Origin of the sequence: Gordonibacter massiliensis (ex Traore et al. 2017), assembly GCF_019731765.1 — a bacterium.
In the GTDB taxonomy this organism is placed as follows: domain Bacteria; phylum Actinomycetota; class Coriobacteriia; order Coriobacteriales; family Eggerthellaceae; genus Gordonibacter; species Gordonibacter massiliensis.
On sequence record NZ_JAASIO010000018.1, the window covers coordinates 1 to 56,669 of the forward strand.

Consider the following 56,669-nt stretch of genomic DNA (forward strand, 5'->3'; position numbering starts at 1 on the left):
TCCTGAGCATGCAACAGTCCAGCGGACTGTTGCACTCCCGAGCACGCGGAGCGGGCGCAGGGAGGCATCGCGAAGCGGGGGCGAAGGATCCCGTGTGGCAGTTTCCCGCCTGTCATCCTGAGCGAGCGCAGCGAGTCGAAGGATCCCGCGCGGCGCCAGCCGTGACGCTTTCGGCTGGCGCCGCGCGGGATCCTTCGACTGCGCTTCACTGCGTTCGCTTCGCTCAGGATGACAGAAGGGCGGTGCCTTTGCGCTTCGCTCGGGGTGACAAAATGCGGCATCTTTACGTTCCGGTCGGGGTAGCAAAGGGGCGGTGCCTTTGCGCTCCGCTCGCCCGGGACGACGATGCGTCGGCTCGCGGGATGCCGATGGCGGTTTGGCAGCGGAACGGGTTTGAAGGGGCGGGGGGCGAGGAGGCGGGGCGCGGGGTTCGTTGCTCGCGCTTGTTGGGATGTTCGAGGCGGCGAACCGCAAGGGAGGGGAGGACGGCATGGTGCGGGGCATTGCCGGCAGGCGGAAGCGCTACGTGGAGGTGGAAGTGGAATTCCTGGCGGACGGGCTTATCGTGCCGCGCGCCGTGATCTGGCACGACGGGCGGCGCTTTCCCGTGCGGGCCGTGCTGGGCCGCCGTCGGTGCGCTTCGCTCAAGGTGGGCGGCGAGGGCGTGCGCTACGACGTGGTCGTGGGACGTTCCCGCACGTTCCTGTTCCACGAGGATCCGCGCTGGTTCGTGGAGGAGATCGTGCCCGAGACTGCGCCCGACGACGGGTCCGGTGCGTGGGGCGACGCGGTGGACGCCGTCGACGCGGCTGCGTACGGGGCGTGCGGGATGCGAGCGAACGGCGGGTCGGCGGGCGATCGCGCCGACCTCGCGGCGCCTTATCCGCTAGAATGAGCCGATGGCAACGGGTGCCGACGCAGGCGGCGCCTGCCCGCGGACGCGCGCTTCTTGCCGGGCACGCGCGCGAGGCGGATGACGCGCACCCGCGTGCGGAGAGCTTGCCGAAGACGGACGAACGTCGTCGCCGGGTGGGACGTCCGACGGCGCAGGGAGGAAGCGGACATGGACATCGAGATAACGGAGGCGCGGGAGCGCACGCCGGAGCTGGTCGAAGAGCTCGTGCGGGTGTGGGAGCGCTCGGTGCGCGCGACGCACGATTTCCTCACCGAGGAGGACGTGGCCGGCATCCTGCCCCATGTGCCCGGCGCGCTGCTCGCCGACGAACGGTTGGCCGTGGCCTGGGAGGGCGGCCGTCCCGTCGCGTTCGCGGGCGCCCAAGGCGGCAAACTGGAGAAGCTGTTCTGCGCTCCCGAGGCGCGCGGCCGCGGCGTGGGCCGCGCGCTGCTCGCTTACGCGGTGGAGCGGTGGGACGTGCACCGCCTCGACTGCAACGAGCAGAACCCCCAGGCCCGCGGCTTCTACGAGCACGAAGGGTTCGCTGTGGCGAGCCGTTCGGCCACCGACGGCGGCGGGCGTCCGTTCCCGCTGCTGCACATGGAGCGCACGGACGGCATCCGCGCGCAGATGGGGTCGGGGGAGTGGTTCGACGCCGCCGCGCCCGAGCTCGAGGTCGATCGCAACCGGGCGCGCGCCATCATGCGGCGCTTCAACGTCGAAGCCGACCTGTCCGAGGAGGAGCGCCGGGAGCTTCTGGGCGGTCTTCTGGGGTCGTTCGGGGAGGACGCCGTCCTCTCGGTTGGCGCGCAGGTGGACTACGGCTACCGCATCTTCGTGGGGGCGGGTTGCTTCTTCAACTTCAACTGCACGTTTTTGGACGGCGCGGCCATCACGTTCGGCCGCGACGTGTGGGTGGGGCCAAGCTGCACGTTCTGCACGCCGCTGCATCCGCTGCTGGGTCGCGAGCGCGCTATGCGCAAGGACGACGAAGGCGCGCGGCATCTTTGGGAGCGCAACCTGCCCATCACGGTGGGCGACGACGTGTGGATCGCGGCGAACGTCACGGTGAACCCCGGCGTGACCATCGGCGACGGGGCCGTCATCGGCTCGGGCAGCGTGGTGACGAAGGACATCCCGCCCCGCACGCTGGCCTACGGCAACCCCTGCCGCCCCGTCCGTTCGATCACCGAGGCCGACAGCGTCGCCGCCGAGCTGATCGAGGCCGGCATGGCCTGACGCGCTCGAGCGCGGTCGAATGCAATTTCGAAACCGATGCGGGCGGTTGCGCCGCCGTTTATTCGACTGAACTCTCTATTGAACAACGTTTATTGACGCATGTTCAATAGTATGTCAGAATGCTCTCGACGGGACGTGCGGGACGTGCGGCTGGACGATGCGCGGAGCGGTTTGCCGAACGCCCGGCAGCAGCCGACGAGCCGCCCGCTATGCGTGCGGCGAGGCGGTCCGGGAAACGATCGCGAAAAAAGGAGGACGGTGCAGGTGGTTCGCACGGTGAAGGATCCGGAAGAGCGGCGTCTCGAGATACTCGACACGGCCATGCGCCTGTTCATGGAGCGCGGCTACGACGCGGTTTCCATGCGCGACATCGCGCGGGCGGCCGACGTCACGCCGGGGCTCGCATACCACTACTTCGACTCGAAGCAGAAACTGTTCGCCGCCGCGCTCGAAGCGTATGCTGCCGAATGCACGGAGGAATTCCTGCATATCCTCGATGACGGGCAGCTGACCTTGGCCGACAAGATGGACGCGCTGTTCGCCGCCGTGGCCGACGAGGAGGGCCTGCGCTACCACGATTTCTTCCACGCCGAGGGCAACCGCGCGTTCCACGAGCAGCTCTCGTTCGCGCTGTGCGAGCGGATGTACCCGCATCTGCTGGCCGCCGTCAAGGCCGAGGCGCGCCGCCGCGGGGCAGTGGTGCGCGATCCCGAAGTGCTCGTCAACTTCATAACGTACGGCCAGTTGGGGCTCATGTCCGACCGGAGCATGCCCGATCCCCGCAAGCTCGAGCTGATCCGGAACTACGTGGAGGTTCTGATGGAGTCGCAAACCGAGCCCGCATGAACGTGCGCCGCGAGAAACGAAAGAAGCGTCCGCGGGCGGCCGGGGAAGCGAGAAGCGAGTGAGGGGCGAGCGAGAAACGAGCGACAAAAGATGAAAACTATTTCAGGACGAAGCGTGCAGGCAGGCGCATGAAAAAAATGGGTAGTCAAACAGCGAACAAGTGTTTCACGTGAAACACCCGGTCCGATAATCGTGTCGGGTGGAGCGACCGTGTGGGTTCGACTCGCGCGCGGACGATGGTGCGCGCAGGCAGAGTCGTGCACCGCATTGCGCGCGGACGACTGAGCGAATAGGCAGCCCCGTCCCAAACGGGGCATTTTTCGAACTTGTTATTAAACATCGTTCAATGAAAAGGAGACCGACATGGGAGAAGAAAAGCGGCGAACCGGCGGGGCCTCGGAGCAGGACGCCGGCAAGACGCCGGAGCGACCGTCGAGAGAAGCGTCGGAGAACTGGGCCGGCGAGGCGCCACGGGAGCAATCGGCGCCTCCGGCACGGGCGAACGTGCAGAAGCGGGCGGCGGAGCGGCAGGCCCTCGAGCTCAAGGAGGCGTCGAAGCGGGCGTTCGACGGGCAAGCCGCCGTCTACGACGAAGAGGTCTGCGGAAGCCATGCGCGTCGGCTGTACCCGCATGTGGTGGAGGAGGTCGCGGCGCGTTCGCCTCGACGCGTGCTCGACCTGGGCTGCGGAACGGGCGCCCTCGCCGAGCTCGTGCTCGAGGCGCTTCCCGGCTGCGAACTCGCCGGCGTGGACCTTTCAAACGCCATGCTCGCTCGGGCGCGCGAGCGGTTGGGCGACCGGGCGCAGCTCGTGGAAGGCGATAGCGAGCACCTGCCGTTCCCCGACGGCTTCTTCGATGTCGCCTACTGCAACGACTCGTTCCACCATTACCCCGACCCCGATCGGGCGGCGTTCGAAGCGTGGCGCGTGCTGCGGGCGGGCGGCCTGCTCGTGGTGGGCGACTGCTGGCTGCCCGGCCCCGCACGGGCCGTCATGAACGCGTTCTTGCCGCATGGCGGGGAAGGCGACGTGCGCATCTACTCGGAAACCGAGATGCGCGCCGTCTTGGGCACCTGGTTCGACGAGGTTTCGTGGCGCAAGGCGGGATCGCACGGCTGCCTTGTCACGGCTGGGAAGGCCGCTTGAATGACTACCGCGAAAGCCGCGCACCGGCGACGATTCGAATGGGTCCGTGCCACTTGTGGAGAAAATGTATGTCATAGCTAACTCCTATTGTCGGCGGAATGATGTTAGCTTAATCTAACTTACATCGAAAGCGAGTCGCTTTTCAAGCAAGGAACGAACTCGGGAGCGGTCCGACCGCCCGCAGCTTGCATGACCGGCTTTCGACCATCGTCCGCTGACCCGGCGGCGGAGGCTCCTCTCGTCTGGCCATCCGTCGCATTTTCAAGCGGAGGGAAGATCCCCCCTCTTCCCTCCGCTTTTTTTGTTTTGCAGCGAATTCGTCGACCCCCCCACGCGGAAAGCGGCGAGGCTGCCGCTATCAGCACTGCAACCCAGGATCAAGCGGTCGGCGACGAAAGGAACGATGTTCGTGGAAAAGATGTCCGTGTCCTGCGAGGACTACCTAGAGGCCATCGTCGTGCTCGGCGGATCCGGGCGCCATCCCGTGCGCTCCGTCGACGTGGCGGAGAGTCTCGACGTTTCGAAGGCGTCGGTGAGCAAGGCCCTCTCGATTCTGAAAGAGAGGGGCCTGGTCGATCAGCCGCCTTACGGCGACATCACCTTGACCGAAGAAGGGCTGGAATACGGCACGTGGGTGCTCGACCGCCATCGGCTCCTGTTCAAGTTCATGACCGAGACGCTCGGCATCGACTCGGCCACCGCCGACGAGGAGGCATGCAAGATGGAGCACGCCATGAGCGACGAGTCGTTCGCTAAGTGGAGCGCCTTCGTCAACGGCCTCGAACGCGACTAGGGCGACCCGACTGTCGCAGATGGCCGCGCAGGGGTGTTTGAAGTGCTGCGCCCTTATGGCCTTATCCCCGCTCGTCCCTCGATCCGTTCGCTTTTTGTCGCCGACGCGCTTGCGCGCCCTCGTTCCCCTCCCCGTTCTCGACGGGCCGGTCGTTTTCGTCGATAATGTGAGCGGTTTCGCAAGGCGGCGAAGCACGCGGGTTCGAAGCGCGCGCAGGGAAAGGGCGGTCAGCATGAACGCATGCAAGGTTCTCGTGGTGGAAGACGACCCGGACATCAACGCCCTGCTCGTTAAGATCATGGCGCGCGACGGGTTCTCGGTCGCCTCGGCGTTCTCGGGAACCGAGGCGCTGCTGCGCCTGGAGCGCGAGGCGTTCGACCTGGTGCTTCTCGACCTCATGCTGCCCGGCATGGCCGGCAGCGACCTCGTCGCCCGCCTGCGCGGCGAGCAGGGAAGCGACGTGCCGGTCGTCGTCGTGTCGGCGCGGGCGGGCCTTTCCGACAAGGTGGACCTGCTGGCCTTGGGCGCGGACGACTACATCGTCAAGCCGTTCGAGCCCGACGAGGTGTCGGCCCGCGTGCGCGCCGTGCTGCGCCGCTACCGGAAAGGCGTTCGCGCGAGCGCCGACGTCGCGGCGGCCGACGATCCGGTCTTCGTCCGCGGCGCCCTGCGCCTGGAGACGGCCGCGCGACGGGTGGTGCTCGACGGCGTTGAAATCGCGCTCACCGCGCACGAGTTCGACATCCTGCGCGTGCTCATGGAGTCGCCCGACAGGGTGTTCTCGCGCGAGCGCCTCTACGAGCTGGTGTGGAAGGCCGGCTACTACGGCGAGGAGAACGCCGTCAACGTGCACGTGAGCAACATCCGCAAGAAGCTGGCCGCCGTTGACCCGGACGGGGAGTACATCAAAACCGTCTGGGGCATCGGCTTCAAGCTGGCGTGAGAAACGCCCTAAAAGGGGACGCATCCTTTTGGGCATTCCGCTTCGCCCGCCCTCGCGGCATGTCGGTCGGGCGAACGGTACGCGCGGAACGCGCGCGGCCGGAGGAACGCCCACGGCGGCAACCGACGTGCTTTCCGCTCGCGCCGGGGGAGGAGGGCCTTCTTGCTGCCCCGCGGAAACCCCGCGCCCGCTTCGTTTGCTTAAGGGCACGCTGCCCCGTCGGTCGGCTGAAAGCTCCGCTCGTTTGGGACGGAGGGAGGGGGTGGCGCCCCTTTATGCTTTCCTTAACCTTTCTTGAGGACTTATTAAGCGCCGCTGCCGTAAGGTTCCTCTATCATGGTCGGACGGAAGAGAGGGAGAACCTGCCTACATGGATACGGTGATCGAGACGAAGGGGCTCACGAAGCGCTACGGGCGCACGGACGTTTACGCGCTGCGCGACGTGGACGTGCGCGTGCGGCGCGGCGATATTTTCGGCGTGGTGGGCGACAACGGCGCGGGCAAGACCACGCTGTTCAAACTGCTGTGCGGGCTGGCGTTCCCCACGGCGGGGGAGCTGCGCCTGTTCGACGCCTACGCACCGCACGACCTGGAGCGGCAGCGGGCGCGGGTGGGCGCCATCATCGAGCAGCCCGGCTTCTATCCCGCCCTGAGCGTGGAGAAGAACCTGGAGTGCTGCCGCATTCAGAAGGGCGTGCCGGGCAAGGACGCCGTGGAGCGCGTGCTGGACGTGGTGGGGCTCGCGTACGCGAAGCGCTTTCGGTGCCGCGAGCTGTCCATGGGCATGAAGCAGCGCCTGGGCCTGGCGATGGCGCTCTTGGGCGAGCCGGAGGTGCTGATTTTGGACGAGCCCACGAACGGCCTCGACCCCAGCGGCATCGTGGAGATGCGCACGTTCCTGCAACGGCTCAACCGCGAGAAGGGCATCACCGTCGTGGTGTCGAGCCATCACCTGGCCGAACTCGAGCAGCTGGCCACCGTGTACGCCTTCCTGAGCCGCGGCCGCCTGGTCGAGCAGGTGAGCGCCCGGGCGCTGCAGGAGCGCTGCGCCGACTGCATCGACATCGGCGTGTCGGATCCCGCGGGCTTCACCGTGCTGCTCGAGCGCGAGCTTCACCACGAATGCTACCAAGTGCTTCCCGACGGCATCGTGCGCATCTTCGACCCCTCGACCGGCATCGAGGCGTACAGCGGCCTGGCCAGCGGGGCGGGCATGGACATCTACAAGCTCGAACGTCGGAAGACGTCGCTCGAGCAGTACTATCTGGAAATGAAGGAGAAGGGGGCCGCGTGATGCTGAACTATATGAAAAGCGAGCTCTACCGCATCTCGCATGGCACCGAAGCGTACCTGCTCGTCGTTGCTTTGGTTGTTGTCGTGCTGGCGGCGAATATCATCCTGTACGCCATGACGTTCGTGGATCCCACGTTTCCCTATGCGACCGTCCGCTTCTCGTTGAGCAACCTTTTGGGGATGTTCACCATGCTGTTCGCCCTGTCCGGGGTGCTCGTCGCCTTGCTGTACGCCGACGATCGGAAGAACGGCACGTGCAAGAACGCGATCGCTCACGGGTGCTCCCGCACGAGCCTTTTCGTCGGCAAGTGCATCGTCTCGGTTGCGGTGGGCCTCGCGTCCATGGCAGTGGTGCTGGTCGTCTACATCGGAAGCGCGGCGCTCTTGCTCGAAGGCCCCGTTGCCGAACCGGCGGGCGTCCTGTTCACGGCTATTGCGGCCGGACTGCCCTCCATCGTCGCTGCCGCCGTGCTCGCCGTCGCTTTGGAGGGCTACTTCGCCAAAACGGCGACCGCCATCGTCGCCTGGATAGTCGTCGTGTTCGTTGTGCCCCAGGTGCTCGCGCTCATCGGCTTGCGGATCGATCCGGTGGCCGTGTTCGCCGGCTGGCTACCGACCAACATCTTCGGAAACGAAGTCAATATGGCCTTTTTGGGTGGAGACTTCCCTTGGGATCAGCCGTTCGGTTTGGCCAAATGCCTGATCGCCGGTTTCGCCAGCCTGGCTTTGTTCGCCGCCGTGGGTGTGTGGCGCGCTCGCAAGATCGAGCTGTAGGCTAGGGGAGGGCGCATGGCGGATGTCTTGTTGATAGCGGCCCTGATCTGCGCGCTTGCCGTCGCGATCTGGTTCGCCGCGCGCTACCTGCTGCTCAAGCGCTCGCTGCGGCAGGTGGAGCGCGATCTGCGCGCCATCGCGGGGCAGCTTGAGGAGAACCGCATTTTGCGGCTGCCTCGTCCCGACCGCGACATGGAGGCGCTGCTCGGCACCGTCAACGAAGCGCTCGACGGCATCCGCCGGCAGGGCGTGGAGTACGCCCGCCGCGAGGCGGAGCTGAAGGCGCAGGTGGAGAGCATCAGCCACGACCTGCGCACGCCGCTCACCTCCATCCAAGGCTATCTTGCGCTGGTCGACGAGGACGCGCTCGACGCCGAGACGCGTGCGTCGCTCGAGACGGTGGAGCGCAAGGCCGACGCGCTTCAGCGGCTCGTCGCCCAATTCTACGAGCTGTCGCGCCTGCAAGGCGAGGACGGCCCGCTGGAGCTGGAACGCGTGGACGCGGGCCGGCTTTTGCGCGAGTCCGTGGCGGGGCAGTACCGCTTGCTCGCCGAGCGGGGCCTGGACGTGCACCTGTCCGCGCCGGAGCATGCCGTGTGGGCGCGCGCGAACGCCGACGCGCTCGAGCGCGTGTTCTCGAACCTGCTGCACAACGCCGGCAAGTACGCCACGTCCGCGCTTGAGGTATCGGTGCTCCAAACCGCCGAGGAGGACGGCCGGAGAGTGCTCGTCACGTTCGCCAACGACGCGGACGCGCTCGACGGCGACCAGGTGGAACGCCTGTTCGAGCCGTTCTACACGGCGGACGGATCGCGAACGCGGGAAAGCTCCGGCCTCGGCCTCGCCATCGCGCGCCGTCTGCTGGAGCGCATGGGCGGCACCATCGAGGCCCGCCTGGAAAACCGCGACGGCACGTCGTGGTTGCGCTTCGAGATCGCGCTCGGCGCCGACGCCTTCCTTCCGTCCGACTGAAACGAGGCGCACGCGCGCTCCTCGATACGCGAATCGTTCACCCTGGGAAACTTTCTCGTGCCATCTGAGTCGATTAGCGGTACTATGGTTCTCGAAAAGTAAACGATGGTTAACGGGGTCGCGCAGGGGGATTTCGCCGCGGCCGCGGAGGAGACGAGACGTGGGCACCTTGAACAACCTGCCCATCGGGAAGACCGCCACGGTGGTGGCGGTGGGCGGCGAGGGATCGCTGCGGCAGCACTTCCTGGACATGGGCATTATTCCGCAAGTCGACGTGACCATGGTGAAGCACGCCCCGATGGGCGATCCGGTGGAGGTGAGCATCCACGGCTATGAGCTCACGCTGCGCTTGGACGACGCCCGCAAGATCGAGGTGGAGGACGAGCGCGACGCCGCAGCCGAGCGCACCGGCGGCCCCCGGGCGCGCCGCAGTTTCGCCGAGCGCGTGCCGCACCCGGGCCTGGGCGAGGGCGGCAAGTTCCACGACAAGGACGACGAGCAGCCGCTTCCCGAAGGCGAGCCGCTCACGTTCGCGCTCGTGGGCAACCAGAACTGCGGCAAGACCACGCTGTTCAACCAGCTCACCGGAGCGAACCAGCACGTGGGCAACTTCCCCGGCGTCACGGTGGACCGCAAGGACGGGACCATCCGGGGCCATGCGGAGGCGAACGTCACCGACCTGCCAGGCATCTACTCCATGTCGCCGTACTCCAGCGAGGAGGTGGTCACCCGCCGGTTCCTGCTCGACGACCCGCCGCGCGGCATCATCAACATCGTGGACGCCACGAACGTGGAACGCAACCTGTACCTCACCATGCAGCTGTTGGAGCTGGGCGTTCCCATGGTGGTGGCGCTGAACATGATGGACGAGGTGGAGGGCAACGGCGGCACCATCCGCGTGAACGAGATGGAGAAGTTGCTGGGCGTTCCCGTGGTGCCCATCTCGGCTTCGAAGAACGAGGGCATCGGTGAGCTGGTGGACCACGCGCTGCATGTCGCGCGCTTCCAAGAGCCGCCCGTCCACCAGGACTTCTGCGCGGCCGACGAGCACGGCGGCGCGGTGCACCGCTGCCTGCATGGCATCATGGCGCTCGTGAGCGACCATGCCGAGCGCGCCGGCATCCCCGTTCGCTTCGCCGCCAGCAAGCTGGCCGAGGGCGACGGGCTCGTGCTGGAGAAGCTGCACCTCGATCCGAACGAGCAGCACATGCTCGAGCACATCGTGCGCCAGATGGAGACGGAGCGCGGCCTGGACCGCGCGGCCGCCATCGCCGACATGAGGTTCGCCTTCATCGGGAAGGTGTGCGACGAGTGCGTGGTGAAGCCGCGCGAGAGCCGCGAGCACGCCCGCAGCGCGCGCATCGACAAGCTGCTCACCGGCACGTTCACGGCCATTCCCGCGTTCGTGGCCATCATGGCCATCGTGTTCTGGCTCACGTTCAACGTGATCGGCGCGTGGCTGTCGGACGTGCTGGACGCCGGCATCGGGTGGCTCACCGACGTGGTGGCGGGCGGTTTGGCGGCGGCGCAGGTCAACGAAGTGCTGCAATCGCTCGTCATCGACGGCGTGTTCAACGGCGTGGGCAGCGTGCTGAGCTTCCTGCCCACCATCGTCACGCTGTTCTTCTTCCTGTCGCTTCTGGAGGACTCGGGCTACATGGCGCGCGTGGCCTTCGTCATGGACAAGCTGCTGCGCAAGATCGGGCTGTCCGGTCGCAGCATCGTGCCCATGCTCGTGGGCTTCGGCTGCACCGTGCCGGCTGTCATGGCGTCGCGCACGCTGCCCTCCGAGCGCGACCGCAAGATGACGGTCATGCTCACGCCGTTCATGAGCTGCTCGGCCAAGCTGCCCATCTACGCATTCTTCACGGCGGCGTTCTTCCCGGCCACCGGCGCCATCGTCATGGTGGGGCTGTACTTCGGCGGCATCGTCGTGGGCGTGCTGGCGGCGCTCGTGCTGCGCCGCGGCATGTTCTCGGGCGAGGCCGTGCCGTTCGTCATGGAGCTGCCGAACTACCGCATGCCCAGCGCCCGCAACGTGGGCCAGCTTTTGTGGGAGAAGGCGAAGGACTTCTTGGAGCGCGCGTTCACCATCATCTTCGTGGCAACCATCGTCATATGGTTCTTGCAGACGTTCGACTTCGGGCTGAACGTGGTGGCCGACTCGGCCGACAGCATGCTGGCCGTGGTGGCGGGCTGGATCGCGCCGGTGTTCGCGCCGCTCGGCTTCGACGATTGGCGCATCTCCACGGCGCTGGTCACGGGCATCATGGCGAAGGAGAGCGTGGTGTCCACGCTGTCGGTGCTGTTCGGATCGACGGCGGCCCTGGTGGCGGCCATCACGCCGCTGGCGGCGCTGGGGCTTTTGGTGTTCTGCCTGCTGTACACGCCGTGCGTGGCGGCCATCGCCTCGGTGAAGCGCGAGCTGGGCGGGCGCTGGGCGCTGGCCATGGTGTTCGGACAGTTCGCCGTGGCCTGGGTGGCCGCGCTCGCGGTGCGCGGCGTAGGGCTGTTCCTCGAGCTGCCGGCGGGGGACGTGTGGACCGTCGTGGTCGGCCTCGCGATCGCGCTGGCCGTCGCGCTGGTGGCGCGGCGCATGGTTCGCCGACGCCGCGCCGGCGCCGGCAGCTGCGGCGGCTGTTCCGGATGCTCCACGTCCTCGTGCGACGGCTGCGCGCAGGCCCCGATCGGGGCGAAGCTTCCCGACGACGAGGATATGGTGGAAACCCGGCCGCGGTAGCGCCCGCGGGCTCCCGCGCAGGCGCGGGGGAGGCGGGCCTTGGCCGCAGTTGGGGCTCCGCGCGGCTTTCTCGAGGGTTGGGGAGCGGGTCGCACCACGGCACACGGGGACGGTCGAACCCGAAAGCCGGGGAGTTGCGCGGCCATAATCACGGCCGCGCCATGCTCGCAATGCTAACCTGCGGCCAACGTGCGCTCGGCTTTTTCCATGGCGGCATCGCGCAGGAAGCTGGAGCGGCTTTCTCCGGTAGCCTCGGCGGCGCGGTTGATGGTTTGCGCCATGGAGCGCGGAACCTTGAACGAGATCACTTCCAGCGGTTCGTGGGAAAGGCGAGGACGACCTACCACGAGCTTGCCCGGCTTGCCGGGGAATTCGCCGCGCTCGAATGCGTCGGCGATGCGTTCGAGATCGTCGTCGGTCACCACCGCGCCGCTTTTCAGCGTGTACTCCATGGTGCTACCTCCTTCCGTAGCCGAGCTCTTTCTTGAACTTCTTCGTTGCTGGCGTTTTCGCGTGGATCAGCAGCAACGTGCCGTCGGCCAGTACCGCAGCGACGAGCTCTACCTCGCGGCCTTTGCCGTCGAAACCCAAAGCCACCCAGTAATCGTCGCCCCGCGGTCTCTTCCTTGCGAAGTTGTTCCACGCGTACGCGACGTCCTCTTCGGTGAGCCCGTGCTTAAGGGAATGCGGGTGCACGATGATATCGTCCATACCCGTCCTTCCTTTAGTACTACTTTAAAGTACTACTAAAATAGTGGTTGGTCAAGCTTGCTGCAGATGCAATGAACAGCAAGGGCGCCTCGTTTCGACCCTAGCTGCTGTTGGGCCGCAGCATATCACTGTTGATCAGCGGTTTTGTCTCACAAACCTTGCACGAACCTTGCATGGAACCGCCGTGGGTACTACGCGGCAGGTCAGGTGGTTGCTTGGTGCGCAAAGCTAAAACGATAAGAGACCGTGGGGTTTTCGGAGGTTCCCGCAGTCTTTCGAGGGTTGGGGAGCGGCGGCTGCGCGCAGGCGCCGGTGGAAGGCTAGTTGACCAGTGCCTCGACTTCGGGGAAGTCTTGCTGTTCCAGCGTTTTCAGCTGATAGGTGGTTTGGAGGCGCAGCCAGAAATCGGGCGTCGTCCCCAGGGCCTTTCCTATGAGATAGGCCATTTCGGGGGTGATGGCGCGCTTGCCGTGCACGATGTCGGAGATGGCGGATTGCGGCTTTCCGATAGCCTTGGCAAGGCGGTACTGCGAGATCCCGAGGGGCTCGAGGAACTCTTCTTTCAGTATCTCGCCCGGAGCGGATACGCACGAGTCAGTGGTAGTCAACGAGTTCAACTCCTTCGATGCCGCTGGTCGTCCAAGTAAAGCAAAGCCGCCATTGACGATTGACCCTGATGCTGCAGCGTCCGGCTCGGTCGCCTTCGAGGCATTCGAGACGGTTGCCGGGCGGCACGCGCAGGTCGTTCAGAGAGCCGGACGCCTCGGCGGCGTCCATCATCTGAAGCTTGCGGAAAAGCGGCTTGCGAAGTTCCGGCGGCACGCGTCGGGGCTTGAACTTGTCGCTGTCGATCCAGAAAGCTTCGATGTCGCGGTCTTTGAATCGCATGGCTGGCTCCAATGCTTCTGCAAAACAGAATACTACTGCAAATCAGATATAATGGCAACCGGCGAGACAGCTGGCAGCCGGAAGAGCGCGGTTCCCGTCGGTTCTCGGAGCAACGCGCCCTCGCGTTCCTGCGCGGACGCAGGAGAGGCGGGCCTTGCCGGTGCCCCTTTTCGCCATGGTCGTGCCGTGCATCCACGCGCGGGTGCGGGCGGTGCCGATAGCGGCGCAGTATAGCATTCGCGATCCGCGGTTTTGTCTCGCAAACCTTGCACAAACCTTGCACGGAACCGCCGTGGGTACTACGTGGCAGGTCAAGCGGCCGCTTGACCGTTTGTCGGCAAAACGACCGAACCTGTTTTTGGAGATTTTCGGCAGGACCCTATAAATGATATACATTCGGTCTCAAATATGAGAAAGTAAGCGCAAGATAACAAATACGACGAGCAAGGCGGACTCGCTGCGAAATGCGAAGGTGCGCGCCGGCACGCGCTTCATTGGTCGCCGCCCACCGCCTGTCCGGCTCGCCGAAGACGCGAAGGAGCAAACAACATGTCCATGATCAACCGCGAGATCGACGATTTCTCTGTCCAGGCGTTCTCGAACGACGACTTCAAAACCGTCACGAAGGACGACGTGCTGGGCCACTGGAGCGTGTTCTTCTTCTATCCGGCCGACTTCACGTTCGTGTGTCCGACCGAGCTGGAGGACCTGGCGGCCCTCTACGACCAGTTCCAGGCCGCCGACTGCGAGATCTACTCCGTGTCCTGCGACACGCATTTCGTGCACAAGGCGTGGCACGACGCCTCCGAGAACATCAAGAACCTGCCGTACCCGATGCTCGCCGACCCCACGCACAAGCTGGCCGACATCTTCGACGTGTACATCGAGGAGGACGGCGTGGCCGAACGCGGCAGCTTCATCGTGAACCCCGAGGGCAAGATCGTCTGCTACGAGGTGAACGCGGGCAACATCGGCCGCAACGCCGCGGAGCTGCTGCGCCGCGTGCAGGCGAGCCAGTTCGTGGCCGAGCACGGCGACTCCGTGTGCCCCGCGCGCTGGGTGCCGGGCTCCGAGGTGCTGCACCCGGGCATCGACCTGGTGGGCAAGCTGTAAGACGGGCACAGTCGAACCCGTTTCGGCGATAGCTCATCGCGAACGCGGCCTCGGGCATGCCCGAGGCCGCACTGCGTTATCATAGGGCGCAGCTTTTCAAGTTGACGAAAGGATACCCGTGGACGTGGTCCTCAGACCGTTCGAAGACGAAGACGTGCCCCGTCTGCGGCGGTGGCTTGCCGCCGAGCACGTGCGCCCATGGTTCGAGCATCCAGACGCTTGGATCGAAGAGGCGGAGGGCCGCCAAGGCGCGTTCTCGTGGATCCGCCACTTCGTCATCGAGGTCGACGGCGCGCCCAGGGGCTTTTGCCAGTACTACCCGTTCGCGTGCGGCGGCGAGGATTGGAACGGGGCGCAGCCCGTCGCCGGAACCTACAGTCTGGACTACCTGGTGGGAGAGGCCGCCTTCCTGCGCTGCGGCGTCGCCCGCGCGGCCCTTGAACTCCTGGTCGAGCGCCTTGCCGCCGAGCCGGACGCCGAGCGCATTATCGTGCAGCCCGATTCCGGCAACGAGGCGTCTCGCGCGCTGCTTCGCGCGGCGGGCTTCTTCTACGACGAGGCCGACGACCTGTTCGTGCTGGAGGTCTAACCCGTGGGTCGTCGAGAAGGCGGGCGGCGTCGCGTCGCGGACAACGGTGCGAGAAGGTTCCTGATCAAGCGGATGCTGCTCATTCCGTTCGGCGCAGCGGCCCTCGCGGCGACCTTGCTCGTCCAGAGCCATCCCGATTGGGCGGAGGCGTACAGTAGAGCGGTGTATCCCGCGCTGTCCACGGCGGTGGCGTTTTTGCCGTCGTTCGCGGGTTTCTCGGTTGCCGAGTGGACCGTGGCGCTGTTCCTGTTGTTTTGCCTGGGATACGTCGCGTACTACGTCCGCGAGTTCGTCGGAGGCAAGGGCGAGCGCGGTTTGATCGCGTACCGCGCCGCGATGGGGGCGATCGCGATAGCCTGCGCGCTGTACTTCGCCTTCACCGCGCTGTGCGGGCTGAACTACTATCGGCACACCTTCTCCTCGTACACCGGCTACGACGTGGAGGCGGTCGGCGTCGATGCGTCCGAGCGGCAGGAAGAGCTCGCGCGCCTTGCCGCCTCGCTCGCCGAGGGCCTGGGACGGGAGCGGGCTGAGCTCGGCGACGACGCCGATCTGTTCGCCGCCGAGCCGGGCGCGTTCGAGCGCTACGCGCGCGAATCGGTGGAGGCCATGCGCGCGCTGGCCGAGCGCTATCCCGTGCTCGAACGGCCGCTGTACTCGCCGCCCAAGCCGGTGCTCGCCTCCAAGCTCATGTCGTACGCCAACATCGGCGGCATGTTCTTCCCCTTCACCATGGAGTCGAACATCAACGTGGACAACCCGTTTTTCGTGGTGCCGTGGACCATGGCGCACGAGCTGGCGCACCAGTGCGGCTTCATGCGCGAGGACGAGGCCAACTTCATCGCGTATCTGGCCTGCAAGGAGTCCGACGACGCGCTCATGCGCTACAGCGGGCTGCTGCTGGCGTACGACAACGCCATGGGCGCGCTGCGGAAGGTCGATCCGCAGGCGGCGTCGCAGATCGCGGCCGGCCTCGCGCCTGCGGTGCAGCGCGACCTGGCCCAGCGCGCGCGGCACTGGGCGCAGTACGAGGGGCCGGTGCAGGACGCTTCCAGCGCCGCGAACGACGCGTACCTCAAGGCGAACAACCAGTCCGACGGCATGCGCAGCTACGGGCGCATGGTCGACCTGCTGCTGGCCGAGCAGAGGGCGGAGGCGGGCGCGCATCCCGACGCGCAAGACGAACTTCCCTAGACGGAGCGGCTCCTTACGGAAAGCGCCCAGAAGGAACCGTCAACGCTACGCGAACGCCCGGCCGAATTCCCGGGCGCCGTCCAGATAGCCCGTATCCTTGATGGCGCCGCGGCCGTCCATGCCCGGAGCGGTGAACGCACCCTTGTTCTCCCACTTCAGATAGCCGCAGATGTCGGCGAGCTGCGCTTCGGCCGCGGCGTACACGCCCGGCGAGCCGGAGTCCAGCAGAAACGCGAAGGCCTTGATGGAGAAGCCCTTGCGGGCGCGGGCGTACAGGCGGTCGATGAAGCACTTCGATTGCGCCGACACGTCGAACCAGTAGATGGGCGACGCCACCACGAGCGCGTCGACCGCGTCAACGTCGGCCAGAAGCTCGTTCATGTCGTCCTTCTGCACGCACGTGCCGTCGTGCGCGAAGCAGTACTCGCAGGCCAAGCACGGTCCCACCTTGTGCTCGTACAGGTGCCGCACGCACACGTCGTGCCCGGCCTCGCGCGCGCCCTCGGCGAACGCGTCGGCCATGAGGTCGGTGTTCGATCCCTTGCGCGGGCTCCCCGTCACCACCAGAATCTTCATGCGCTGTCCTTTCTCGCCAAACGTCTTCGGACCTCTTTCGCATTGTACGTCTTCGCGCGAGGATCCGCATCGTTGGCGATCGGAATCGTGACGGTTCGCCGTTGCGTCCGATATTCTGCCGAAGGTGGTGTATAACGGGAGCTGCGAAGGAGCGCGAGCCGGGCATGAGTGCGCGGCGACGGCCGGAAGCGAGCACGGCGCACCGGCTGTCCAAGACGCCGAAGATGCGCGGCGCGATCGAACGTAGGAGGCGGCTGTCGATGGAATCCACCGTTCCCGGAACCTTGGTAGGGGGCCATGCGGCCCTAGCCGTGTGCGCGGCGTTGTACTTGGCGTGGTGGTGGGTGTTCTTCAACCCCGCGCTGCCGAAAGCGACCGGGGCCCTGTACGCCGTGGGCGTCGGCTTCATCTTGGGGGCGATTGCGTGCGGCATCGCGGCGATCGTGCTTTTGGCGATGGGCCTCGGCGCGCTCGCGGGGCCGGGCGCGGGCGCCGGCGCGGCTCCTGGGTGGGTGTTCGCCGTGGGCGGCGTTGCGGCTTACGCGCTGCTCGCGTTCGTCACCGTGCGCTTCTTCCAGCGACCCGTCACCACGGAGCTTTTGCTGTTCGTCCTATGGGCGGCGCTCGAGCTGGCCGTGGCGAACGCGCTGCTGGGCGCGGGCGCGCTGCCTCTCGGAGCGTTCTGGGCGATCGTCGCGATCGTCGCGCTCGTCACGGTGGCGAACCTCGTGTGCTACGTGCTGTACTTCCACCTGCCGCCGTTGGCTTCTTTCGTCGACGGGGCCGTGCCCCTCGCCGTCGTCGGCGTGTTCGCGGCCGTTCTGGCCGCCTTCATCGCCCGCCTGTAGGGCTGTAGGGCGGCGCTTCTTTCCGCGACGGCCGTTGCGGCTGCGGTTGTCGCGCGCCTATCGGGGCGACGCGGCTCTTCTTCCCCGGCGTTCGAGCTCGGTGTCGGGGGACGAGGCGTCACGCGGGGAACTCCAGCGCTATGGACAGCACGTCGCCGTCGAGGCGGGCGGACACGGCTATGCCGAGCGCCTTCGCCAGCTGCTCGACGATGGCCAGCCCCAAGCCGCTTCCCTCGCCGGTGCGTGCGGCGCTGCCCTGGTAGAACCGCTCGAACAGGCGCTCCACGTTCACGTCCTGGGGGTTCGCCACGCGGTTCGAGAACGTGACCGCGCGCCCGCTCTGCGCGATGCTCGGCGCGTCGCAGCCGTAGCGCAGCGCATTCACCGCCAGGTTGCGGAATATGCGCGCCAGCGCGTCGGCGTCCGAGGAGGCCACGAGGGGATCGTTCTCCAGCTCGATGGCGGGTTCCCACCCGCGCTCCTTGAACGCGGTGTAGAGCGACGCGAGCGCTTCCGCGAGCACGTCGTTCACGTTCACAGGCTCGCGCTCGATGCGGTGGTCGGGATCCTGCACCTGGGCGTAGGCGTACAGCTGGTCGAGCAGGCCCGCCACGTCGTCGAGCCGCCGTCCCACCACGTCGAGGTAGCGCGCTCGCAGCGCCTCGTCCTCCTCGGCGGCCACAAGCTGCGCGTAGCCCTGCGCGCCGGCCAGGGGCGTGCGAATGTCGTGCGAGAGGTAGGTGAGCCCGCGGCGCAGGTCGCGCTTGCCCTCTTCGGCCGCTATGCGCTCGCCTTGATGGCGGTCGAGCTGGCGGTTGACGGCCTGCGCCAGGCGCACGAACCCGCGCGTGTGCACCGACACCGTGACGCGGGCGTTGCTCTGCGTGTCGCGGGTCACCAGGAACCGCGCGATGGCGCGCAGTTCCCGTTCCGAGCGGACGAGTTGGACCGTCAGGGCGACGACGGCGACGGCGAGCAGGGCGACCGCGATTTCCATAGCCTAGATGTCCTTCTTCTGGAGGGCCAAGGCGCTCAGCGCAGCGCTCGCGACAAGGAACACCAGCGCCGTGCAGGCCACGTGCACCGGGCTCAGGCCGCCCGCCACGTTCAGGCCCTGGCCGAGCGAGGCCATGCAGGAGCCCAGCGTGAAGTCGGCAAGGTGCATGAGGTCGGGGAACAGCAGCAGGATGGCTTGCAAGATGCTCGTGACCAGGCCGGCAGACAGCAGCACGCCCACCACGATGCCCACGGCCATCTTGCGCGTCAACCATACGAACAGCGCCGTTATCATGCCGAACCCGGCGGTCACGAGGGTCACGAGCACGCTCCACAGCAGGAAATCGGGCAGGGGGGAGGGGGCGAGGTCGAGCCCGAACAAAGCCGCCGACGCGAGCGTCGCCGCGAGGGCGACCGCGACGAACACCGCGGCCAGCACGACGATCTCCACCACGCGCGCACCGAGGAACGCCAGGCGGTTCGGCTGCACGGTGAACACGTTCTTGCTGAAGCCGGTTTCGAACTCGGATGCCAGGAAGATGGAGAGGAAGATGGCGAACATGATGGTGAGCGCGCCGCCGTTCAGGAACAGCTTGCCGATATAGGCCATCTGCGTGATGTCCCCGGACAGCATGGCGATCGCGGCGTTCACGTCGGCGTAATCGCTCGTGTCGAAGTCCGGACCGGAGGTGATCGAGAACCTGAAGCCCGAGCGGGCCGCCGCGTCGCTGGCCGACTGCATCGACTGCAGGAACTCGGGGCTCGTGACGGCGCTCATCATGCCCGTGGCCAGCGCCGCCGTGGCCACGATGATAACCAGAAATATCCAGAACGACTTGCCGTGGACGAGCCGGTACACGTCCATTCTCATGATATTAACCACGGTACTCAGCCCCCATCATCTCAACGAAGAACTCTTCCAGATCGCGTTTGTGGGCGTACAGCCCCTGTATGGCGATGCCCGCCTCGTTCAGCGCCGAGCCCACTTCGCCCGCATCGACGCTGCCGAACATGCGGATGGACGCGTCGGGCATGGACTGGAAGCGCAGGGCGGGGAACCGCTCCTGCAGCACGGCCAGGGCGAGCGTCGGGTTCGCCGCGTCGAGGCGCAGGAAGTCGCTGCATTCTTGATCGACGTCGGCGGCCGACATCTCGCGCACCATCCGGCCCTCGCGGATGACGCCGTAGCGCGTGGCCATCTTGCCCAGCTGCTCCAGCGCGTGCGAGCTCACCACCACCGTGATGCCGCGCTGGTCGTTGAGGTGCATGATGAGCTGGCGCACCTCGCGCGCGCCCTCGGGGTCCAACCCGTTGAGCGGCTCGTCCAGCAGCAGCAGGTCGGGATCGCCCAGCAGCGCGAGCGCCAGGCCCAGGCGCTGCTTCATGCCCATGGAGAAGTGCCGGGTCTTCTTCGAGCCAACGCCGCTCAGGCCCGTGAACGCCAGCAGGTTTCGCACCTTGTCCTTCGGGTCGACGAGCCCCAGCGCGAGCGCCTTGAGCATCATGTTGTCGTAGGCGGTCATGGAGCCGTACAGGCCCGGCGCCTCGATGAGCGCGCCGATGCGCCGGGACGTGCCCGCCTCCTTCGGATCCGTGCCGAACACCCGCACCTCTCCGCCGTCTGCGGCGGCAAGCCCCGCGAGCATCCTCATCACCGTCGTCTTGCCGGCGCCGTTGCGTCCCACGAACCCGTAGACGTCGCCTTGGTTCACGTGCATGTCGAACTGGTCGACGGCCGCTCGGCCGCCGAAGGTTTTCACGAGCCCGTGCGTCTCGATTACGTTCACGCTGCGCTCCTTCCGTATCGTCGCGTTTTCCTCATGTCCACCACGATACGGAAAAGGTGTTCAGCAATCCGCTCGGAAATGGTTAAGAAAGGGTAAAGTTCGCTTCGCTCTGCTATCGCGCATGTCGTTTGCCGTCATCCTAAGCGAAGGCGGAACCGGCTGCCCCGTTCATCAGTCCGTTAGTTTGAACCCGATACCCCACACCGTCTCGATGTAGCCCTCGGTGCCGGTGGGTTTCAACTTGCCGCGGATGTTGCTGATGTGCACGTTCACGGCCTTCTCCTCCACGAAGCATTCCTCGTTCCAAGCCGCCCTGAACAGCTCTTGTTTCGTGAACACTTTCTTGGGTCGGCGCACCAAGGTCTCGACGATGTCGTACTCCAGGCGCGTGAGCTTCACCGGCTGGCCGGCGGCGACGAGGGTGCGCCCCTCGGGGTCGAGCACCCAGTCCTTGAAGCGCAGCCCGGCGCTGCTGCGCCCGGCGCCGCGGGCGGCGTGGCGCAGCTGCACGGCGATGCGCGCGTGCAGTTCGTCCAGGTCGAAGGGCTTGGTCAGGTAGTCGTCGGCGCCCAGCTTCAGCAGTTCCACCTTGTCGTTCGTGCCGGTGCGGGCGGACACGACGATGATGGGCGCGTCGCTGCGGTTGCGGATCTCGCGCACGAGGTCCTCGCCGGACGCGCCCGGCAGCATGAGGTCGGTGACGACGAGGTCGAACGGCGCCTCGCCCTCCATGGCCGCCGTCTTCAGCAGCAGGCGCGCCTCGCTGCCCGAGAACGCCTGCTCGCACGCGTAGCCCGCCTTCCGAAGCGAGGTGGCCACCACGTCGTTGATGTCGATGTCGTCCTCGATGACGAGGATGCGCGCGTTGTCTTCCATGCGGATATTGTAGCGCAGCGGGGAGGGTATGGATGCTCGTTTTCGCATACCGGGCGAAGCCGAGTTCCTGCGTTCAAGCGGCGTTCGGCACAAAAGTTACCGATTCACTGCAAGTTCGGCGGGGAAAGGCTCGTCGAAAACGCGCGAATGGAATCCCTTCCCAGTGTTTCCCCTGTTCGCGAAAGACGGGGATGACGCTTCACCTTTCACGGGGGCGCTCCAACGCAGAGCATCGGTGATTTTCGTGCCGCACCTCTTCGCGTTGCTGCTAGAATAGCGTCATCAAAGAGCCAGTGCAGGCGCTCTTCGCCCAAGCGAAGCAGCCCATTGCGGAAACGGTGCCCTCGCTTCCCCTACCACGCTTGCAAGATCCTCTGAGCAACGGGCTTGCAAAGGAGGCTCCATGCCTGCTCTCAATTCGCGCGCGAACGTGGATCCGCACATTTTCTTCGGATACGAGACGGCTTTTCGGATACTGCGTCGGGTTCCACCTGCGGCGCTTCTCCCGGCGAGAGGGAAAGCATGCGCTCTGCCCGACCGTGCGCCGTCTGCAGGCGAGATCGAAGCTGCGGTCGGTCGTCTGGAGACAGCCTACCCGGGACTTGTCGTCGAAGGTCCCTGGCACGTCCTTGTCGGGGGCGCTGTACAACGTCGAGCCTCGCAGGCTTGTCGGTGGCATGCCTGCACCGCGTCGCTTTCGGGTATGTCGTTTTACCAGTTGGAGGGCGGTATATTCGTCAGCGCGCCGACTCTTGCCTTCGTTCACGAGGCGACTCGGGAGGCAAGCGCGGTTGCCCTGCTCGAGTTGGGTTACGAGTTGTGTGGAACGTACCAGACCAGGCGCACAGGCCCCTCGTCAGCCTACGATGTGGTTCCTCTTGCATCCGTGCGGGAGCTCGGCGACTACGTGGCGCGAAACCCTTCGGTCTACGGCGCCCGCAAGGTTGCCCGCATTGTCCGCTACCTTGCCGACGGCTCCGCTTCGGCGCGCGAGACGAAGCAGGCCCTCGTGCTCGGGCTGCCGCACCGGCATGGAGGCTACGGTTTGGGAATCCCCCATATGAATTACGAAGTGAAGGCGAGCGGGCCCGCGCGGGCGATTTCCGGGAAGGGGTTCTTTCGGGCCGATCTTTGCTGGCCTGAGAAAAAGCTGGACGTGGAGTACCAAAGCAGGGAGCGCCACGAAGGGGAGCTCGTTCGCATAACGGACTCGAGAAGGACGAACGCCCTGATGTCCATGGGCTGGACCGTGGTGGGCGTCACGAACGATGAGCTGGACAGTTTCGTCGCGACCGAGACGATAGCGCACACGTTGAGACGTTATCTGGGAAAGCATTCGCAGATCCGCGTCTCGAATTACCATGCTCGCAAGCTGAAGCTCAGAAGACAGCTGGGACTGCCGATGGGGTACGAGTAGGTGGCGGAGCGGCCGCCTGCGTGCTAGGGGTTGCACGCGATTCGCACGAGAGCCAATTGTGACGGAACTACGTCAGGGCTCCTGCGGCCGATGCTCGTCCTTTCCTTGCACTTGTGCGGGGAGTCGGCGGGTACGGCGGCACCGAAGTGGCGTTCTCGTCCTGGGCGGAGGATCTCGAGGCGCCGCGCTTTGGGTCTGTGGCACAGTAATGACAGATTCTCTGCAAGTTTGGAGGTGAAAGCGGGCCGATTGCGCGCTACCTTCCGTCCTTTTCGGGAGTTACCCCTGATCATGAATCTTGAGCGAAAAGGCGAGCCTCTCGGGAGGACGGGCCGGATGCAGAGAATCTGTCATTACTGTGCCAATCCGGCTGGGACGGGAGCCGGAAACGACGCGAGAATCGGGCGAAACGGTGCAGGAAGGGTTTGAGGTTGGGGTAAGGTCGAGGCAGCGCGACGTTGTGCGGGACAAAGCCGATGTGCGAGCGAAACGCGACCGCGTTCCGCCGGCTTGCGCGCTGCGGCTAGGCGGTTCGCAACGTCGTCCATAACGAACGCACTCGTCATCGTGCTGACGACGCTTCCGGATGCGGGCGGCGTCCAAGGCAAGTCGGCGCTCGCGGCAGATCGCCCTGCCAGACGCCCGGAGCCGACGACGGCCCCTGTCAGGCCGTTGGGTCGCCTTGCATTCGCCGGCGTCTTCCGGCTGTCATGCCGAAAACAGCTTGCGTACCTCGTCGGCCAGCTGCTTGCGGGTGAACACGACCAGCGCCAGCAGGAACACGCTGGCCACGAGCGCGCTCACATTGGCCAGCACGTCCCAGGTGGTCAGGCCCAGCGCCACGAGCGCCAGCGGGATCAGCCCCAGCACCACGTCGAACAGCAGGTACTTGGCGTACCCCGACACGAACGTGCCTCGGAACACGGCCACGAGTACGGCGTCGAACACGAGCGCCAACAGGCATATGCCGGGTATGACGAACGTGGTCACCACCGGATTGCGCGTGATGAGGTACCACAGGGCTGCGATGGCCAGCACTATGAGGAAGTAGCGCACCACCACGCGCAGAAAGTCGGGGGTGTGCACCAGGATGTTGCGCACGAACAGGTAGTTCACCACGAGCCCCAGGCACACGGTGAGCACGATGTCGCCCGGCAGCGACACGAGCCGCCCCAGAAACAGCATGACCAGCAAGCAGGCTCCGGTGGCGAAGGCCAGCACGCGCAGCGCCACGGCCCCCGATTTGCGCACCTCGTTTTTGGGGAACGCCGAGGGCTCCGCCTCGCCCGTGAGCTCGGCCTGGCAGAGCGGGCAGCGGTCGAGGTCGCCGGTGAACCCGACGCCGCATTTGCCGCATCGTTTCATGACCGGGCCTCCTTCTTGTCCGCCGCCTTCGTCCGCGCAGGTTTCTTGCGGCGGCGTTCGTCCTTCTTCGGCTCGGGTCGGAGCCTGCCGCGTTCGACGTCCTCCGCATCTGCATGCCGGTCGTCGCGCTGGGCCGAAGGGCCCTGCGGCGTCGCGTTCGCAATCCCGTCCTCCGCACCCGCATGCGGGGCCGACGGTTCGGGTTTCCTCGTCTTCGTTCGGTGCGAAGCCTCGCCGCCGCGCCTGCTCTTCTCCGCATTCGGCTCGCGGCTGGCCTGCTTGTTTTCTTGAGCCCTCGCTCGACGGGCGCTTCGGCCGCCCGTTTCCGCTTCCGCCCGCTCCTCGCCGGGCCCGCTTCCCCTCTTCGCCCGCCGTCCGTCCTGCGCTTCCGCCTCGTCGTGGGCGGGCGCTTGGCCACCCAGGCGCTTGACCGAGGCCTCGAACTTCGTTTCGAGCAGATCCTCGGCCACCTCCTCGCTCGTCTTGTTGATGTTGACGTACCCCTCGATGCCCTGGGCCGAGAAGTACCGGCAGAAGTTCTTGACGACGTCGGGGTTCGAGAACGCCGTGGAGATGCCCACGCACAAGTCGTCGCCGAACGAGCACAGAAGGAAGTTGATGCCCGTGGTGGAGGTGAGCAGGTTGACGCTGCGAACGTAGGGGGCCAGCCGCTCGTCGATGCGGATGCGCCCCAAGTTCGAGACGGTGGTAGTGGTCTCGCGCGCGGTCAGGCGGCTTGCGAGCTCCAGGATGGCGTCCTTCACGAACAGCGGGGCCAGGCGCAGAAGCGGGTTCTTCTCCAGCGCTATCATGCGGTTCATGCGGGGCTTGAGGTTCTCGACGAGCGTGGCCGTTTCGAGCTGCTTTTGCACGTGCGCGGCCACCTGTTCCACGGGCTCGTCCGCCTCGCCGGGGGTGTAGGTGACGAAGGCCAGGCCGAAGAAGTTCTTGGTGGTGGTGGACTTGAAGAACTGCCGCAGGTCCACGGGGATGTCGATGCGGATGGCGCGGTGTCGCTCCCGTCGTGGCATCTCGTCGCGGATGGCGCACATGACCGCGGCGATGACGAGCGACGTGAGGCTCACGCCGTGCGATCGCGCCAGGTCGAGCACGGAGCCCACGGGCAGGTGGTACTCCAGGTACGTGGGGTCGGCCACGTCGCGCCAGCCGGATATCCGGTACACCTTGGGCGCGCGCGTGGAGGCGGCCTTGTCTCGCTCGTAGTACTTGTCGAAGCTGTTCTCGGACTTCTGGTGGTCGGAGCCGTCGTATTCCGGCAAGACCCCTTCGACGCCGTAGCGCTCCTGCAGGTAGGCGTAGAGCAGCGCCTTGAAGAAGTTCAAGGTCCCGCGCCCGTCGGACACGATGTGCGAAACCTCCAGGTTAACGCGGTTGCGGTAATGGCTCACCCGGAACAGCACGCTCTTCGCGTGGACGTGCAGCCCGAAGCATATCGGCAGGTTCTCGCGGGTGACGAGGGGGCGCTTGGCGGACTGCTCCAGATAGTGCCAGAACATGCCGCTGCGCAGGCACACATTGAAGCCGGGGAACGTGTCCACCGTCTTGTCGAGGGCGCGCTGCAGCACGTCCTCGTCCACGTCGTCGACCAGCTCCGCCGCGTAGCGGAACACCGTCTGCGCGGAGCTGCCCGCCTGCGACGAGTAGAACTTGCCGACGTTGTCTAAGCGGTACCAAGTATCTCGAGCCAAGCCGGCTCACCTTCCTGCGAAAGCTCGTCACCATCCAAGAAGCTCTTGATGATGCGGTACGTGTCCTTCACGATGTTGAACACCGTCGGGTACAGCAGGTACCCGTGCACGGCGTCAAGCACACGATAGCACTGCGACACGCCGCCGTCATCCGCCAAGCGCTGCGCGTACACCTCGCCCTCGTCGCGCAGCGGGCAGTACTCGGCCGTGATCACGAGCGTGCGGGGCTGGTCGGACAGGTCGGGCTCGAGCAGCGGGGCGAAGTAGGGGTCGTGCAGGTCGGCGGGCTTCGACGCGTACAGCTCCATGTAACCCTTGATGTCGCGCGAGGAAAGCAGGTAGTCCTCGCCGTTTTCGCGCACCGAGTCGAAGAACGAGGTGGAGGGATCGTGGTCGTTGTACGTCACGGGGTAGAGCAGCATCTGCGTGCGCACCGCGAACTCGCGGCGGTCGCGGGCCATGAGCGACACGACGGCGGCCAGGTTGCCGCCCGCGCTGTCGCCGAACAGCACGACGTTGTCCGCGTCGACGTCGGCCAGAAGCTCGCCCGCCAGCAGCTGCCGGGTCACCTCGTAGCAGTCCTCGGGGGCCTGGGGGAAGCGGTGCTCGGGGGCGCGCCGGTAGTCCACCGACACCACGCGCCGCTCGAGGCGCAGGGCCATGGACGTGCAGGCGTCGGTGTAGAAGTCCACGTCGCCGTTGACCCAGCCGCCGCCATGGAAGAACAGGATGGTGCCGCGGGAGTCCTCGGTGACTTTGAGGCCGGAGACCAGCGAGAAGTCGATGTCGAGCGGGGTGAACACGCGCAGGCGCACCTCGAAGCCGTCGGGCATGGGGGCGCTTATGTCCTCGATGCGGCAGCGGGGGTCGCGCAGCGTGAGCTTGGCGAGCACGTCCTCGGCCGCGCGCTGCGTCGCGTAGAACTCCTTGATGTCGGGTCTCAGCCTCGTGGCCGCGCTGAAGGCGGCGAGCACCGCCTTGTTGATGGGCATGTCTGCCGTCCTTTCGCAGGGAATGGCGGCGCCGATCCCATGTTCGCCGGCCGCGCGGCGGGAGTGCCGCGCGTGGTTTCGTACCTGCATCGTAACACAAGCGCGCCCGTCCGTGCGCCGCTCCACGCGAGCCGCACGGACGGGCGACTTCCCGTTGACGCGGAGTTGCCGTTTTGCCGGAGGCTCGCCGGAAGACGCGTCGCACGCGGAGGAGGGACCGCCGTGCTTGTCGGCGGATCGCGCCGCCCATCGCTTCGCGATGCCTCCCTGCGCTCGTTCCCCGCGCTCGGGAGTGCAACAGTCCACTGGACTGTTGCATGCTCAGGATGGCAACCTGGCCGGTGCATGTCGATGGTGGTTTAACGGCGGAGGGGTCTCTGGGTGCACGAAAATCACCGATATCCCCCTCTTGGAGCGCCAAGAGGGGGAGCCTTGCTTCGACGAAGTCGCTGCGAGCAGGTAAAACGTCAAGAGGCGGAAAGCGTTCGGACGTGCCGGAGCGGTCTTTTTCTCTGCAAGAGGGGGAGAACGGTGATTTTCGTGCAGCGTACGGGCCCTCCGCCGTTAAACCACCATCGATACGTCTCTGCGCGGCGCCTGACGGCGCCCGAGCGTTCCGCAGAGGCGAACGCGCATATATCAATTTTGGTTTAACACTGGAACGGGTTTTCGGGCACCCTAACCTTGTATGGCGTCGATGGCGTTGATGACGGCGCCGCGGAAGGCGTCTTTCTCCAGCGAGGCCACGCCCTTGATGGTGGTGCCGCCCGGCGAGCACACGGCGTCCTTCATGGCGCCGGGGTGCGTGCCCGTCTCCAGGTGCAGCTTGGCCGTGCCCATCATCATCTGGGCGGCCAGACGGTACGCGGTGGCGCGCGGCAGGCCGTGCTTCACGCCCGCATCGCCCAGCGCCTCCAGGAACATGGCGGCGAAGGCGGGGCCGCAGCCGGCCACGGAGCTGGCGGTGGACAGCAGCTTGCCGTCCACCCACTCGATGAGGGCGACGGGACCGAACAGGTCCTCGAACGCCGCGAGCTCCGCGTCGTCGAGCGAGTGGCGCTGCTCGCAGGCGATCACGCCCGCGCCCACGGCGATGGGCGTGTTGGGGATGGTGCTCAGGTGGTGCGTGCCGGGCGCCAGGATGCCCTCGTAGAACCCGAAGTCGCAGCCGGCGGCCACCGAGATCACGGCTTTGCCGGCAAGCGCGTCGCGCACGGGTTCCACCACGTCGGCCACCAGGTAGGGCTTCACGGCCAGCACCACGAAGTCGCTCGCTTCCACCACCTCGCGCGCCGTCTCGCAGGCATGGGCGCCCAGCGCGGCCGCGTTCTTCTGCAGCTTGTCGAAGTGCGCGGCGGTTGCGTAGATGCGCTCGCCCGGCAGCGCGCCCGACTCCACGAGCCCTTGCGCCATGGCCTGCGCCATGTTCCCGAATCCGATGAAGCCCAGCTTGATGTCCGTGCGGTCTGCCATAGCACCCTCTTTCCGTCGTGCGGTCGAAACGTTTTTTCGATTGTAAGGCACCTGCACCCTCTGCCGCTCCGGAATGGTGCCCCGGAAGGCCGCTCGTCAGCAAAACTGCATGTATGGAGGAGGGAATCGGCGCGATGTCCCGCGCACGCGATGCCCGGTTGCCGCGCCACGCGCGGCGGGGAGGGGCGGGCGCGCGCCGCGCGGCGTGCTACACTGTCGGCAACGGCATCTCCCGAGAGAAAGGATCGCGATGATCGACCACATGAGCGTGAAGGTGAAGGACGTCGAGCGTGCCAAGGACTTCTACACGGCCGCGTTGGCGCCGCTCGGCTACGTGCGGGGCATCGAGTACCCGGGCGGCCTGCAGCTGCACGTGGAGGGCGAGCCGGGCGACGTGTGGGTTGCGCCGCTTCCCGAGGGCGGAGAGCCCGTTCCGGCGCACGTCGCCTTCCTCGCCAAGGACGCCGAGCAGGTCAAGGCGTTCTACGAGGCGGCGCTGGCCGCCGGCGGCACCGACAACGGCGCTCCCGGCCCGCGTGACTACCACCCCGGCTATTACGCGGCGTTCGTGCACGACCCCGAGGGCAACAACATCGAGGCCGTGTTCCACGACTGGGCCGAGTAGCGGCGCGGGCCGCCGGCAGCGGTTCTCGGCCGGTGGCGTGGGGGAAGGGGGCGTTGCCGAAGGGCGGTGCCCCCTTTCGCGTTCGGCCGCCGGATCGGCATGCCGGTTGCGAGACGCCATTGCCGGGACAGGGAACCGCAACGGCCTCATCGCGCCGTTTGGCACGCCTTGCGCTCGAACGACGGCGGGCGGAGCCGCCCGACCCTAGGCGGCAGCGCGCTCGGCATCGTTCGCTGTATCGTCCTCGTCCTTGTCGGCGGAGCGGGCGAGGATGTTCGCGTACACGGCGCCGGATATGTTGTGCCAGACGCTGAACACGGCACCGGGCACGGCAGCCAAAGGCATGGCGGCGAAGTGCACGGTGGCGAGCGAGGTGGCCAGGCCGGAGTTCTGCATGCCCACCTCGATGGACAGCGTGCGTCGCTGCGCCTTCGACAGCCGCAGGGTCCGACCCGTCAGATACCCCAGCGCATAGCCCAACACGTTGTGCAGCACTACCACCGCGATGATGAGCGGGCCCACCGTGAGCAGCTTCGCCTGGTTCGCGGCCACCACGGCCATGATGATGAGCGAGATGCCGATCACCGACACGAGTGGCAGGACGCTCGCGCATGCGGCCGCCGCCTTCTCGAAGAAGTAATTGATGAGGAAGCCCAGCGCGATGGGCACGAGCACCACCTGCACGATGGACAGGAACATGTCCACCACGTTCACGTCGACCGTCTGGCCGGCCAGCAGCAGCACCAAAAGCGGCGTGACGACAGGGGCCAGGATGGTGGTGCACGCGGTCATGCCCACCGACAGCGCGATATCGCCGCGCGCCAGGTACGTCATGACGTTGGAGCTGGTGCCGCCGGGGCACGAGCCGACCAGGATGACGCCTACCGCCAGCTCGGGAGGCAGCTGGAACACCACGGTGAGCAGGGACGCCAGCACCGGCATGATGACGAATTGCGCCAGGATGCCGGTGACGACGGCCTTGGGCTTGGTGAACACCACCTTGAAATCGGCCAGCTTGAGCGTCATGCCCATGCCGAACATCACCACGCCCAGCAACAGGTTGACGTAGCTGGTTTTGACGACGGCGGACACGGGGCCGGGAAAGACCAGGGCGATAATCGCGACGGCGAGCGCGACGATCGCCATGTACTTTCCCGCGAAGTCGCTGATCTTCGCGAGTGTTTTCATGGTGCGGTTCCTTTCGACGAAAACGGCCGGCGCGCAGGGCCGGGCGCATCCCCTTCGGATCGAAGGGGCCAGGAAAGTATATCGCTTCCCTGGGCTATCGAGAAGGATTTAGTTTGAAAGTCTAACTAATCGCGATGCTCGTCCACGACAAGCCGGTGATAGATGCTCGCCGGCTTGCCGTAGTGCTATTCCTCCTGCGGCGCGCTGTCATCCAGCATCCGCTCCAAGGTGCGCCAGGCGAGTTCGGCGCACTTCACGCGGGCGGGCATGCGGCTGATGGACCCCAGCTCGGCGGCCTCGTCCAAATCTTCCAGCTCGGCGCTCGAGAGCTCCTCGCCCTTCACCATGGAAAGGAACAGGCTGGTCAGGCGGCGCGCCTCTTCCACGGTCTCGCCGGTCACGAGGTCGGCCATCATGTCGGCGGACGCCTGGCTCACGGCGCAGCCGTGGCCGGTGAAGGCGGCCTCCTCGATGACGCCGTCCTCCACGCGCAGCGCCAGCACAAGCTCGTCGCCGCAGCTGGGGTTCACGCCGTCGAGCGCGGCGGTGGGGGCGTCCATGTCGTACTTGTAGTCGGGATGGGCGTTGTGCTCCATGAGCGCCGCCGTGTAGATGCTACTCGCCATTGAACGTCCTCCAAACGGTCTTCAGGCCCTCGACGAGCGCGTCGGTGTCGGCCTCGTCGTTGTAGAACGCGTACGACGCGCGGCAGCACGACTCCTGACCCAGCCACGCCAGCAGCGGCTGGGCGCAGTGGTGCCCCGCGCGGATGGCCACGTTCTGCATGTCCAGGATGCTGGCCACGTCGTGCGGGTGGATGCCCTCCACGTTGAAGCTGATCACGCCGTGGTGCCGGTCGGGGTCGGGGTGCCCGATGACGTGCACGTAGGGCAGCTCGGCCAGCTTCTCCATGCAGTCGCGCACGAGCGCCCGCTCGCGCCGCTCGATCACGTCGCGCCCGACGGCCTCCATATAGGCAATGGCCGCCGCGGTGGCGTAGATGCCGGCGGCGTCCTGCGTGCCGGCCTCGAACTTCTCGGGCACGGGCGCCCACTGGGCGTCCTGCTCGGTCACGCTGTCGATCATCTCGCCGCCCGTGAGGAACGGCGGCATGGCCTCCAGCAGCTCGTGTTTGCCCCAGAGCACCCCCATGCCGAAGGGCCCGAACGCCTTGTGCGCCGAGAACGCGAAGAAGTCGCAGTCGAGCGCCTGCACGTCCACCTTCATATGGGGCACGGACTGCGCGCCGTCCACCACGAGGTAGCCGCCGTGGGCGTGCACGCGCCGCCCCAGCTCGGCGATGGGGTTCTCGATGCCCAGCACGTTGGACACGTGCGCCGCCGCCACGATCTTCGTGCGCGGCCCTATCTTGGCGTCCATCTCCTCGGGCTGGATGACGCCCTGCTCGTCGGGATAGAGGTAGATGAGCCGCGCACCCGCCGCCTGGCAGGCCTGCTGCCAGGGAATGAGGTTGGAGTGGTGCTCCATGATGGTGATGCACACCTCGTCGCCCGGGTCCAGCACGGTGGGGGCGAACGCCTTCGCCACCAGGTTCAGGGCCTCGCTCGCGTTGCGCACGAGCACGACGTCGCGGGCGCTGGGGGCGCCGATGAAGCGCGCCACGCGCTCGCGCGCCACCTCGATGGCCTCGGTGGCCTCGACCGACAGGCGGTACAGGCCGCGCAGGGCGTTCGCGTTCATGTCCTCGTAGAAGCGCCGCTGCGCGTCGAGCACCGTCTTGGGGCGCTGGGCGGTGGCCGCGCTGTCCAGGAAGGCGAGCTCGGGATGGTTCGCCAGCAGCGGGAAGTCGCGCTTGAACGGGCTCGCTGCGATGTCGGCGGGGTCCGTCGGGCGCACCGTGGCGCTGGAGCCCGCCGCCGCGGCCGCCGCGTCGGCTATGGCGCAGGCGGTTTTGCCGAGGGCTGCGGCGTCTTCCTGGAGCACGGCGGTCTCTTGAGGTGCGGCGCTCCTCCGGTGCGAGGCGTTTCCCTGCGGCGCGGCGCCCTCCTTGAGCGCGGCGCCCGACGGGGCCGCCTTCGTCGATTCCAACACGGTGCTCATGCTATCTCCTCCTCGAAGTCGTCCAACAGCGCGCGTCCCAGGCGCGCGACGCCTGCGCGGGTCGCGTCGTCGGGGGCGGTGAGCGCCGCCTCCTCCAGCGTGGCGCGCAGGAACAGCTGCTCGGCCGCCTCGGGCGAGAGCCCGCGGCTGGCCAGGTACAGCAGCTGCTCGGATCGCATGTGCCCGATGGTGGCGCCGTGGTTGCCGGCCACGTCGTCCTCGCCGCACAGGATGACGGGCACCGTGCGGTTGTCGGCGCGCTCGTCGGCTATGAGCACGGTCTCCACCTCCTGGCCGTTCGCGCCCTTGCAGCCGCGCACGAAGTCGATGGTGCCGCGCAGCGTTTTCGAGCTCGCTCCGGCCAGCACGCCGTTCGCGTTCATGGCGCTCTCGGTTTTGGGGCCGTGGTGGCGCAGCTCGTAGTTGAAGTCGAGCGCGCGCTCGCCGGTGCCCAGGTAGCGCGTGTCGACCGCGGCCTTCGCCTCCTCGCCGCGCAGGTCGCCGGCAAGGCCGGTACAGGACCGCCCGGCGCCGAGCACGGTGTGGCGCACGTCCACCCGGGCGCGCTCGTCCAGCATGAGGCCGGTGTCGTCCAGCGCGATCCAGGCGGGGTCGAGCGTCTGCGTGGACGCGATGCTCACGCGCGCGTCGCGTCCGGCGAACACGCGCAGCGAGCAGCCCACCGCGCCCGCTCCGGGCTCGGGGGAGTCCAGCGCGATGCTCACCGACACCTCGCTGCCCTCGGCGGCCACCACGTCGACGGCGGCCGCGCTCGCGGCCCCGTCCACGCCGCGCACGCGCACGGCGGCCCACGCGCCCTGCTGGCCCGGGGCCGTGGCGATGACGACGGGCTCGCCGGCCGCCTCGCGCAGGTACGCGAAGGCCTCCGGGCCCATGCCCGTCTCGAAGGCGCGCTCGAGCGAGCCGGACGCCTCGACGGCCGCTGAGGCCGCTTGGAACGCGGAGAGGGCCGGCAGGTCGAGGGCGGGGTCCTCTTCGGCGCCCTTCGCCGCGTCGTCGCTCCTCGCGCCGCCGTCGGCCTGCCCGGCCGCCGCGCTCGAAGAGGCCGACGGCTCTCCCGCCGCCTCGCCGCGCGGCCGCACGGCCGCAGGGGGCAGCTCGCCGGTCGATTTCAGGTGCTCTTCCATCCGCTTCAACGCCGCCTCGAAGGCTCCTGGTTCGCCTAGGAGCGCTTGCGGCGCTTCCACCTGCACGTCGGGTTCGGCGCGCAGGTCGGCGGGGAGCTCGACGTCGGTCTCGTTCACGCGCAGGCGGTGCCACGTGGGGGCCGGCATGGCGTTCACGTGGTGCAAGGTGATGGTCGGCGCCGTGCTCGCGGGCGCCGCAGGTGTCGTGGCCATTATCCTATCGCCCCTTCCATTTCGAGTTTGATGAGGTTGTTCATCTCCACGGCGTACTCGAGCGGCAGCTCCTTGGACACCGGGTCGGCAAAGCCGTTCACCACCATGGTGCGGGCCTCCTCCTCGGACACGCCGCGGCTCATGAGGTAGAACACGGTGTCGTCGGAAATGCGGCCGATGGTGGCCTCGTGCCCGATGTCCACGTGCTTGCAGCGAATGTCCATGGCGGGGATGGTGTCGCTGCGGCTGGCGTTGTCCAGCATGAGCGACTGGCACGACACGCTTGCGGCCGAGTCGCGCGCGGCCTCGGTGGCCACCACCGACGAGCGGAACGTGGATATGCCGCCGCCCTTCGAGATGGACTTCGTCTCGACGGCCGCCGACGTCTCGGGCGCGGCCAGCACCACCTTGCAGCCGGTGTCCAGGTTCTGCCCGGCGCCGGCGAACGTGATGCCGGTGAACGTGCAGGTGCTCTTGCGCCCGGCCAGGATGGACATGGGGTAGAGGTAGCCCACGTGGCTGCCGAACGACCCGCTCACCCATTCCACGGCGCCGCCCTCGTCCACGCGGGCGCGCTTCGTGTTCAGGTTGTACATGTTCTTCGACCAGTTCTCGATGGTGGAGTAGCGCAGGCGCGCGTTCTTGCCCACGAACAGCTCAACGGCGCCCGCGTGCAGGTTCGCCACGTTGTACTTCGGGGCGGAGCAGCCTTCGATGAAGTGCAGGTCGGCGTCGTCCTCCACGACGATGAGCGTGTGCTCGAACTGCCCGGCGCCCTTCGCGTTCAGGCGGAAGTAGCTTTGCAGGGGGAAGTCGAGCTTCACGCCCGCGGGCACGTAGACGAACGAGCCGCCGCTCCACACCGCGCCGTGGAGCGCGGCGAACTTGTGGTCGGTGGGCGGGATGAGCGTCATGAACTTGCTGCGGATGAGGGGCTCCCATTGCGGGTCGTGCAGCGCCTCCTCGATGCCGGAGTACACGATGCCCTGCTTCGCGGCCGTGTCCTGCATGTTGTGGTAGACCAGCTCCGAGTCGTACTGCGCCCCGACGCCCGCCAGGTAGGCGCGCTCGGCCTGGGGGATGCCCAGACGGTCGAAGGTGTTCTTCACGTCGTCGGGCAGGCTCTCCCAGTCGCTTTGCTGCTCGGTGTTCGGCTTCACGTACGTGACGATGTGGTCCATGTCCAGGCCGTCGAGCGCCGGGCCCCAGTCGGGGGCGGGTATGCGCTGGTAGGTGTCGAGCGAGCGCAGGCGGAAGTCCAGCATCCAGTCGGGCTCGTCCTTCTTGGCCGATATCTCGCGGACGATCTCGGGCGTGAGGCCGGCGTCCAGGCGCTCGGCCCCCGCCTCGTCGTCGGCGAAGTCGTACAGGCTGCGGTCGATGTCGTCGACCTGCGTGCGTTTCTTTTCCATGGCGCGGCCTCCCTAGCAGGCTGCGGCGACGGGCGTTTCCTCGGCCCGCTCGCCGGGGGCCGCGTCGGGCGCGGCCTGCTCGAACTGCTCGAAGCCGTGCTCGTCGATGCGCGCGACGAGCGACGCGTCGCCCTCGGCCACCATGCGCCCGCGCACCATCACGTGCACGCGGTCGACGTGCAGATGCTCCAGGATGCGGGTGTTGTGCGTGATGATGACGAGCGCGCCGTCCGCCGCGCGGCGGTAGGCGTCGATGCCGCGCGACACCACGCCGAGCGCGTCCACGTCCAGGCCCGAGTCCGTCTCGTCCAGGATGGCCAGCTTCGGCTCCAGCAGCAGAAGCTGCAGCATCTCGAGCTTCTTCTTCTCGCCGCCGGAGAAGCCCACGCCCAGCTCGCGGTCGAGGTAGGCCGGGTCCATGTCCAGCTCGTCGGCCAGCTCGCGCACGCGTTTGCGGAACTGCTTGCCCTTCAGCTCGCCCACGCCGGCGCGTCCCGCGGCGGCCGCGCGCAGGAAGCTGGACACCGGCACGCCGGGTATCTCCATCGGGGCCTGGAAGCTCAGGAACAGCCCCGCGCGCGAGCGCTTGTCGGGGGAGAGGTCGGTCACGTCCCGGCCGTCGAACACGACGGAGCCTTCCTCCACGTCGTAGACGGCGTCGCCCATGACCACGTGGCCGAGGGTGGACTTGCCGGCGCCGTTCGGCCCCATGACCACGTGCGTCTCGCCCGCGCCCACGGCGAGGTCGACGCCGCGCAAGATGGTGGTGCCGTCGGCCGAGGCGGTGAGGTTCTGAACGGAAAGGAGGGGCTGGGCGCCCGTTCCGGGCGCTTGGTTGATGGTGTTCTCGTCTGCCATGTCGCATGCCTTTCGATAATCATATAGTTTTGCTATGATTAAAATAGATTGTGTGGGATAAAAGTCAAGACTTAATCCTACTATTTCACTAGAATATACCGCAAACGCGGCGCCGGCGGTCGGAAGGACGCCGCGCGGTCGCCCCCAGCGTAGCGCCGGACCGGCCGCGACGCGCGGCGGGACGAGGCGTTGTTGAGAGCAGGTAACCGCATCGAGGACGTTGCGGAGCGTTGCGCGGCCGAGTCGGTCGCACGAGGCGCCGGGTGTTGACGGCGCCGAGGACGCATCGAGGCGCGTGCTCGATAGGGAGCGGGTCCTTGTTGCGTTCCTGCGACAGCGCGAACGCGAACGCAACGTCGTCGATGGGGCGTCGCGGTGCGGTGAGTCGGCGGGTGCGGCGCTGAGAGCGTGACGGGGCGCCGGACGAGGCTGCGTCGAAGACGCGGCGGGGCGTCCGGCTGCGTCCCGCCTGCAACGAGATCGAGAACGCCGAGCTTTGGCGGGCCGGCGGACGAAAGGATGGCTTGGATGCTGGTATCGACGAAAGGACGCTACGCGTTGCGCCTGATGGTGCGCATCGCGCAGGCGGGGCCGGGAGGGAAGGTGCCCCTGCGCGAGGTGGCGGAGCTCGAGGACATCTCGATGAAGTACCTGGAGCAGCTGGCGCGCCCCCTCATGCAGTCCGGCCTGCTGCGCAGCGTGCGCGGCAAGGGTGGCGGCTACGCCCTTGCGCAGGACCCCGACGCGGTGCGCGCGGGCGACGTGCTGCGCGCCGTGGAGGGCACGACGGCGCCGGTGGCATGCAAGAGCCTCGAGGAAGGCTCGACATGCCCGCGCTCCGACGCGTGCACCACGGTGCGTTTCTGGGCGGGCCTCGACGACGTCATCGAGCGCTACGTGGACGGCGTGACCCTGGCCGACCTGGCAGGCGGGCCGGCGCCCCTGCCCGCGGAGCGCCCTTCGTAGGGGCGGGCTGCTGCCCGCCCGCCCGACCTGTGACGACGTGCCTTGTTGAAGGGGCGGGGCTTGCCCGACGGTCGTCCCGTAGGGGCGGGCTGCTGCCCGCCCGCTCGACCTGCAAAACGCTCCCTGTTGAGGGGACGGGGCAAGCCCCGCCCCTACAAAGGGCGTTCCGGCGACTTTCGTCACGGCTCCGCTCGCGCGGGAGGGGTATTCTGCTTGCGCGCCGCCGCGTTCTTGAGCACCTTGTCGCGCAGCCGGACAAGGTTCGCGGCCGCCTTTGATCTGGATATTCGGCAAAATACACCTAAACCGTTTAGGAAAATACACCTTTTGCATTAAGGATTTTGCACCAAATGAATCTTGTAAGTTCGTACACAGAATGACGTGCGAAATTACGCACGAAACGAGTTATGACCCACTTCAAGCTCAACTGTGAGCCAAGGCTTCCGGTTGTGCTCGAGCTTATTGGGCCTCGCCTTGCTCATAGGTTCAGCTCCTCTACTAGCTTTTTCGCTTCGGACGCGCCGACGAAGCCGGCTCCCTGCGCGTCGGCAACCGCCTGAGCGAGCCTTTCCCTCATTACCGTTCCCTTGCAGGCGCGGAGGGCGTCGGCGACCGGCTGGCTGGGAATACCCTCGAACCACCCGATGCGCGCACCCTTCGTCAACCGGATCACCTCGATCCACTCCGGCAGCATCCTCCTGACGCGCTTGGGGGTCGCGACGGTCACCTTTCCGGGGTTCACCGACGCAAGCTCGCCCATCGCGAGCACCGATTCGCCCCACACGGCCGACCCTGGGCCGACGAGGGCGACAGCCTCGGCATAGGGGTCCAACCTGTGCGGGACGTACCGCGCGAGCCGGTAGACCCCATGGCCTCGGCGCTCAAGCCAGCCTCTTTTGGAATACCTGGCAAGCTCCTCGTCTCCAACGCCCATGTCGCGAGCCTCGGAAGCGGTTATCAACCCATAGTTGTCCATTGCCACATCGTATATGTCATCAAACTTTGTCATGTCAAAACCCTATCATATTTGCTAGGGTTTTGACATGATTATTTTCCGCAGCCACTACGGATGCAAACTAGTTATGCCGTGGCAAATTCTTTTGCCGCAGCAAGATGCTAGGTGCAATGCAGCTTGTTTGCACGACGCGTGCGACGGGGTTTCGCTTTTCACCTGGATGGGGGTGCCTGGTGCAAAAATCACCGATGTCCCCCGCGTTTCGGGTCGAAAGGGCCCTTGCGGCGGGCCGTTGGCGACCTTCGGCGGACGTTTTCCCAGCTCGCGTGTCCCGGGCTGCGGGCAAATGGGGGCGTCGGTGATTTTTGTACCGAGGGGCCTCGAGCGCGTGCGCGGCCGCGAGCGGCGCGGGGCCCCGCCCGGGCGGATGGGCCGCCGTTCGTTCCGTTTGCCGAGGTGATTACGACGGAAAGCGGCGTTTCGGGCATGTTCAACTCTTGATTTACGCGGGAGCTGTGTCATAATGGGGCCGTCGAAGTCACGTAACCAAGGGGATGCACCCATGCAGCACAACAACCCAGCCAGCGTGCATGCGCCCTCCGCGAGCCCGGCGCCGAGGCTGCGCGAAGCGCCTGTCCGCATAGCCTCCGGCATCGAAAATCTCGCCGGGGGGGGGGGCTTTCAAGTAGAAGGGTTCGCGGAAGCGCAGCTTCCGTAAGGCCCGCGCCGCTTGCTCGGCGCGCTCTTTCTATCTTGCTTGTTGTTGCTCTTGTCGCGGGCCTCGTGCCCGTCATCCCGAGCGCGTCTGCCTACGCGGAGGGCGCGGCTGGTTCAACGTTCACCATAACCCATCCGCCCGTGGGCGGCACCTTCGCCAAGGACGCGCCGCTGCGCCTGTACGTGCAGGCGTACTCGCCGGACAACCACCTGCTCACCTACCAATGGTATCGAAGCGATACCGCAACGGGCGCCGGGACGCCGATCGACGGCCAGACCTCGTCCATCCTCGACACGAAAACGTCCGATGTGCCGGGCACGACCTACTACTACGCGGAAGTCACCGACGCGACGGTCGCCGGCTCGACGGCTCGCAGCGACGCGGCGGTCGTCTCGGTGCAGGACTGGACGGTGCATGACGAAGATCAGACGACCGCGAAGGATCCGGTGCCCACGAGCACGGCGGGCTCGCGTCCGTTCTGGCTCGAGCTGCAAAACGGCGGCTTCGAATGCACGACAAAAGCAACAGTGGCAGGTAATAGTACAATATATTACGAGAATCTGCCTGGGTGGCACACGACCATAACGTCCATGGACCCCAATTATCAAGGCAAAAGAATAATTGAAGTAGCGAACGCCAACGCTACCTACAAAGTACCCAACCTGCCCGGCAGCTCGCTCGTCGCCGAGCTTGCATCGACCGACGTGTCGTGCCTGTTCCAAGAGGTAGCCACGCAACCGGGGAAGATATACTCATGGAAGCTGGACCACCACGGAAGGGAAGGCGGCTCGTCGGGAAACGACGTGATGGCGGTGGTCATCGGGCCGGCTCTCACCCAAGAGGAGACGGAGAGCCTTGTAACCGCCAACGTCATTAAAGGGGGATCCGACTTCGTCACGTATCCGTATGGCACGAACGCCACCCGGACGGAGGAGAAAAGCCTGTTCAACGCAATCGTCAATGCCTTGAAAGTCCAGGTGGGCGGCACGCTTCCCTCTTCTGGCGAGTACGTTGTCCCCTACGTGCTTCCCACGGGTTCAACGCGCAACTACTACGTCAGCATGACGAGCGACCCGCGCGTCGCCAATGCCAGTTGGGGGCATTATGCGGGCACGTACACGGTGCCCGAGGGGCAGGGCTCCACCGTGTTCGCCTTTGCGAACATATCCTCGGGGAGCAACGGGTACGGCAACCTGCTGGACAACGTGGAGTTCAAAGCCGGCAGCGGCATCGACGTTTCCACGTCGGTCGACTACGAAGGCGACGGACGGCTGCTGGTGAACAACGTCCAAGACGGGTACGTCTACGGCATCGTGGAGGAGCGCGGCTCCACCACGATGGCGGTCGCCCCGACCGTCGAGCTCGACGGCGTCGCCGTCGATGAATGGGATAAAGAGGGGACGTCGGGCTGGTACCTGCCCGGTGCGGGCGAAACGCTCGTGTTCGGCGGCCTCGTTCCCGGCAAGACCTACCGCGTGGTGGGCGTTCCCGTCAACGCGGCGAACGCCGTCACCAAATCGAACCTTACTCCGGGCTTCGTGCTCGACGACGGCTACTACAAGTCCATTACCGTCAAGGCGGTGGCGGACGGCTCCGACGGCGTGCAGGTCACGGCCTCTCTGGAGGAGGGCGGTGCCACCGCCTCCGTCACGGTGAGCCCCGCGAACGCGAACGTGGAGTACGCGCTGCTGGGAACGGACGAATCTGGAAACCCCGATCCTGCCGTGGTCGCGTCTGCGGGCATGCCCGGCGCGGTGGACGGCGGTTGGGTGTCCACCGACCAAGGTTCCCTGACGTTTCCGGGACTGGGGCTCAGCACTGCGGACGCCCCCAGGCACTACGCCGTGGTGGCCCGTCCCAAGGGCTACTCCGAGGTGGGTTTCGCCGACCAGGTGGCCGCCGGCGCGGCCGTCGTCGTCGCCACGCCGTCCGCCGCGTTCGCGGACGTGACGCCGGCGGGCGTGTCGCGCACCAAGGACGCCCCCGGCACCGTCACGGTGAAAAACGAGGGCCAGGGGTCCCAGCGCTACCTGGTGTACGACGTGGCCGCCGGCCCGCAGGCGTCCGACGTCTGGCAGACGCTCGCCAAGGGCGAGGAGCGCGACTTCGCCGTCGAAGCGGACGGCACCTACCAGGTGGTGTCCATCGGGGATGGCGAGGGCGCCGTGCCGGCGCGCGGCGTGCGCTCCTATCCGGCGGCGCCCGAACCCGTCCTGAACTACGTCAAGGAGACGGTGGGCAAGGACGACACCGTTCCCACCACGGTGGAGTTCCGCATGCACGACGTCGAAACGAATGCGTGGTACTTCGGCGGCCCGGACGGCAGCGCCTCCCCCTGGGTGCGGGGCACCGGCGGCTCGGCACTCGTGCTGACGGGTGCCCTCGACGCGATGAAAGCGGGCGGCGCAGGCGCCGAGATAACCTATCGCCTGCACGCCGACTTCGAGCCGGCCGTGCACGTGGAGTCCGCGTTCGCCGTCCCCGCTCGCCCCGCCGCGCCCGACGACCCCTCCGCCTGGTACACGTTCGATTACGAGAACGAGAAGCTGATTCCCCGCACCGAGGCGGCCGTCGAGGCGCGTACGTCGGACAAGGCTGCGTGGGCGGATGCCTCCAAGGATGCCGGGCTGGCTCTGTCCGCGCTCGGCTGGACCGGGTCGGCTAAAGTCTTCCAACTGCGCCTGGCCGCCGTGGAGGGCGCCGACGCCGCGTCCAGCGCGTTCGCCTCGGCGGTGGCCGATGCCACCGTCCCCGCTCGCCCCGCCGTTCCCAATGTGGGCGTGCTGCTCGAAGAAGGGGGCACCACGTATCGGTTCACCGGCGCCGATGACGAAGTCGGTGCGAGCGAGTATCGCGAGTACGGAACATCCGACGGGTTCAAAACGTGCTCGGACGTTTCTGACCTGGTCAAGGGCAAGACCTACGAGGTGCGCAAGGCTGCGAGCAATACGAGCGGGGCCTTCGCCTCGGAGACGCTCCTTCGTGCCGCCTCCGAGGCCCAGCTGGAGGCGGTCGTTTCCGGCGCGTTTCCCGATAACGTGAAATTCGGTTACTCCTCCGCTCCCTCCGCGACGCTCAGGCTCTCTAACTCAGGCAAAACCAGCGCGGAGGTGAAGGGTACCGACGATGCCACGGCGGAGAAGAAGGTCGTCGTGACCATGCTCGACCATCCCGTCGCCTACACGGACCCGTCCCCGGCTTTCGTCGTCGAAGGCTCTGGCGGCACCGTGGCCGGAACCGACGACGGCGCCTCCGCCGGCACCGTCTCCGATCTTTCATGGACCATCAAGGCGGCGGATTCTCTTCCCGCTGGCACGTATCGCGCCTCCGTGTCGATCCCCTATACCGACGGCACCAAGAGCGGCGACGAGACCGTGTACCTTGCGGCCCTGTCCACCGTGTCCCTGGTGGTGGGGAAAGCCGACCCGGACCCTCCGAAGGACTTGGCGTTTGTCGGCGCCACCGCCACGACGGCTGCGCTGTCGGCCGTATCGGGCGACCTGCACGGCCTCTCCATCGAGTTCAGCACCTCCGAGGCGTTCGGCAACGTGATCGTGGGCACGGCCGACGCGGGCGCAGCCGCCTCGGTTGAGTTCACGGGTCTCAAGCCGGCCACGTCCTACACGTTCTACGCCCGCACGCAAGCCGACGACAACCACAACGCGTCAAGCCCTGTGTCCCTGAGCCGATTCACCGCCTACGCTGCGCCGGACGCGGACGTGGTGTCGATGAACTTCGTCGCAGAGGCGGCCTTGTTCGGCTCGGCCTACGAGGCGCGTTCCGACAAGGACGACGAATCCACGGCGCTCGTTTCGGACGGGAGGGGCTCGCTCACAGCCGTGCTCGACGCTTCCGACGCTGCAGATGGCCGTAAGATTTGGGTACGCTGCAAGGCGAAGGAGGGCGCGAGCGGCGCCGAGGGGTTCGTGCCGGCCTCTGAATGGACGGAGGTGCCGGTTCCCGTCCGCCCGGACGCCCCTGCGCTCACCGTGACCGGCGCCACCGATTCGGCATCCACCGACGGCTCCATCTTCTCCGCATCGCCGTTGGCGCTCTTGGACGGCGCGGGAGTGTGGGTGTCTTACAACATCGTGGACGGCCTTGCACCCGGAGGGTACACGGTGCGCGCCCAGGCCACCGGCACCGCTTTCGCCAGCAAGCCGACGGCTGCGACCGTCGGCGTGAGGAACCATCTGGTGACGTTCCACCCGAACGGCGGCTCGTGGGAGGGCGGCTCGACCGAACCGAAGACGGTGCGCGTGCCCGTGGGCGCCCCTGCGACCGGCTACGTGCCTGCTCTCTCTAGGGACAAGTTCAAGCTCGACGGCTGGTACACCAGCACCGACGGGGGAGCAACCTTTGGCGATTTGTGGGACGCGGGCGCGGCCGTCACGGCGGACGTCGGCGTGTATGCCGGGTGGTCGGCTGCCGAGTACGCGGTGCGCTTCGACCCCGGCGTGGAGGCGGGAGCCGTGCCTGCGGTGACGGGGACGATGGACGATCAGCCGTTCGTCTACGGGGTGGCGCAGGGGCTTTCCGCCTGCGGGTTCAAGCGCGCGAACTACGTCTTCGCAGGCTGGGCTACCGAGCGGGGCGGCGCGGTGGTCTATGCGGGCAAGGGGGAGGAGGTGTCGAACCTCACGACCGTCGACGGCGCGACCGTCACCCTCTACGCCGTGTGGGCGCGGCCGGCCATCAGCGCCGCCGTGCCCGTCAACGCCACGGTGGTGGTGGACGCCAACGGCAGCTTCAGGTGCCCGAGCGCCCTCGACCCCGACAACCCGGACGCAGGCGGCTACTTCATCTCCAGCACCACGCCCTACCCGCTCAAGGTGGAGTCGGTGGCCTTCGGGCTCGCGGAGGGCGCGGGCGGCATCTTCACGGAGGCCGCCAAGATGCAAGCCACCGTGAACGGTCTCGCGGTGGGCGCCGACACCGGCGCGGTGGGCACGTCGCCCGCAGCGGGCGCGTTCAAGCTGGCCGCCTCTGCGGGAGGAGCGCCGGTCCGCCTGCCGCTCTCGCTCTCGCTGGCCTATCCGGGCGGCACCATGACGTACTCGTCCAGCGAGCGGCCCTTCGCCACGCTCACCTACAAGCTGGCGTTCGACGACGAGGCCGCGGCCTCGGGGGAGGGGGTTTAGATGGGGGCTTCCGACAACACCGTCCTCGGCGCGCGGATGGCCGCCGCCAAACGGCGCCGGATGCGCATCGCCGTCGTCGCGGCCGTCGCCGTCGCGCTCTTGGGCGCGGGTGCGGGTCTCTGGCTCTTCTCCGGAGGCGCCTCCTCGTTCTACGACGCGGCCGCTCGCGCCGGGCAGGCGCCCACCAAGACGCCCGAGGAGATCCAGGCCGAGCTCAACCGGGTGGTGGAGGAGGGCATGTTCAACATATCCATCGCCTCGACGGTCGACTTCGCGTCCCCCGGGTCCCCCGGCGTCGCCAACATCGAGAACGTGCCCGGCAACCGCTACGACATGAAGGTGTCCATCGCGCTGGACGACACGGGCGAGACGGTGTACGAGTCGGGCGGCATCGCGCCGGGCGACTACATCCCCGAGATCGAACTCTCCCGCGCCCTCGCGCCCGGCATGCACGACGCAACCGCGACGTTCCGCGCGTACGACCGGCAGACCCACGAGGAAGTGGGCTCGGCGGCCGCCCGCATCGTGCTTTCGGTGGGGAGTGCGTCATGAGCGCCGTGCGCGCCCTCTGCCCCGGGAGGTGGTCGCCAGGGTAGGGGAAGCTTGTCATCCCGAGCGGAGCGCGTCGCCTCAGGTTGTCATCCTGAGCGGAGCGCCGCCAGGCGCGGAGTCGAAGGATCCCGTGTGGCGACAGCAGGAAGTCGCGCGGGATCCTCCGGCCACGCCTCCCGCGGCCGCTCCGCTCGGGACGGCGGAAACGGCGGCAACCGATTGCAACGAAGTGGAAAAACGAGAGAGGAACAACCATGAGCACAACGAAGAGAACCACCCTGAAAACCGCCTGCGCCCTCGCCCTGTCCGGGGCCCTCGCGCTGGCCCTCGCCCCCGCGGCGTTCGCCGCGACCACGGCGCCTTCGCCGACCGTCGACTCGAACGGTACGGCGTTCGTGGACAACGAGCAGAGCACTGCCGTGAAGGTGGCCACCGACGCCACGCAGCTCTCGGCCGAGGTGCCGCTGAACATGAAGATCGTCGCCAAGCCCGCCGGCGGCGAGTTGGCCGCCGGTCAAGTGCCCACGACTTACGCGATCAAGAATACCTCCTCGCTCAGCATCTTCGTCACCGACGTGACGGCGGAGGCGGGGACCAACTGGACGTATGCCGACAGCAGCGCCGACACGTCGCTGAACTCGGCGCCCAGCGGCAAGACGGGCGTGATCCACCTGGGCCTGACGCCCGCCTCGGGGACGCTGCTCGAAGTGGAGAAAACGGCCTCGGCGACGCATCCCAACTGGGAGATTGCCGCCACCACGAGCAAGACGATCGCCGTGTCCGGCAAGACCTCGCCGCTTTCGAAGCAGACGGGCGACGACGGCGAGCTGGCCGCCACGCTCCACTACACGATCGCCGCGACGCAAGCGTAGCGGCGGGTTCGGACACGGAGGCGGGAGGCAACGTGAGGATGGCAACATGGACGCGCGGGATGGCGGGGTCGGCCGCGCCCGCCCGAACCGGCGGCGGGGCGCCGGGGCCCTTCCCGGCGGTCGGCCGCGCGGCTTTGGCGGCGGCGCTGGCGGTTTCCCTCGCCGCGCCCGCCGCGCCCGCCCTCGCCTCCGATTCTCTCGAGGCCTCCACGGCGGTGAGCGTGGAGGCCGCCGCCTTGACGGCGACGCCCTCGCCGGATGTGTCGTGCGCGCTTTCCGAGGTTGCCTCGCATGCGGTTTCGGTGACGGTGGGCAACGCCGCCGGCGCGCCTGCCGTCTCGTGGTCGCGCACGCGCGGAGGGGCGCACGACCCCTCGTTCTCCTCGGAAGGGGGCACCTGCCCCCTCGCCGACATCGACGCGGCCGGCTCCTACGTCTACACGGCGCGCGTCGTGGACGGGTGGGGGCGCGAGGCGTCCGCGTCGGTGGCCGTCGAGGTGCGCGACGACGGCGCGTCCGACCCGGAGGCCGACTACGTCCGCGCCTCCGTCGCCGACGCCGCCACCGGGGTGCGGGTTTCGGGGAGCATCCACAAGTCCGCCTCGCTCGTGGTGGTGCCCGCCGGCCGGGGCGACGCCGCTTACCGGCGCCTCGCGGAGGCGGCGGGCGGACGCGGCGTGGCGGCCGCCTGGACCGTGTCCCTCGAAGGGGCCCCGCGGGGATCTTCCGCGTTCCGAGGCGTTCTGACCGTCGAGCTGCCCGACGTGCGGGGCGCCCGCGCCGCTTCGGCGGCGCGATCCTCGGTCGAAGCGGCGCGGGGGATCGCGGGCGCTTCCGCGGCAGGGCCGGCGCCCTTCGGCTTCGCCGCCCTCCCCGGTTCGAGCGACGGGGGTGTGCGGGCGGTCGCGCCGCTCGCATCCGAAGGTTCCGCCGACGTGCTGCTGCTGCCCGAAGGCGGGGAAGGGGCCGTGTTCATGACGGGTTCGGCCGGCGCCGATGCGGTGGCGGTGTGCACGGGGTCGCTGGGCGCTTTCGCGCTGCTCGAGGACTCGCCTGTCCCGCCTTCGACGCCTGCCGGACCGGGAGAGCCGCGGCCTGGCGTGCCGTCCGAGGGCGTTTCGCAGGGCGGGGCCCCGCTCACGCGAACGGGCGACGCCCCCCTCGGCGCGGCGTCGACGGCCGCCCTGGCCGTTGCGGCCCTCGCGCTCGTCGCGGCCGGCTCCCGGCTTCGCCCGCCTGCCGTCGTGCGGAAGGGGAGGTGACGGGCCCGTGGCCAAGAGGCGCGCCGAGGACGTGCGGGCCGACGACGACGCCCTGCTGGCGCACCTGGCGGCGCGCTCCCGCGGGCGCCCTCCCCGCGCCTGCGCGTCGATCGCGGCCCTGGCCGCCGGGGCCGGCCTCTCCAAGTGCCAGGCGAGGAGGGCTCTTTCCTCCCTCGAGGCCGAGGGGCTGCTGGCCGTGGAGCGCCGCTTCCGCCCCGACGGCGGCCAGGCCGAGAACGCCTACCGCGTGACGCCGGCCGGCCGCGCGCGCCTGTCGCGCCTGGCCGCCTCCGCTCAGGATGACAACCCGGCCGGGTGCGTGTCGACGGCGGTTTGACGGCGGGTCCGGGGCGTCGCGCGCAAAAATCACCGATGTCCCCCTTGCGTTCCGGCTGAAGGGGCCCCTCGCGACTCGTCGCCGGGCGCCTTGCCGGTTGTTTTCCCTGGTCGCGCGATTCGCGTCGGATCGCGCGGAGAGGTGCAAGCGGGGGCATCGGTGATTTTTGTGCCGAGGGGAGGAATGGGCGGCGCCCGTCTGCGGCGGCTTTGGCGGGCAGCCGCCTCCGGCTTTCTTTTTCGCTCAGGGTCGAGGGTTTCTCGTTCGGGGCGCATGGGGCGCGGGCGGAGGCCCTCCGCTCGCGGTTGACGTGCTGCCGTCTGGTCCGCTATGATGGCGCCCGGGTCGCAGCGGCCCGTTCCCTCGAAAGGACCTCTCTCATGACCGTTCCTCCCAACCGGTAAACCACGCGACACATCTTGCCCTGCCTGTCGCCGCGCTGACGCGCGGTTGCCTTTCGGCGGGCTTTTCCGGTTGAGACAATCAGAGAGGTTCCTTATGAAAAAGCTGAACAACAGCGTCGTTCCGCCTGTGCCCACCTTCCTTTTCGAATGTGATCGGATTGCGAAGGAAGGCAAAACCCCTTATGAAAACAATAGCATGGCACGTGGCACCGGCCGAGGCGCCGGCCGCCTTGCGCCCTTGTGGGAAATGCGGTGCTGACGCAGCGTTCTTGTCCACGGGCGCGTTTCGGGTGAACGCCCAGAAGAAACGCTTGGACGTTTGGCTCATCTACCGGTGCGCGACCTGCGGCGCGGTGTGGAACTGCTCCGTGGTGAGCCGGGCGCGGCCGGGGAGCGTCGACGGCGAGGAGCTGGACCGGTTCCTGGGCAACGACGTCCGGCTGGCGCTTCGATGCTCGCTCGACGCGGGCTTGCTGAAACGCAACGGCGCGCGTCGGGGCCCGGTGTCCTTCACCGTCGAGGGCCCCGTGCCCGACGACGGCGAGGATTGCCGGGTCGAGATCGACGGCGGGTCCCTCGCTGGTGTGCGGCTTGCCGAGGTGCTGCGGAAGAAGCTGGTCGTCTCGCGCAGCGAGCTGGAGCATCTGGCAGAGGCGGGGCGTGTAAGCACCGTCGACGGGACGGACGTGCTCGCGGCCAAGCTCCGGCCGCATCAGGCCGTCATCGTGCGGCCGCAGCGGGAATGACCGGTTGAGAAGCGTCGGGGGAGGGGGCGAAAGCTCGCTCCCCCGCTTCATGAAAAATGGCTACGAAAAAGCATCGTTTCGCCGGTTTCGTTGTGACCGCGTCATAACCATCGCCAAGTTTTTTGTAGGGCAAGGGCAGAGCCGTTGCCCTACGGGGGCGATTGCGAAAACATGCGCTTCGTTTAGTTGTCGATACGGCTCCAACGCGCCCCTTGTCGAGGGCGCGTATCCTGCGAGGGGGAGCGCGGCTTTCCTGGGGAAACGAGCAAGGCGCCGCCCGCCGCGCTAGTAGCCCAGCTCGTACAGGCGGTCGTCGTCGAGGCCGAAGTAGTGGCCTATCTCGTGGACGACCGTCTTGCCTATCTCCTCGACGATCTCCTCGCGCGAGCCGAAGCAACGCTCGTGCGGGCCCTTGAACACGGTGATGACGTCGGGCAGGTCCCCGTCGTAGCCGTCGGCCCGTTCGAGCAGGTTCACGCCGTCGTAGAGCCCGAGCAGCTCGTCGCCGCACGTTGCCGCGCCGAGCGAGTCGGGTGCCTCCAACGCGTCCCAGTGGTACTCGTTCGGCTCGTCCTCCACCACCACGGCCACGTTCTCGAGCGCTTCCAGGAAACGCGCGGGAATGCGTTCCAGCGCCTCCTCGACAGCGTCCTCGAACTCCTTGTCGCTCATCGCTCCCATGCGCGCCTCCTTGCCTGCGGGTTGCTCGGCGCCGGCCTCCTCCGGTTCGCGCCCGCACGCCGCATTGTACCCGACAGCGTGGCGCAGGCGCGCGGTTTGCGTTCGCCGCGCCGGAGAGGGCGCCGACGTTTCTGGCGGGACGCACGTGAAGAGGTTGTGGTTTCGCATCCCTTGCCGGTCGGGGGAGGGGCGGACACCGCCTCAACCGTAACATGGAACCGGCGGCGGTCGTGGTAGGATGCCCTAGAACAAGCGAAGCAACCACGCACCCAAGGAGCTAGCCGTGCCGGAAGACCAGAGCAGCGCGCCGAACCCCGCCCGCACCGTGATCGACGACGAGCAGTTGAAGCGGATGATGAAGCAGAACCAACGCGGATTCCTCCAACGCAACCGCTTCCGCATGGTCACGCTCTGCCTCATCGCCCTCAACGTCGCCGTGTTCGCCGTCGAGGCCGTGCTGTCGGGCTTCCGCGTGAGCATATCGACTCGGGTGCTCGTGGAGATGGGGGCCATGTACGCTCCGCTGGTGCAGTCGGCGGCCGACCTGTACCGGTTCGTCACGCCCATGTTCCTGCATATGGACCTCATGCACCTGGGCTTCAACATGGTGGCGCTCTACAGCGTGGGCGAGGTGCTCGAGCGCGTGCTGGGCAAGGGGAACTATCTGGCGCTCTATTTCGTGGGCGGCATCACGGGCAACGCCGTGTCCTACGCCGCCGACGTGTTCCTGGGCGGCGGGGGCACCGTGAGCGCCGGAGCCTCCACGAGCGTGTTCGGCCTGTTCGTGGCCGTCGCCCTGCTGGGCTTTCTGCACAAGGGCAACCGTTCGATGTTCGCGCAGTACAGCAAGGGCATGCTCGGCATCATCGCCGTCAACGTGGCGTACACCTTCCTGGTGCCGGGCATATCCGTGAGCGGGCATCTGGGCGGCGCGCTGGGCGGGCTGGTGGCCATGTTCATGCTGCCCTCCAAGAACCTGCGCGTGCCGAACGCCGTGCGGGTGGCGGTGGCCGTGCTTTGGGTCTGCGCGCTGGGTTACCTGCTGGTCAGTCGCGGGTTGCTCGCGCTCTAGCCGCGCCGCGCACCCTGCCGGGCGCGTCGGTCGATCCTGGCCGGCAGGGGCCTGAAATGGCGACCGGTCCCCGCCGGGCGTGCGCCGCGCGTGGCGAGCGTCCGGCGAGCCCTTCCTCGCGCCCGTGCGAACCGGCAGGTTGGCCGTGGGATCAAGCAGTTCGTTGCGTGCCGGACGTCTACCGCGCCCATGAGAGCCGGCGGATCGGCGGTTTCTCCGCCATGGTTCCCTTTGCGTTTCGCTTCCGCATTGCGCCGCGCGTCGGCCCGCGCGTTTTGCTATGCTGGCGGCAGTAGAGCGAAGGAGGCGGCCATGGCTGACGCGGGTGCGGTGAAGGCGAACGGAGGGCGCGTGGCGCTCGTCACCGGCGCGTCGGGCGGCATCGGGTTGGAATTGGCGCGCCTGCTCGCGGCGGACGGCTGCGACGTGGTCCTTGTGGCGCGCAGCGAGGAGCGGCTGCGCGCGGTGGCTTCGGAGCTGAAGGGCGCCTACGGCGTTGCGACGCAGGTGGTGGCGCAGGATCTTTCCAACCCCGGCGCGGCGGGCCGCGTCAAGGCCGCGGTGGACGAGCTGGGGCTTAAGGTGGACGTGCTGGCGAACAACGCCGGCTTCGGTTGCGACGCGCCCTTCGTGGAGAGCGATCCCGCGCGGCAGCGCGCTTTGATGCAGGTGAACGTCGCCGCCGTGGTGGAGCTGTGCCGCGCGTTCGCTCCCGGCATGGTCGAACGGGGTGCGGGCGGCATCCTCAACGTCGCGTCCATGGCCGGCTTCATGGCCGGTCCCTTCATGTCCACCTACTACGCTTCGAAGGCGTTCGTCCAAACGTTCACGCAGGGGCTGCACGCCGAGCTGCGGCTCTCCGGCGTGCACGTGACCGCGCTGTGCCCCGGCCCCGTGCGCACCGAGTTCTGGAACGCGGCCGACGCCGGCCAGACGCTGCTCGCGCACGCGGCGATGGGCGCCCCGCGCGTCGCGCGAGCCGGTTTGCGGGCGCTGCGCTGGAACAAGACGCTCTGCGTGCCCGGCATCGTGCCGAAGGCGCTCGTGTTCGCCACGCGTCTGGTTCCGCGCAGCTGGATGGCCTACGCCGCCGCCGCGCTGCAGCTGCCGAAACGGAAGGGGTAGGGCGATACTGGCCGCCGCTTTGGGCTCCGAGAGGCGGCGGGTCCCCATGGCTTTGTTTGCTCAGATGGTAAACGGCGGCGCGGCAAGGCCCTGCCCGATTTGCTCTGCTCAGCTATCCCGCGAACTGCCGGGATCTCCGTCTGCTTCTTTGTCGTCGAGCGGGTGCCCCGCAGCGTTTTCAAGCGCGTCGTATTGCCGCTTGATCTCGATGCGCAGCTCGTCTTCCGACGGCAGGTTGGGTAGGCACTTCGACACGTATATCTGACGCTCGCCCTCGGGGAGCGTGTACTTCACCACGGCATCTTTCTTGTCGGCGCACATGACCAGGCCAACCGGTGGATTGTCGCCTTCGTTCATAAGCTCGCGCGTGTAGTAGTTCACGTACATCTGCATCTGTCCGATGTCTTGGTGCGTGAGCTTTCCCGTTTTGAGGTCGATGAGCACGAAACAGCGTGCGACGTAGTTGTAGAATACGAGGTCGATGTAGAAGTGGTCGCCGTCCAACGTGATGCGCTTCTGGCGACCGACGAAGGCGAACCCTCGGCCGAGTTCCAACATGAAATCTTCCAAGTGGTCGATAAGCGCCTGCTCGATGTTGCTTTCATGCCACGATTCGTCCTGCTTGAGGCTGAGGAACTCCAGTACGTACGGGTCGCGGATGACGTCCTCGGGTCGCTTTGGAGCGAAGTCTTCTTCTGAATCGCTGGCGAAGGCAGGCTTGCCGATGAGACGCTCGTAAGCGCGGGATTCGATCTGTCGTTCGAGCTCGCGTGTGCTCCAGTTTCCTTGAGCGCATTCTTTCAGGTAGAAGCTGCGCGCCTCACCTTGCGATACGCGCATCAGCATTCGGTAGTGCGTCCAGCTCAATTCGCTACGCAGTGCGTAGCTTTTTGGAAACGTAACATAGAATTGCCGCATGTTCTTGAGGTTTGCAACAGTGAACCCTTTGCCAAAGTCGGTGGTCATGCGCTTCGATAGCTGCTGGATCAGCTTCGAGCCGTACTCGGCGCGCTCAAGGCCCTTCTGCTTTGCCACGATGCTTTCGCCGATGTGCCAGTAGGCTTGCACCATGGCGAAGTTCGCGGCCGAGCAGGCGCGACCGCGCGCATTCGACATAATCTCGTGGATCTGCGCATAGAATGCGGCATCGACCAGACCGTACGAGCCTTTATCGTGCCGTCCGTCGTTATATCGTTCGGGTTCGTTCGATTCTGCCATGCCGGCTCCTTACCTAGTTCGGGTATGTTGCGGGAGGCGGCTGAGGGGTCACGGGCCGTAGACGGGATAATGTGCGAAGCGCCTCCTAGTTTGCATGCTTGCCTTCCGGCACTTCGCTCTTGCTTTCTCTATTATATAGTACAAAAGTTCGTAAATCAAGCTATAAAATGCGCTATGCATGTAAATTGATTTATAGCTCGCATGATGTGGGTGCCACGGTACGGGCGCGAAGACCCGTCGCTCAGCTCGCCTGGGCTTGGCCGGAGCTTGCGGGCCTCTTGAGGCGCTTCGCCTCGTACATGAGCGCGTCGAGCCGCTCGACGAACGCCTCGGGGTCGGGGCACGTCGCCGCATCGCTTCGCAGGCACCCCACGCTGAAGTCGAGCGGCCCCCAAGGGCGGGGGCGCTCGTTGGCCGCTTCCTTCTCGGACTCGAGCTTCGCGGCGACGGTCTCGGGCTCGGGCCCTTCGTCGGCGTTCCACGCAACGATGAACTCGTCTCCGCCGTAGCGGACCGCGACGGACTCCTTGGGCGCGCTCGCGCGGATCGCGTCGCCCACCAAGACCAGGGCCTCGTCGCCTGCGCCGTGCCCGTGCGCGTCGTTGATGCCCTTCAGGCCGTCGAGGTCGATCATGATCCCGCACACGGCGGCGCTCTGCGCGTCGTGGAACCAGCGGCTCAGGCGGTCGGCCAGCTGCCTTCGGTTGCCGAGCCCCGTCAGCTCGTCGGTGTACACCAGGTTGCTTTGGGATATCTGGTACACCATCAGCGCCGAGACGGCGTAGGAGCACGTCAGCACCAAGCTCGGGTCGGCCAGGTGAACCGATTCGGCCGCGAGGGGGATCATGGGGAACAGCACGAAGCGAACGAGGACCCCGCGCCTGATCTCGGCGCTGTGCACGAGAAGCGCGACCAGCATGACGATGGCGCTGAGGTAGTTGAGGGCGGTGAACGCCCACATGCCCGCAGGGTTCACCTCGAACGCCCCGGCTTCCGTGATGGAGAACATGCAGCCGGTGCCGACGTTCGCGGCGACCAGGCCGAGGTTGACGACCAAGATGGCGGTGCACAGCTTTCCGAAGGCGTTGAAGCGCGTGCGGTCTCCGAGCACCGTGTAATCGACGTAGATCGCCCAGACCCAGATGACGGCGGCGTTCGCGACGAAATAGAGGCTCTTCACGGCCGTCAGCGCGCCGCGCGCCTCTTCGCTACCGAGCAGGGCCATGTACCCGGCATCGGAGCACAAAAGGACGATGACGGCCACGACCAGCGAGAAGTAGAGCTTGCTCGACGCGCTTTTGGCGCGGGAGCCCCACATGCCTCCCACCAGAACCAGCATGAACACGACGGACAGGGCGTCGAGGGCGATGCCGACGTGAACGTCCATGAGCCCTCCCATCCACCGCCGATGCAACCCATTGCGTACGCGCCCCATTATACGCGCCTGCGAATCTCGAACGATGGGTTTTGTGCCAGATGCCGATCGGTTCGATTACCGTATCGTTGCGCCTTCGGAGCGCATCGGCACTCCCGTCGCGCCGTCGCTAGACTAAGGGGGTTGGACGCCTTGTCGCGGCGTTCGGATGGTGCGGAATGCGAAGGAGGGGTTGGATGGGCAAGGCTGCCAAGTCGGCAAAGGGCGCTTCCGGCGCGCTGCTGCCCGCCCTTCTGGGATGCTCGTTCACCGCGTCGTTCGGGCAGAGCATGATGAACGCCGCCCTGCCCGAGGTGGCGCATCGCTTCGACGTCACGCTCTCGGTGGCGAACTGGCTGATCGTGGGGTACATGGTGGTGGCGGCCACGTCCATCATGCTGTCGGCCTTCCTGCTCCGGCGCTTCGGCTTGCGCCGGGTGTTCTTCGCGGGGTGCGGCGCCATGGCCTTGGGCAGCGGGCTGGCCCTGCTCGCCCCCGATTTCCCGACGCTGTTCGGATGCCGCCTGGTGCAGGCGGTGTGCACGGGGCTGTTCTTCCCGCTGGTGACCAGCGCCATCATGATGAATTCTCCGAGTGGGAGCAGGGGGACCCGTCTGGCGCTGAACAGCGGCGTCATAGCCGTTGGATTGGCGGTGAGCCCCACCGCCTCGGGTTTGGCTTTGACGTGCTTCGGCTGGAGCGCCCTGTTCGTCACGCCGCTCGTCATGTCCCTTGCGCTGTTGGCGGCGGGGTACTTTTTGATCCACGGAGCGCGCGCGGCGAAGCGCTCGTCCATCGACGTCCTCAGCGTCGTGCTCGGCCCGGTGGGCCTGGGCGCGCTCATGTACGGTCTGGGGGAGGTCACCCACGATCCGGCTCCGTCGATAGCGGCCCTCGTCGCCGGCGCGGCGGTGCTCGGCCTGTTCGTCTGGCGGCAGCTCGTTTTGAAGGATCCGCTTCTGAACCTGCGGCCGCTGGGCCACGCGAGGTTCGCGGCGGGCATCGTGCTGGTTATGGTGGGCATGCTCACGTCCTTCTCCATGAGCATCCTGCTTCCGCTGTACTACGAGGGCGCGCTGGGGTACACGCCGTTCCTCGCCGGCTTGCTGCTCTTGGGCCCCGTGCTGGTGAACGCGGCGTTCACGTTTTTGGGCGGCAAGGTGTTCGATCGGTGGGGCATATGGCCGCTCGTGCCGGGCGGCCTGGTGCTGGTGCTGATAGGGCAGGCGGGCGCGTTCTTCTCGGCGGAGGGCCTGCTGGTCGCCTTGGTGGTTGCGTCCTCGGCCGCGGTGTACGCGGGCGCGGGCTTCGTGGTCGCCCCGTCCAAGACCGCGGCGCTCGGCCAGCTGCCGCCCGACCTGTACCCGCACGGCGCCTCCATCAACTCGACGGCCGTCCAGATAGCTTCGGCCATCGGGTCGTCGCTGTTCGTAGGCGTGCTCTCGGCCGACGTGCTCAGGGACACGGCGGCGGGGCTCGCGAAGGCGTCGGCGTACGCGTCGGCGTTCGCGCACACGCTGACGATAGCCGTGGGCATCGCGGCGGCCGGCCTGGTGCTCGCGTTCTTCTACTCCAAGGCCCTGCGAGCGCACGGGAAGCGGCACGGTTCGGCGGCCGAGCCGGTCGAGCCGCCGCACAGCGGCCGCTGATACAGGCGAACCCGGCTTTGCCCGAGGCGGGCGCACGGAGCTCGACTTGATCGGTAGCTTGGTCGATGACTTGATCGGCGACTGGATCACTCGCTGGGTCACTCACTGGGTCACACTGGATAAGCGAGCCGGCGGATTCGATTGCGTGAAAAATAACTCACCTGCGACGACAACCGCTGGTTGGCGAAAGGGGCGTGAAAAAGCATCCGCAGGCCGGTCGAAGCGGCCGCGGTTCTCTCATACTGTTCAGCTTGCAGGAAAGGCGACGGCATCCGTCGCCTTTCCTGCTTTTCGACCTGGCCCTATGTTCGGGGTGTGTAGAAATAAACGGTACCTGTTAGAAATATCTTGCAATTCAACAGGTACCGGTTTAACATGGGGTCACCAAGAAATAACCGGTACCTGTCAAAATGATAAGGAGCATATACATGGACGCGAACACGCAACTGTACGAGAAGCTGGCCACGCTGCAGCATTTGCTGATGCGGCGGCGTTTCGGCGCGGGCCGCAACGCCGGCCCCCTGGCCGACACGACGCGGGGGCAGGGCAGGATATTGGCCCTGCTGAAGGTGAAGGACGGCGTGAGCACGAAGGACATGTCCAACGTGCTGGGCATCCGCACCTCGTCGCTCAACGAGGCGCTGTCGAAGCTGGAGGCCAAGGGTTACATCGTGCGCGAGCAGTCCGAGGAGGACAAGCGCGTGATGGTGGTGAAGCTCACCGAGAAGGGCCGCAGCGTGGAGCAGCCGTCGTTCGAAGGCAGGGCGGCCGGCGTGTTCGACTGCCTCTCCGACGAGGAGAAGGCGGCGTTCGGCGCGTACCTCGATCGCATCATCACCCAGGTAGAGCTTCAGATGGAGGAGCAGGCGGAAGGCGGCTTCGAGGACATGCGCCGCCAGCACGAGGAGGCGTTCAAGCGGTTCTTCGGCGAAGACGGCCCGTTCGGCGACGGCGAGGGCTTCCCGCCGTTCGGCGGTTTCGGAGCTGCGGCCCGCTGCGGAGGTTTCGGCGGGTTCGGGCGAGACGGCCGCGGCGGATGCGACGGGCGCACGGACGCCTGCCGGGACGCGGGTTCGCGATGAGCGCCGCCGCATCCTCCATCGCGGTGGACGGCTTGACCCGCGAGCTGACGGATCTGGCACTCAGCCTGGTGTTGCGCCTTCCGGACGAGGTGGACGCGGCTCCGTGCGTTCCGGACGGCTCCCCGCTGCGCGACGGCGGGGGCGCCACGTTCAGGCTCGCGCGGCCCGAGGACGTGGGCACTGTGTGCGACCTGCGTTGCGCCCAGTCGCTCGAGTACCAAGGCCTGCCCCTCTTGAGCGAGGACTGCCGGCGGTTTCGCGTCGAGACCGAGGCGTATCTAAGGCGCAACCTGAACACGCGCGCGTTCTTCGCCCTTGTGGAGCGCGACGGCGAGGCGGTGTCCTTGTCCGGGCTAGAAGTGGCCGACCGGCTTCCGACCGTCGATGCGGCCGGCGGCTCGGAGCGGGCCGCCACCGTGGTGGGATGCTACACCCCGCCGGAGCATCGGGGCCGCGGATACATGCGCCAGATGCTGTCTGCCTGGACGGCCATGGCTCCGCTCGTGGGCATCGACACGCTGTACCTGGAGAGCCGCAACGTCGTCATGCAGCGTCTGGCCCGGGACGCGGGCTACGAGCCGGCGTCGGCCAAGTACCGCTTGAGGCTGGTGGTGGATCCGCACGGCCGGGAATCCGCCCCTGCTCTCGCAGCGGTCTGCTAACCCGGCTTCGACCGGGCCGCTCCGCCCTCCGCGCAGGGCGGAGCGGCCCCGCATTCTTCGCCGCCCGTCAGCTAACCCCTCCGCGCCCGTCCGCCGCTTCGGCGCACGGGCGCGGAGCATGAAAGGAACGCCA

At 67.1% G+C, this 56,669-nt stretch carries 52 protein-coding genes (1 of these 52 running past the window's edge); 29 read left to right on the top strand and 23 right to left on the bottom strand.

All coding sequences use genetic code 11. From position 1 onward, the window contains the following. Positions 1–490: 490 nt before the first annotated feature. From HCH03_RS16510 to feoB, 10 genes are all read left to right on the top strand, one after another. Entirely contained in the window at positions 491–895 is a 405-nt protein-coding gene (locus HCH03_RS16510; RefSeq protein WP_246600078.1) for an outer dense fiber protein 1, read from the top strand. Between the two features lie 168 nt (positions 896–1,063). Then, positions 1,064–2,134 carry a GNAT family N-acetyltransferase gene (locus HCH03_RS15175; protein WP_221690164.1) on the top strand — a complete coding sequence of 357 codons (1,071 nt, stop codon included), beginning with the start codon at positions 1,064–1,066 and terminating at the stop codon, positions 2,132–2,134. Between the two features lie 258 nt (positions 2,135–2,392). Next, entirely contained in the window at positions 2,393–2,980 is a 588-nt protein-coding gene (locus tag HCH03_RS15180) for a TetR/AcrR family transcriptional regulator (RefSeq protein ID WP_221690165.1), read from the top strand. Between the two features lie 363 nt (positions 2,981–3,343). Beyond that, positions 3,344–4,126, top strand: a complete 783-nt coding sequence (locus HCH03_RS15185; protein ID WP_221690166.1) for a class I SAM-dependent methyltransferase — start codon at positions 3,344–3,346, stop codon at positions 4,124–4,126. Positions 4,127–4,535: 409 nt separating this feature from the next. Next, on the top strand, positions 4,536–4,919 hold the full coding sequence (locus tag HCH03_RS15190; RefSeq protein ID WP_185905184.1) for a metal-dependent transcriptional regulator: 384 nt from the start codon (positions 4,536–4,538) through the stop codon (positions 4,917–4,919). 232 nt (positions 4,920–5,151) lie between these two features. Further along, positions 5,152–5,862: a response regulator transcription factor gene (locus HCH03_RS15195; RefSeq protein WP_221690167.1), complete on the top strand. Its 711-nt coding sequence runs from the start codon at positions 5,152–5,154 to the stop codon at positions 5,860–5,862. Between the two features lie 370 nt (positions 5,863–6,232). Continuing rightward, positions 6,233–7,156: an ABC transporter ATP-binding protein gene (locus HCH03_RS15200; protein ID WP_221690168.1), complete on the top strand. Its 924-nt coding sequence runs from the start codon at positions 6,233–6,235 to the stop codon at positions 7,154–7,156. Then, complete coding sequence (locus HCH03_RS15205) at positions 7,156–7,929, top strand: ABC transporter permease (protein ID WP_246600082.1); 774 nt, start codon at positions 7,156–7,158, stop codon at positions 7,927–7,929. Before HCH03_RS15200 ends, HCH03_RS15205 begins: the two co-directional genes overlap by 1 nt. Before the next feature lie 15 nt (positions 7,930–7,944). After that, a complete protein-coding gene (locus tag HCH03_RS15210; protein ID WP_221690170.1) occupies positions 7,945–8,901 on the top strand; it encodes a sensor histidine kinase in 957 nt (318 codons plus the stop codon). Positions 8,902–9,061: 160 nt separating this feature from the next. Further along, the gene (gene feoB / locus HCH03_RS15215) at positions 9,062–11,641 is read left to right on the top strand and encodes a ferrous iron transport protein B (RefSeq protein WP_221690171.1); all 2,580 of its coding nucleotides are present in this window, start codon (positions 9,062–9,064) and stop codon (positions 11,639–11,641) included. Positions 11,642–11,814: 173 nt separating this feature from the next. Here the strand turns inward: feoB and HCH03_RS15220 are convergent, their stop codons facing one another. From HCH03_RS15220 to HCH03_RS15235, 4 genes are all read right to left on the bottom strand, one after another. Next, a complete protein-coding gene (locus HCH03_RS15220) occupies positions 11,815–12,093 on the bottom strand; it encodes a ribbon-helix-helix domain-containing protein (protein WP_221690172.1) in 279 nt (92 codons plus the stop codon). Between the two features lie 4 nt (positions 12,094–12,097). Next, complete coding sequence (locus tag HCH03_RS15225) at positions 12,098–12,352, bottom strand: hypothetical protein (protein WP_080142579.1); 255 nt, start codon at positions 12,350–12,352, stop codon at positions 12,098–12,100. Positions 12,353–12,672: 320 nt separating this feature from the next. Beyond that, on the bottom strand, positions 12,673–12,960 hold the full coding sequence (locus HCH03_RS15230) for a HigA family addiction module antitoxin (protein ID WP_221690173.1): 288 nt from the start codon (positions 12,958–12,960) through the stop codon (positions 12,673–12,675). Continuing rightward, the gene (locus HCH03_RS15235; protein ID WP_221690174.1) at positions 12,947–13,240 is read right to left on the bottom strand and encodes a type II toxin-antitoxin system RelE/ParE family toxin; all 294 of its coding nucleotides are present in this window, start codon (positions 13,238–13,240) and stop codon (positions 12,947–12,949) included. Before HCH03_RS15235 ends, HCH03_RS15230 begins: the two co-directional genes overlap by 14 nt. Positions 13,241–13,789: 549 nt before the next feature. Between HCH03_RS15235 and ahpC the strand changes: the two genes are divergently transcribed. The 3 genes from ahpC to HCH03_RS15250 all read left to right on the top strand — a co-directional run bounded on the left by ahpC (position 13,790) and on the right by HCH03_RS15250 (position 16,136). After that, entirely contained in the window at positions 13,790–14,353 is a 564-nt protein-coding gene (gene ahpC / locus HCH03_RS15240) for an alkyl hydroperoxide reductase subunit C (protein WP_114602305.1), read from the top strand. A gap of 124 nt (positions 14,354–14,477) precedes the next feature. Beyond that, positions 14,478–14,942: a GNAT family N-acetyltransferase gene (locus HCH03_RS15245; RefSeq protein WP_368042463.1), complete on the top strand. Its 465-nt coding sequence runs from the start codon at positions 14,478–14,480 to the stop codon at positions 14,940–14,942. Between the two features lie 72 nt (positions 14,943–15,014). Beyond that, positions 15,015–16,136: a DUF3810 domain-containing protein gene (locus HCH03_RS15250; RefSeq protein WP_221690176.1), complete on the top strand. Its 1,122-nt coding sequence runs from the start codon at positions 15,015–15,017 to the stop codon at positions 16,134–16,136. 45 nt (positions 16,137–16,181) lie between these two features. Here the strand turns inward: HCH03_RS15250 and HCH03_RS15255 are convergent, their stop codons facing one another. Further along, positions 16,182–16,712, bottom strand: coding sequence for a flavodoxin family protein (locus HCH03_RS15255; protein WP_221690177.1), 531 nt, complete (start codon positions 16,710–16,712; stop codon positions 16,182–16,184). 260 nt (positions 16,713–16,972) lie between these two features. Here HCH03_RS15255 and HCH03_RS15260 point away from each other — a divergent pair, with 260 nt between their 5' ends. Next, positions 16,973–17,560, top strand: coding sequence for a hypothetical protein (locus HCH03_RS15260; RefSeq protein WP_221690178.1), 588 nt, complete (start codon positions 16,973–16,975; stop codon positions 17,558–17,560). 118 nt (positions 17,561–17,678) lie between these two features. Here HCH03_RS15260 and HCH03_RS15265 read toward each other — a convergent pair whose 3' ends face one another. The 4 genes from HCH03_RS15265 to HCH03_RS15280 all read right to left on the bottom strand — a co-directional run bounded on the left by HCH03_RS15265 (position 17,679) and on the right by HCH03_RS15280 (position 21,219). Beyond that, the gene (locus HCH03_RS15265) at positions 17,679–18,557 is read right to left on the bottom strand and encodes a sensor histidine kinase (protein WP_221690179.1); all 879 of its coding nucleotides are present in this window, start codon (positions 18,555–18,557) and stop codon (positions 17,679–17,681) included. Positions 18,558–18,560: 3 nt separating this feature from the next. Next, a complete protein-coding gene (locus tag HCH03_RS15270; RefSeq protein ID WP_368042464.1) occupies positions 18,561–19,439 on the bottom strand; it encodes an ABC transporter permease in 879 nt (292 codons plus the stop codon). Beyond that, positions 19,432–20,343 (bottom strand): ATP-binding cassette domain-containing protein, encoded by a 912-nt coding sequence (locus HCH03_RS15275; RefSeq protein WP_221690180.1) that lies wholly within the window; start codon positions 20,341–20,343, stop codon positions 19,432–19,434. Before HCH03_RS15275 ends, HCH03_RS15270 begins: the two co-directional genes overlap by 8 nt. A gap of 171 nt (positions 20,344–20,514) precedes the next feature. Next, positions 20,515–21,219, bottom strand: a complete 705-nt coding sequence (locus tag HCH03_RS15280; protein ID WP_221690181.1) for a response regulator transcription factor — start codon at positions 21,217–21,219, stop codon at positions 20,515–20,517. A 403-nt stretch (positions 21,220–21,622) separates the two neighbouring features. Here HCH03_RS15280 and HCH03_RS15285 point away from each other — a divergent pair, with 403 nt between their 5' ends. Continuing rightward, a complete protein-coding gene (locus tag HCH03_RS15285; protein WP_221690182.1) occupies positions 21,623–22,636 on the top strand; it encodes an endonuclease domain-containing protein in 1,014 nt (337 codons plus the stop codon). Between the two features lie 708 nt (positions 22,637–23,344). Here the strand turns inward: HCH03_RS15285 and HCH03_RS15290 are convergent. The 4 genes from HCH03_RS15290 to proC all read right to left on the bottom strand — a co-directional run bounded on the left by HCH03_RS15290 (position 23,345) and on the right by proC (position 28,175). Continuing rightward, complete coding sequence (locus tag HCH03_RS15290) at positions 23,345–24,001, bottom strand: DUF6320 domain-containing protein (protein WP_080142593.1); 657 nt, start codon at positions 23,999–24,001, stop codon at positions 23,345–23,347. Next, positions 23,998–25,710 carry a phthiocerol/phthiodiolone dimycocerosyl transferase family protein gene (locus HCH03_RS15295; RefSeq protein ID WP_246600079.1) on the bottom strand — a complete coding sequence of 571 codons (1,713 nt, stop codon included), beginning with the start codon at positions 25,708–25,710 and terminating at the stop codon, positions 23,998–24,000. Before HCH03_RS15295 ends, HCH03_RS15290 begins: the two co-directional genes overlap by 4 nt. Beyond that, entirely contained in the window at positions 25,683–26,702 is a 1,020-nt protein-coding gene (locus HCH03_RS15300; RefSeq protein WP_221690183.1) for an alpha/beta hydrolase, read from the bottom strand. The genes HCH03_RS15295 and HCH03_RS15300 overlap by 28 nt, the downstream gene beginning before the upstream one ends. A gap of 678 nt (positions 26,703–27,380) precedes the next feature. Next, positions 27,381–28,175, bottom strand: a complete 795-nt coding sequence (gene proC / locus HCH03_RS15305; RefSeq protein ID WP_221690184.1) for a pyrroline-5-carboxylate reductase — start codon at positions 28,173–28,175, stop codon at positions 27,381–27,383. A 250-nt stretch (positions 28,176–28,425) separates the two neighbouring features. Here proC and HCH03_RS15310 point away from each other — a divergent pair, with 250 nt between their 5' ends. Then, positions 28,426–28,800, top strand: a complete 375-nt coding sequence (locus HCH03_RS15310) for a VOC family protein (RefSeq protein ID WP_221690185.1) — start codon at positions 28,426–28,428, stop codon at positions 28,798–28,800. 204 nt (positions 28,801–29,004) lie between these two features. Here the strand turns inward: HCH03_RS15310 and HCH03_RS15315 are convergent, their stop codons facing one another. The 6 genes from HCH03_RS15315 to sufC form a co-directional block, all read right to left on the bottom strand. After that, positions 29,005–29,988: a bile acid:sodium symporter family protein gene (locus HCH03_RS15315; protein WP_221690186.1), complete on the bottom strand. Its 984-nt coding sequence runs from the start codon at positions 29,986–29,988 to the stop codon at positions 29,005–29,007. A 185-nt stretch (positions 29,989–30,173) separates the two neighbouring features. Next, a complete protein-coding gene (sufU, locus tag HCH03_RS15320) occupies positions 30,174–30,614 on the bottom strand; it encodes a Fe-S cluster assembly sulfur transfer protein SufU (protein ID WP_221690187.1) in 441 nt (146 codons plus the stop codon). Next, positions 30,604–32,049, bottom strand: a complete 1,446-nt coding sequence (locus HCH03_RS15325) for an aminotransferase class V-fold PLP-dependent enzyme (RefSeq protein ID WP_221690188.1) — start codon at positions 32,047–32,049, stop codon at positions 30,604–30,606. The genes sufU and HCH03_RS15325 overlap by 11 nt, the downstream gene beginning before the upstream one ends. Next, the gene (locus tag HCH03_RS15330) at positions 32,046–33,410 is read right to left on the bottom strand and encodes a SufB/SufD family protein (protein WP_221690189.1); all 1,365 of its coding nucleotides are present in this window, start codon (positions 33,408–33,410) and stop codon (positions 32,046–32,048) included. Before HCH03_RS15330 ends, HCH03_RS15325 begins: the two co-directional genes overlap by 4 nt. Continuing rightward, on the bottom strand, positions 33,410–34,822 hold the full coding sequence (gene sufB, locus HCH03_RS15335) for a Fe-S cluster assembly protein SufB (protein WP_221690190.1): 1,413 nt from the start codon (positions 34,820–34,822) through the stop codon (positions 33,410–33,412). The genes HCH03_RS15330 and sufB overlap by 1 nt, the downstream gene beginning before the upstream one ends. A 12-nt stretch (positions 34,823–34,834) precedes the next feature. Further along, complete coding sequence (gene sufC / locus HCH03_RS15340; protein WP_221690191.1) at positions 34,835–35,680, bottom strand: Fe-S cluster assembly ATPase SufC; 846 nt, start codon at positions 35,678–35,680, stop codon at positions 34,835–34,837. A 528-nt stretch (positions 35,681–36,208) separates the two neighbouring features. On the opposite strand from sufC, the gene HCH03_RS15345 reads away from it, so the two are divergent. Then, positions 36,209–36,646: an RrF2 family transcriptional regulator gene (locus HCH03_RS15345; RefSeq protein WP_221690192.1), complete on the top strand. Its 438-nt coding sequence runs from the start codon at positions 36,209–36,211 to the stop codon at positions 36,644–36,646. A gap of 478 nt (positions 36,647–37,124) precedes the next feature. Here HCH03_RS15345 and HCH03_RS15350 read toward each other — a convergent pair whose 3' ends face one another. Beyond that, on the bottom strand, positions 37,125–37,655 hold the full coding sequence (locus HCH03_RS15350) for a type IV toxin-antitoxin system AbiEi family antitoxin domain-containing protein (protein ID WP_221690193.1): 531 nt from the start codon (positions 37,653–37,655) through the stop codon (positions 37,125–37,127). Between the two features lie 699 nt (positions 37,656–38,354). Here HCH03_RS15350 and HCH03_RS15355 point away from each other — a divergent pair. The 6 genes from HCH03_RS15355 (at position 38,355) to HCH03_RS15380 (ending at position 47,633) form a co-directional block, all read left to right on the top strand. Further along, positions 38,355–43,460: an InlB B-repeat-containing protein gene (locus HCH03_RS15355; protein WP_221690194.1), complete on the top strand. Its 5,106-nt coding sequence runs from the start codon at positions 38,355–38,357 to the stop codon at positions 43,458–43,460. Next, positions 43,461–44,012: a hypothetical protein gene (locus HCH03_RS15360; RefSeq protein WP_221690195.1), complete on the top strand. Its 552-nt coding sequence runs from the start codon at positions 43,461–43,463 to the stop codon at positions 44,010–44,012. It begins immediately after the preceding gene. Positions 44,013–44,266: 254 nt separating this feature from the next. Beyond that, positions 44,267–44,884, top strand: a complete 618-nt coding sequence (locus tag HCH03_RS15365; protein WP_221690196.1) for a hypothetical protein — start codon at positions 44,267–44,269, stop codon at positions 44,882–44,884. A gap of 38 nt (positions 44,885–44,922) precedes the next feature. Further along, positions 44,923–46,146, top strand: coding sequence for a hypothetical protein (locus tag HCH03_RS15370; RefSeq protein ID WP_221690197.1), 1,224 nt, complete (start codon positions 44,923–44,925; stop codon positions 46,144–46,146). A 7-nt stretch (positions 46,147–46,153) separates the two neighbouring features. Beyond that, positions 46,154–46,483: a helix-turn-helix domain-containing protein gene (locus tag HCH03_RS15375; protein ID WP_221690198.1), complete on the top strand. Its 330-nt coding sequence runs from the start codon at positions 46,154–46,156 to the stop codon at positions 46,481–46,483. Between the two features lie 586 nt (positions 46,484–47,069). Further along, positions 47,070–47,633 carry a DUF1062 domain-containing protein gene (locus tag HCH03_RS15380; RefSeq protein ID WP_221690199.1) on the top strand — a complete coding sequence of 188 codons (564 nt, stop codon included), beginning with the start codon at positions 47,070–47,072 and terminating at the stop codon, positions 47,631–47,633. Between the two features lie 285 nt (positions 47,634–47,918). Here the strand turns inward: HCH03_RS15380 and HCH03_RS15385 are convergent, their stop codons facing one another. After that, positions 47,919–48,314 (bottom strand): metallopeptidase family protein, encoded by a 396-nt coding sequence (locus HCH03_RS15385; protein ID WP_080142611.1) that lies wholly within the window; start codon positions 48,312–48,314, stop codon positions 47,919–47,921. Positions 48,315–48,597: 283 nt separating this feature from the next. Between HCH03_RS15385 and HCH03_RS15390 the strand changes: the two genes are divergently transcribed. Beyond that, positions 48,598–49,386, top strand: a complete 789-nt coding sequence (locus tag HCH03_RS15390; RefSeq protein WP_368042465.1) for a rhomboid family intramembrane serine protease — start codon at positions 48,598–48,600, stop codon at positions 49,384–49,386. A 312-nt stretch (positions 49,387–49,698) separates the two neighbouring features. Further along, positions 49,699–50,511 (top strand): SDR family NAD(P)-dependent oxidoreductase, encoded by an 813-nt coding sequence (locus HCH03_RS15395; RefSeq protein WP_221690200.1) that lies wholly within the window; start codon positions 49,699–49,701, stop codon positions 50,509–50,511. Positions 50,512–50,619: 108 nt separating this feature from the next. Here the strand turns inward: HCH03_RS15395 and HCH03_RS15400 are convergent, their stop codons facing one another. After that, a complete protein-coding gene (locus HCH03_RS15400) occupies positions 50,620–51,729 on the bottom strand; it encodes a PDDEXK nuclease domain-containing protein (RefSeq protein WP_221690201.1) in 1,110 nt (369 codons plus the stop codon). Between the two features lie 241 nt (positions 51,730–51,970). After that, complete coding sequence (locus HCH03_RS15405; protein ID WP_221690202.1) at positions 51,971–53,116, bottom strand: GGDEF domain-containing protein; 1,146 nt, start codon at positions 53,114–53,116, stop codon at positions 51,971–51,973. 224 nt (positions 53,117–53,340) lie between these two features. Between HCH03_RS15405 and HCH03_RS15410 the strand changes: the two genes are divergently transcribed. The 4 genes from HCH03_RS15410 to HCH03_RS15425 all read left to right on the top strand — a co-directional run. Continuing rightward, entirely contained in the window at positions 53,341–54,792 is a 1,452-nt protein-coding gene (locus HCH03_RS15410; protein ID WP_221690203.1) for an MFS transporter, read from the top strand. A gap of 428 nt (positions 54,793–55,220) precedes the next feature. After that, complete coding sequence (locus tag HCH03_RS15415) at positions 55,221–55,874, top strand: MarR family winged helix-turn-helix transcriptional regulator (RefSeq protein ID WP_221690204.1); 654 nt, start codon at positions 55,221–55,223, stop codon at positions 55,872–55,874. Continuing rightward, on the top strand, positions 55,871–56,536 hold the full coding sequence (locus tag HCH03_RS15420; RefSeq protein ID WP_221690205.1) for a GNAT family N-acetyltransferase: 666 nt from the start codon (positions 55,871–55,873) through the stop codon (positions 56,534–56,536). The genes HCH03_RS15415 and HCH03_RS15420 overlap by 4 nt, the downstream gene beginning before the upstream one ends. A gap of 132 nt (positions 56,537–56,668) precedes the next feature. Next, position 56,669, top strand: partial view of a cation:proton antiporter gene (locus HCH03_RS15425; RefSeq protein WP_221690206.1) — a 1-nt sliver only. 2,039 nt of this gene lie beyond the right edge of the window; a 1-nt sliver of its 2,040-nt coding sequence is all that appears in the window; its start codon straddles the right edge of the window (only 1 of its three bases is visible, at position 56,669); its stop codon lies off the right edge, out of view.

Bases quoted from the DNA above. Each gene is read 5' to 3' on its own strand.
- HCH03_RS15315 (WP_221690186.1), bottom strand. From the start codon at position 29,988: ATGAAAACACTCGCGAAGATCAGCGACTTCGCGGGAAAGTACATGGCG.
- HCH03_RS15360 (WP_221690195.1), top strand. From the start codon at position 43,461: ATGGGGGCTTCCGACAACACCGTCCTCGGCGCGCGGATGGCCGCCGCC.
- HCH03_RS15330 (WP_221690189.1), bottom strand. From the start codon at position 33,410: ATGGCCACGACACCTGCGGCGCCCGCGAGCACGGCGCCGACCATCACC.
- HCH03_RS15205 (WP_246600082.1), top strand. From the start codon at position 7,156: ATGCTGAACTATATGAAAAGCGAGCTCTACCGCATCTCGCATGGCACC.
- HCH03_RS15185 (WP_221690166.1), top strand. From the start codon at position 3,344: ATGGGAGAAGAAAAGCGGCGAACCGGCGGGGCCTCGGAGCAGGACGCC.
- HCH03_RS15260 (WP_221690178.1), top strand. From the start codon at position 16,973: ATGGAATCCACCGTTCCCGGAACCTTGGTAGGGGGCCATGCGGCCCTA.
- HCH03_RS15175 (WP_221690164.1), top strand. From the start codon at position 1,064: ATGGACATCGAGATAACGGAGGCGCGGGAGCGCACGCCGGAGCTGGTC.
- HCH03_RS15200 (WP_221690168.1), top strand. From the start codon at position 6,233: ATGGATACGGTGATCGAGACGAAGGGGCTCACGAAGCGCTACGGGCGC.
- HCH03_RS15365 (WP_221690196.1), top strand. From the start codon at position 44,267: ATGAGCACAACGAAGAGAACCACCCTGAAAACCGCCTGCGCCCTCGCC.
- HCH03_RS15370 (WP_221690197.1), top strand. From the start codon at position 44,923: ATGGCAACATGGACGCGCGGGATGGCGGGGTCGGCCGCGCCCGCCCGA.
- HCH03_RS15255 (WP_221690177.1), bottom strand. From the start codon at position 16,712: ATGAAGATTCTGGTGGTGACGGGGAGCCCGCGCAAGGGATCGAACACC.
- HCH03_RS15220 (WP_221690172.1), bottom strand. From the start codon at position 12,093: ATGGAGTACACGCTGAAAAGCGGCGCGGTGGTGACCGACGACGATCTC.
- HCH03_RS15400 (WP_221690201.1), bottom strand. From the start codon at position 51,729: ATGGCAGAATCGAACGAACCCGAACGATATAACGACGGACGGCACGAT.
- sufU (WP_221690187.1), bottom strand. From the start codon at position 30,614: ATGGCGAGTAGCATCTACACGGCGGCGCTCATGGAGCACAACGCCCAT.
- HCH03_RS15410 (WP_221690203.1), top strand. From the start codon at position 53,341: ATGGGCAAGGCTGCCAAGTCGGCAAAGGGCGCTTCCGGCGCGCTGCTG.
- HCH03_RS15265 (WP_221690179.1), bottom strand. From the start codon at position 18,557: ATGGAAATCGCGGTCGCCCTGCTCGCCGTCGCCGTCGTCGCCCTGACG.
- sufB (WP_221690190.1), bottom strand. From the start codon at position 34,822: ATGGAAAAGAAACGCACGCAGGTCGACGACATCGACCGCAGCCTGTAC.
- HCH03_RS15350 (WP_221690193.1), bottom strand. From the start codon at position 37,655: ATGACAAAGTTTGATGACATATACGATGTGGCAATGGACAACTATGGG.
- HCH03_RS15235 (WP_221690174.1), bottom strand. From the start codon at position 13,240: ATGCGATTCAAAGACCGCGACATCGAAGCTTTCTGGATCGACAGCGAC.
- HCH03_RS15285 (WP_221690182.1), top strand. From the start codon at position 21,623: ATGCCTGCTCTCAATTCGCGCGCGAACGTGGATCCGCACATTTTCTTC.
- ahpC (WP_114602305.1), top strand. From the start codon at position 13,790: ATGTCCATGATCAACCGCGAGATCGACGATTTCTCTGTCCAGGCGTTC.
- HCH03_RS15280 (WP_221690181.1), bottom strand. From the start codon at position 21,219: ATGGAAGACAACGCGCGCATCCTCGTCATCGAGGACGACATCGACATC.
- HCH03_RS15210 (WP_221690170.1), top strand. From the start codon at position 7,945: ATGGCGGATGTCTTGTTGATAGCGGCCCTGATCTGCGCGCTTGCCGTC.
- HCH03_RS15225 (WP_080142579.1), bottom strand. From the start codon at position 12,352: ATGGACGATATCATCGTGCACCCGCATTCCCTTAAGCACGGGCTCACC.
- HCH03_RS15405 (WP_221690202.1), bottom strand. From the start codon at position 53,116: ATGGACGTTCACGTCGGCATCGCCCTCGACGCCCTGTCCGTCGTGTTC.
- HCH03_RS15395 (WP_221690200.1), top strand. From the start codon at position 49,699: ATGGCTGACGCGGGTGCGGTGAAGGCGAACGGAGGGCGCGTGGCGCTC.
- HCH03_RS15300 (WP_221690183.1), bottom strand. From the start codon at position 26,702: ATGCCCATCAACAAGGCGGTGCTCGCCGCCTTCAGCGCGGCCACGAGG.
- proC (WP_221690184.1), bottom strand. From the start codon at position 28,175: ATGGCAGACCGCACGGACATCAAGCTGGGCTTCATCGGATTCGGGAAC.
- HCH03_RS15380 (WP_221690199.1), top strand. From the start codon at position 47,070: ATGAAAACAATAGCATGGCACGTGGCACCGGCCGAGGCGCCGGCCGCC.
- HCH03_RS16510 (WP_246600078.1), top strand. From the start codon at position 491: ATGGTGCGGGGCATTGCCGGCAGGCGGAAGCGCTACGTGGAGGTGGAA.
- HCH03_RS15420 (WP_221690205.1), top strand. From the start codon at position 55,871: ATGAGCGCCGCCGCATCCTCCATCGCGGTGGACGGCTTGACCCGCGAG.
- HCH03_RS15345 (WP_221690192.1), top strand. From the start codon at position 36,209: ATGCTGGTATCGACGAAAGGACGCTACGCGTTGCGCCTGATGGTGCGC.
- HCH03_RS15290 (WP_080142593.1), bottom strand. From the start codon at position 24,001: ATGAAACGATGCGGCAAATGCGGCGTCGGGTTCACCGGCGACCTCGAC.
- HCH03_RS15310 (WP_221690185.1), top strand. From the start codon at position 28,426: ATGATCGACCACATGAGCGTGAAGGTGAAGGACGTCGAGCGTGCCAAG.
- HCH03_RS15415 (WP_221690204.1), top strand. From the start codon at position 55,221: ATGGACGCGAACACGCAACTGTACGAGAAGCTGGCCACGCTGCAGCAT.
- HCH03_RS15325 (WP_221690188.1), bottom strand. From the start codon at position 32,049: ATGAGCACCGTGTTGGAATCGACGAAGGCGGCCCCGTCGGGCGCCGCG.
- HCH03_RS15195 (WP_221690167.1), top strand. From the start codon at position 5,152: ATGAACGCATGCAAGGTTCTCGTGGTGGAAGACGACCCGGACATCAAC.
- HCH03_RS15250 (WP_221690176.1), top strand. From the start codon at position 15,015: ATGCTGCTCATTCCGTTCGGCGCAGCGGCCCTCGCGGCGACCTTGCTC.
- sufC (WP_221690191.1), bottom strand. From the start codon at position 35,680: ATGGCAGACGAGAACACCATCAACCAAGCGCCCGGAACGGGCGCCCAG.
- HCH03_RS15385 (WP_080142611.1), bottom strand. From the start codon at position 48,314: ATGGGAGCGATGAGCGACAAGGAGTTCGAGGACGCTGTCGAGGAGGCG.